Source organism: Nocardia nova NBRC 15556 (assembly GCF_001613005.1).
Lineage (GTDB): Bacteria > Actinomycetota > Actinomycetes > Mycobacteriales > Mycobacteriaceae > Nocardia > Nocardia nova.
Genome location: NZ_BDBN01000040.1, coordinates 1 through 56,800, shown reverse-complemented (window position 1 = coordinate 56,800; position 56,800 = coordinate 1). Strand labels below are relative to the sequence as shown.

Below are 56,800 nucleotides of genomic sequence, written 5' to 3'. Positions count from 1 at the left end.
GATCGTCCGATCACGGTTGCTCCGGCCGCGGCGCCGAAGTGGCGAGCCCCACCGCCACGTCGGACAGAATAGCGTGAGGCTCACATCCGGGATGCCGGCGCCGTCGAGGCGTCGGCGACCAGCGGCGCCAGTGCGGAGGACCGCATGCGCGTCACCACCGCCGTGGCGGGGCGGGCCAGCAGCAGACTGACGGCAGCGGCGACCGGAATAGCCAGGATCGCCGACGCCACGACGTCGTGCGGGTAATGACCGCCGACATAGACCCGGCTGAAGGCCAGTACGACCGCGAAGACGGCCGTGATCCAGCCCAGCCGCCGATTCAGCAGATACAGCGCCGCGACGGTCGCCGCGGCGGTGGTGGTGTGACCGCTGGGAAACGAGTAGTCGCTCGGCACCGGACAGGTTTCGATGATGTAGGCGGTCGGCACGCCCCGGCACGGGCGTGGTTCGGCGACGATCACCTTCACCACCTCGGCGACCAGATAGGCGACCACCACACTGACCGGAGCCAGCAGCGCCAGCGCCATGGACCGGTCGTCGCGGCGCCGGGCCTGCCACCAGCCGATCACCATCAGCACCGCGAACACCGCCAAACCGGCGTCGGTCCACCAGAGCATCGCGTCGTTGAGCCACCGGGTGTGGTCGGCGAAATCGGTGATGGTGGTGAACAGCGGCCGATCGAATCCGGGGCCGCCGGATGCCATCGGGGCCGGGGAGGGGGTCGTCAACGCATATCCGATCTGGTCTGCCCGGGACGCCGGGGGAGGATGGGAAACGTACTGCGATCATTTCTACCGTGTTCGCCCGGTGGGCACGGTTTCGACCACTGCCGTCGAACTCCGCGTCACCTGGATCGCGTATCGGGTCGCCGGGGTTCGCGGTGGATGCCGAACCGGCCCGCCCGGTGCCATACGCTGGCCGCATGACCGAGTCTGCTCCCGCCGCGCTGCGCATCGGCTACGTCCCGGGCGTCACCGTCGCCAAGTGGGCGCGGGTGTGGGCCGAACGGTTCCCTGATGTCCCGCTCGATTTGATCGCCGTGCCGCAGGCACAGCAGCGCGACGTACTGGCGCAGGGACGGGTCGACATGTGCTTCGTCCGGTTACCGATCGATCGGGCCGGGCTGCACGCGATTCCGCTCTACCACGAGGTCGCCGTGGCGGTGGTGCAGAAGGATCATCCGATCGGGCTGTTCGACGAGGTGAGCCTGGCCGATCTGGAGGGCGAGCGGATGCAGGACGCGACCGATCTCGACGCGGTGGGCGACACCGTCGAATTGGTGGCCGCGGTCGGCGGGGCGGCGGTGGTGCCGCAGTCGCTGGCACGGCTGCATCACCGCCGCGACCTGATCTATCGTCCGCTCACCGATGTCGATCCGACCCAGGTCGCGCTGTCGTGGCCGATCGAGGACGCGGTCGAACTCGCCGAGGAATTCATCGGCGTCGTGCGCGGGCGCACGGCACGCAGTTCCCGGACCGCCGGTGAACGCGATCGGCGCGGCCGGCAGGATTCCGGTGCGCGCGCCGAAGGTGTTGCGGCGCAGCGCGGTAGGGGCCGGGGCGACGGCGGTGCGAAACCGGCCGCACGCCGGGGCGGCGCGGCGAAGCCGGGACGGGCGGGCAAGGCCGGCGGCCCGCGGAAACGACGCGGCCGCTGAGGTCAGCACCTCAGCGGCCGGTCGAATGATGCGCTACGCGACGGTGATTCAGCGCGGCTTGCGCCGGATGATCGAATCGCGGATCAAGATGCCCGCCAGCGCGACGGCGAAACCGATCAGGAAGATGTATCCGGTGTAGCCGGTGCCCGAGGTGTGGCCCTGCTGGTTCTCGAACAGCATGGCCAGCAGGATCAGGAAGACGACCCATCCGGCGATACGGAAGGTGCGCCGCGATTCACCACTCCAGCCCCAGGCGGCGGAGGGAACCTCGGCGGGATCGACCTTGGTGACGACGCCGGCGCTCTTGGCGGGTTCCAGTTCCGTGGCGGCCACGTTCGCTCCCATCATTTCCGTGTTCGCTGCGGTTCGGGTGCGCGGAGTGCACCGTGAGGTCCGCAGGTCGTGAAGGTGACTGTCGAGAATATGTTTGCATACGACCGGGCGTCGTAGCCAGCGGGGTGACGTGCGCGGCGATTCACCGTGGACAATGAGTGCGTGTCCGACATCGTGAAAGTTCTGCTGCTGGGCAGCACCGGCTCCATCGGCACCCAGGCATTGGAGGTCGTCGCCGCCAATCCGGACCGATTCCAGGTGGTCGGACTGGCCGCGCGCGGCGGCAATACCGACCTGCTGGCCGAGCAGATCCGCGCCACCGGTACCGACAACGTGGCCGTCGCCGATCCGGCCGCCGCCGCGAAACTCGGTGTGGGCCTAACCGGTCCGGACGCGGTGACCGAACTCGTGCGCCGCACCGACGCCGACGTGGTGCTCAACGCCCTGGTCGGCGCGCTCGGGCTGCGCCCGACGCTCGCGACTCTGGAATCGGGGCGGCGCCTGGCCCTGGCCAACAAGGAATCACTCGTGGCGGGCGGCAGTCTGGTGACCCGGGCCGCCACTCCCGGGCAGATCGTCCCGGTCGACTCCGAACACTCGGCGATGGCGCAGTGCCTGCGCGGCGGGCGCGCCGACGAGGTCGCGCGGCTGGTGCTCACCGCCTCCGGCGGCCCGTTCCGGGGCTGGACCGCCGAGATGCTGGAATCGGTGGACCCCGACGCGGCCAAGGCTCATCCCACCTGGTCGATGGGTTTGATGAACACCCTCAATTCGGCCACGCTGGTGAACAAGGGCCTCGAACTGATCGAGGCGCACATGCTGTTCGGGATCGACTACGACAAGATCGATGTCACGGTGCATCCGCAGTCGATCGTGCATTCGATGGCGACCTTCACCGACGGTTCCACCCTCGCCCAGGCCAGCCCGCCCGATATGAAGCTGCCGATCGCACTGGCCCTGGGCTGGCCCGACCGGGTGCCGGGCACCCTCGCCCCGATCGACTTCGGCACCGCGTTCACCTGGGAATTCGAACCGGTCGACAACGAGGTCTTCCCGGCGGTCGAGCTGGCTCGCGCGGCGGGTAAGGCCGGTGGCAGCGTCACCGCGGTGTACAACGCCGCCAACGAGATCGCGGTGCAGGCATTCCTCGACGGTGCGCTGCGATTCCCGGATATCGTGCGCACGGTCGCGCGGGTCGTCGAGTCGGCCGACCGCTGGGCCGCGGAACCCAGTACCTTGGACGAGGTGCTCGCGGCGGATGCGTGGGCGCGACAGCGTGCGCGCACGCTCGTGAGCAACTGATTCAGGAGGGTTCCATACCGCATGGGCTTCGCGATCGGATTCGTGCTGTTCGCCCTCGGCATCACGGTATCGGTGGCGCTACACGAATGTGGCCACATGTGGGCGGCGCAGGCCACCGGCATGCAGGTGCGCCGCTACTTCGTCGGCTTCGGGCCGAAGGTGTTCTCGTTCCGCCGCGGTGAGACCGAATACGGCCTCAAGGCGCTGCCGCTGGGCGGTTTCTGCGATATCGCGGGGATGACCGCGCTGGACGAGGTTCCACCCGAGGACCTGCATCGCGCGATGTACCGGCAGGCCACCTGGAAGCGGCTGGTGGTGATGTTCGGCGGCATCGCGATGAACTTCATCCTGGGCTTCCTGCTGATCATGCTGCTCGCGGTGGCCTGGGGGCTGCCCCGGCTGGATTCGCCGCCGGCCACCCAGATCTACCCGGCCGGCTGCGTGCCCGCGCAGAACCCCGACGGGTCGATGCAGAAGTGCACCGGCCCCGGCCCGGCCGAACGCGCCGGGCTGAAGCGCGGCGATCTGGTGACCGCGATCGACGGCAAGCCCGTCAAGACCTGGAACGACTTCCGCTCGATCACCGAGAAGGCCAACGGCCCGGTCGTCTACACGGTGAAACGTGACGATCAGACCCTGCAGATTCCGGTGACCCCGGAGCGGGTGGCGACCTATCCGCTGAAGTCCACCGACAGTTCCGAGCGCGTCACCACGCCGGTGTACGTGAGCAAAGTCGGTGTGGCACAGGATGTGTACAGCCCGGTCAAATACAACGTGATCGCGGCGGTTCCGGCGTCAGCGGCCTTCACCGGCGATATGTTCGGCCGCACGTTCGCTTCGCTCGCGCAGATGCCGGGCAAGGTCGTCAGCCTGTGGCACGCCGTGACCGGCGGCCAGCGCGACGCCGACACACCGGTGAGCGTCTACGGCGCCAGCAAGATCGGCGGTGAGACGGCCGAACACGGATACTGGAACATGTTCGTGCTGGTGCTGGCCAGCCTGAACTTTTTCCTCGGCGCGTTCAACCTGCTGCCCCTGCTCCCGCTGGACGGCGGCCACATCGCGGTGGTGATGTTCGAGAAGCTGCGCAACATGTGGCGCAACCGCAAGGGCTTGCCCAACGGCGCTCCGGTCGACTACATGAAACTACTGCCCGCCACCTACGTGGTGGTGGTGATCGGCGGGGCGTACATGATCCTCACCCTGGTCGCCGACATCGTGAACCCGATCAAGCTGTTCCCGTAGCGGATTCGGCGCTCGCGCGACCGAGCGCCAGATCGCGCAGGCGCAGCCAGTCCAGAGCGGCTGCGGCAGGGCGGGTTCCGGGGCGGTTGCGCGGTACGCGCACGCGCAGCGCGCCGGGTTCCACGACGCATCGCACCGGTGTGTCGAGGAGCAGCGATTCCCCGTCGACGCCGGCGGGGATCGGTGAGCTCTCGGCCTCGACGACGACTTCGGATGCGGTCTGCTGGGTCAGTCCGTGGCTGTGTGTGCGACGGATCAGACCCAATGCCGCGCGGGTATCGGAGACCGAGACCGTGACCGCCCCGAGCACGCCGCGGTCGAGGCGGTCGCGGCGGCTCAGCCCGGCGAGATCGCTGGTGCCGTAGGGATTGTTGCTCACCAGCACCGCCTGCGGGCCGGTGACCGTGGTGGCGCCGATACGCGCCACCAGCTTGGTCCCGCTGTGGCCGGCGAGCAGATCGGGGAGCAGGCGCAGGACGGTCGCGGTCTTGTCGTCGCGATAGGCGGGGCTGCGCACGATCTCGGCGTAGACGCCGAACGAGGCGTTGTTGACGAACGGCCGGCCGTTGATCCGGCCGAGGTCGACGCGCATCTCCACGCCGTCGCGCAACGCGTCGAGCCCGGTCGCCGGATCGGTGCGGTCGAGCCCGAGGTCCAGCGCGAAATGATTGCGCGTGCCCGCGCTGAGCACGAGGAACGGCAGGTCGTGCGCGGCGGCGACCCCGGCTACGAGCGCTTGGGTCCCGTCGCCGCCCGCGACGCCCAGCAGGTCCGCACCTCGTTCGACGGCCTCCTGAGCCAGGGCGGCGACATCGACGCGACCCTCCATCAGCACAACCTCTGCGCCCAGCTCTTCGGCTCGGCGCCGCAGATCGAACTTCGCGACTTTCCCTCCCCCGGAGCGGGGATTCATGATCAGGAACGGTCGTCGCGGTGGCGGCGCGGAGTATTCGATCGCCGTCGTGTGGGCCTCACCCGGCCGTAGCGCGGCGCGAGCACAGAACATGGACGCGAAGGCCAGCGCGCCCGCCACCAGCACGACCCACAGCAGGCCGGTGCGCACGAACATGACGAGAACCACGATCGGCGCCGCCACCGCCACGATCGCCGACACCCACCGAATGGCCCCACGGTCGCTCACGAACCAGTACAGCGCGGCCACCGTCACCACCACCCCGCCCGCACCGACGATCAGCAGCGCGAGGGTACCCAGCACGTCGGCGAATACGACCGGCACCACGACGGCCGCACCGGCGAAGACGAATGCTGTTCGCGCCCAGCGTGATCGGGCGCGCAGCGAGCGGCCGCCGTCGTTCGCTGCGTCTCCGGATCGGCGGTGCGAGGGTGGCTCTTCGGCGTAGATGTGGTTCATGGCAGGCCTCGTCCCGGGCGCTCAGGTATCGGTCGTGTGATCGGATCGGTGCTGGAAGGCATCGACCGCTGCGTCGACGGTGGGGTAGAAATGCGTCGCGTCGAACCGGTCGCCGACGCCGAAGCGGATGATCGTGTCCTTGATCGGCCCTTTCATCTCCGCGAAGGCCAGCCGGATCCCGCGGCCCTCGAGATACCGGTCGAGATCGACGAGTTCGTCGACGGCCGTGGTGTCGAGGCCGGTGATCGGTTCGGCGGCGACGACCACCCATTCGACCGGGTACGGAGCCCGCGCGACGAGCGAGCGCACGTAGTCGTCGAAGATCTGGCCGTTGGCGAAGAACAGGGGCGCGTCGAAACGCACCAGCACCAGGCCGGGGAAGCGGTGTCCCTCGGGGTGGCGTTCGATGTCGTGGAAACCCGGCCGGTCCGCGGTGGCGACGAGTTCGGTGCGGTACGGCTGCCAGGCCCGCGCGACCACCGCGACGAACGACAGCCCGATCGCGACCAGAATGCCCTGCAGGACGCCCACCAGCGCGACGCCCAGGAACGCGGCCACGGCGAGGCCGAATTCCACCGTGCTCATCCGCCACATCCGGACCAGGCCGCGCACATCGATCAACGCGGTGGCCGCGACGATCACCACCGCCGCGAGCGTCGCGTCGGGAAGGTAGGCCGTGAGTCCGGGGGCGATGAGGACGAACAGCAACACCGCGGCCGCTCCGACCACACCCGCCAATTGCGTATGCGCACCGTTCTGTTCGGCGACGGGGGTGCGAGAGCCGCTGGCGGACACGGGAAATCCGCCGAACAGCCCGCCGGCCACATTGGCGACCCCGATCGCTTTCATTTCCGTACTGCCGTCGACGTCCTCGCCGTGGCGCGAGGCGAACGTGCGCGACAGGACGCCGCTGTCGGCGAAGGCGATCAGCGCGATACCCGCCGCGGGCCCGATCAGGCGAGCGACCTCGTGCCGGCCGACCCCGCCGACCGAGGGCAGCGGCAGGCCCTCGGGCAACGCGCCGACCATCCCGATCTCGTCGGTGAGCCCGGCGGCCGCGGAGATCACGATGCCGGCCACGACCGCGACGAGCACACCCGGCACGATCGGCAGCCACATCCGGAAGATCACGATGACGGCGAGTGATCCGATGCCGACGGCCGCTGCGACCGGTTCGATGCCGGAGTGGAAGACCGCCCGGACGATGGCCGCGATCTCGGCGAGCAGACCGGTCTCCTCGACCGAGAATCCCAGCAGTTTGGGCACCTGCCCGACGACGACGATCAGCGCGATGGCATTCAGATATCCCAGCCGGATGGGTTTGGACAGCAGTTCGGTGACGAATCCGAGGCGCAGGAAACCGCCGACGAGCAGGATGAGGCCGACGAGTACGGCCAGTACGCCCGCCAGCGCGAGGGCGCTGCGGGGATCACCGGCGGCCGCCAGCGGCAGCACCGCCGCCGCGATCAGCGGGGCCAGCGACGAGTCGGGGCCGAGTACGAGGATTCGCGACGGGCCGACCACGGCGTAGGCGAGCAGCGGAACGATGGTCGCGTACAGGCCGGCGTAGGCGGGCAGCCCGGCGGCTTCGGCGTAGCCCATGCCCGCGGGAATCAGGAGCGCGGTCAGGACGAGGCCCGCGGTCACATCCGCGCGCAGCCAGTCACGGTGATATCCACGCGCGGTCGCGATTCCGGGCAGCCGGCCGATACTGTCTCGCCAGCCCACGGCCGCGCCTCAGTGCGCCCGGGCACGCAGCGGCGTCACCGCGGCCGCAGTATCGAGCGGAATTTGCGGTGCGTTGTGGCGGATGCGCCTGCGCCGCAGCGCCTTCTCCGCCTCGATCGCGATCGGGATCAGCACCGACCAGCCGAGACAGGCCAGCCACTGGCCACCCGTCAGCGATGTCGTCATCAGCAGATCCTGCAGGAAACTCAATTCCACGGCAAGCACGGTGACGACGACCGGGATCGACAAGATCTTCAGCGCACCGAGAACCGGTGCGGTGAAACCGGATTCGGGATCGCGACGCATCGCGAGCCCGGCGAGGACCGAACCCAGTGACAGCACCACGAAGGTCGTCGTCATCGGCACCGAGGCGGTGTCCGTACTCATCTCGCCGGGAGCCAGCAGCATGGCGGCAAGGGCGACCGCGAACTGCAGCACACCGTAGGCCAGCCACTGCGCGAACGCGGTCCGGTTGGCGATCGGCATCGCCGGATCGCGCGGCGGCTTGTTCATCAGATTCGCCGGCGGCGGGTCGGTCATGATGACGGCGACCGGAAACAGCGTGATGAAGAAGTGCTGGAACAGCACCATCAGCGGAGTCAGCGCGACGCCGTGGTTGATGTCGAAGATGCTGGCCACCAAGAACAGCAGCACCAGGGAGAACAGTTTCGACATCTGATACCGAATGTAGGACACGATCTTGTCGTAGATGGCCCGGCCGAGGCGGATCGCGGTGATCAGCGTCCCGAAGTTGTCGTCGGTGAGCACCATTTTGCCGGCCTGTTTGGTGACCTCGCTGCCCGAACCCATCGCGACGCCGATATCGGCCTTCTTCAACGCGGCGGCATCGTTGACCGCGTCACCGGTCATCGCCACCACCGCGCCGCCGCGCTGCATCACGCCGGCCAGCCGCAGCTTGTCCTCGGGGGTCACGCGGCCGAACACGTGCAGATTCGGCAGCGCCTCGGCCAGTTGCTCGTCGGTCATGGCTTGCAGTTCCGCGCCGCCGACCGCCCCCGGCCCCAGCCCGAGTTCGGCTCCGATCGCGGCGGCGGTGATCGCGTGGTCGCCGGTTATCATGCGCACGTCGATCCCTGCCTCGTGGGCGATGCGCACCGAATCGACCGCCTCGGGCCGCAGCGGGTCGATGATACCCACCATGCCGACGAAGGTGAGATTCTCGACCAGCGACATGGGATCGGCCCGCGCGGCGTCCACCCGGCCGTCGAGGATCCGGACGGCAAAGGCGAGAACGCGCAGGCCCTGCTCCGACATGGTGTGCATCGCGGCGGTGATCTCGGCGCGCGCCTCGTCGATCGGCACCTCCGTGCGGCCGGGGCGGTAGGCGCTCGCGCAGCGGGCCAGGACCATATCCGGTGCGCCCTTGACCAATTCGACGAATCGAGTCCGATCGTCGACGCGCAGATGGTGGAAGGTGGCCATGAATTTGTAGGCCGAGTCGAAGGGCACCGCGGCGATGCGCGGGTAGGCGCGGCGGGTGAGCGGAGCGTCGATGCCGAGCTTGGCCGCCAGTACCACCAGCGCCGCTTCGGTCGGATCGCCGACCACCTCTCCGGTGTCGGACACGGTGGCGTCGCTGTCCAGGCACAGACCATAGGCGAGCAGGCTGAAATCCGGGACGCCTTCGCCCGCGGCCTCGGTGACCGTTCCGTATGTGCTGTAGCCCTCTCCGGTCACGCCGTACCAGCGGCAGTGGAAGAACAGCGATCGCACCGTCATCTGGTTCATGGTCAGGGTGCCGGTCTTGTCCGAGTTGATCGCGCTGGTCGCGCCCAGCGTCTCGACATCGGTGAGGTTCTTGACCACGGCCTTGGCGTCGGCGAGGCGGCGTGCGCCGTAGGCCAGCATCGCCTGGACGAAGGTCGGCAGCCCGGTGGGAATCGCGGAGACGCCCATCGAAATGCCCAGCAGTAGTACCGCTGTCACATCCTGGCCGCGCAGCGCACCGATCACCACGATGATCGCCACCGCCGTCCACGCGATCACCCCGAGCAGTTTCGTCAGCGAATCCAGCTCACGCTGCAGCGGTGATCTCGACGGGGGGACCGCCGACAGCATGGACGCGATCCGGCCCATCTCGGTGTTCATCCCGGTTTCGGTGACCACCATGGTGGCGGTCCCCCGGGTGACCGAGGTGTTCTGATAGACCATGTCGCCGCGGTCGCCGAGCGGTACGTCCGCGGCGGCGAGAGTGCCGGGATCCTTGGCCACGGGGGCGCTTTCACCGGTGAGCGCCGCCTCCTGGGTCTCCAGCGTCGCGGAGGTGACGAGCCGGCCGTCGGCGGGGACGATATCGCCCGCTTCGAGCTGGACGATATCGCCGGGCACCAGCTCGAGCGCGTCGAGCTGGGTCAGCACTCCGTCGCGCACCACCCGCGCCTGCGGCGACTGCATCTTCGCCAGCGCGTCCACGCTCGCGCGCGCCACGAGTTCCTGTCGCGTGCCGAGTACGACGTTGAGCACGACCAGCACCCCGACCACGACGGCCGTCGGAATCTCGCCGATGACGACGCTGACCACCACCACCGCGACCAGCATCAGGTTCATCGGATCGCGGAGCTGTCGCAGCGCGACGGCCCACGGCGCCGGTGCGGGCTCGGCGGCTATTTCGTTGGGGCCGTAGCGTTTACGCCGCTGCTCGGCCGCGGCGGTGGTGAGTCCGGCGTGCCGGTCCGAGGAGAGCGCAGTCACCACCGCGTCGGCGTCGCGGGCGTGCCAATCGGCAGGTTCGGGTGCCGGTGCGCCGGCGGACGGATTCCGGGGCACCGCTTGTGTGTCCGCCATAACGCTCGTCCTCTCCCTCGGCTCGCAACTCTCAGTACGGCGTCGGAATCCAGTGCAGCGGCTGCGGTGGGACGCGATAGCCGTTCGCGCTCTGCCGATCCGGTAGCACGACCTGCGGCCGATCGAGCGGCTCGTAGTCGATCCGGCCGAGGAGGTGACTGATGATGTTGAGCCGGCCGCGCTTCTTGTCGTCGGTGGCCGCGATATACCAGGGCGCCCAGCCGGTGTCGGTGAAGTGGAACATCTCGTCCCGTGCCCGCGAATAGTCGTACCAGCGGCTGTAGGAGCGCAGATCCAGATCCGACAGTTTCCAGATCTTGCGGGGGTCGTCGATGCGGCTCTGCAGCCGCCGCGTCTGCTCGTCCTGACCGACCTCCAGCCAGTACTTCAGCATGATGACGCCCGAGTCGACGATCTCGCGTTCCACCGTCGGAATCAGCTCGAGGAAGTGCCGGGCCTGCTCGTCGGTGCAGAAACCCATCACCCGTTCGACGCCGGCCCGGTTGTACCAGCTGCGGTCGAAGATGACGACCTCGCCGGCGGCCGGCAGATGCGGCAGATAGCGCTGGATGTACATCTGCGACTTCTCCCGCTCGGTGGGGGCGGGCAGGGCGACGACCCGGAACACCCGCGGGCTCACGCGCGCGGTGATGGCTTTGATGACTCCCCCCTTACCGGCCGTGTCGCGGCCCTCGAAGACGAGGCAGATCCGCGCGCCGGAGTCCTTCACCCACTCCTGCAGGGCGACCAGTTCGGCCTGCAGCGGCCGCAGCAGCCGCCGGTACTCCTTGTTCGACATCGGCGTGTTCGATATCGGCTCGTTCGACCTCGCCGCCGCGGATTCCTGCGCGCCGGACAGCTCCGCCGAGCCTCGCGGCGGACGGTGGGAACGCTCGGTGAGCGTGTTCCCCGGGGTGTCGGCCCGGCGCTTGCCGTGGCGGGACTTCTTCCCCACGTACTCGTCTCCTCAGATGACCGTCACTGCGCGCGTGCCGCGCGGACGGGTGCGAGACGCGGATGCCGGTGTTCCTGCGGGCCGGATGCTGATCGCTTGCCGTGCTGCCTTCTCGACGAGCAGAGGGACGAAGTCGTGTACTCGCGCATCGGAGAAGCGCTTGTGGATGTCGCGCACGATGAGTTCTATGTCCCCCGGCGGGACGGACGGGTGGCGCGCGATCATTCGCTCGATGACTTGTTCGACCTGAATCAATTCCTCATCGCCGGTCATCGGTCTATCGTCTGCCCGGCGGCGATGGTCGTCAAGGCACGAATCGGGCGCGAAATTCGACGGCGCCTTGCTCTTTCGTGATTCGTCATATCCGCCTCCGGTGGCCGTTCCCCTGTCGTGCCGTCTGATCTGCGGTGTTCGTCTTGATATGCAGTGTTCGCGGCGATCGGACGCGGCCGACGCGGATCGGAGTAAAGGGTTCGCGTCCGGTGGCGATCGGCGAATAGTCATCGGATTTCAGCTACTTCGATCGGGTACGACGAAACGGAAAACAATCGACCGCATCAGGCGCGATCGCAATTCGAGAACGAATATCTGAAACGAGGTGACATTCGACTCTGGCGCCGCCCGGACATTGATTGCCGTCGCTCCGGGTGGCGGTGGTGTTCGGCGAATCTCGCGGGTCCGCGCAACGCGAATCGTCGATTAGCGATGAAGTTGCCGATGGTCGCCTTCGTAGGCTGGTTCGGTGCTGCCACCCGGCGCTGCTCGCCCGCTGTGCCCGGGTGCTTCCCTAGCCGCGAGCGACGCTGTCGCGCAACAGTGTTCGGCACAGATGGTCGGCGCGGCGGGTGGTCTCCGGCTGGCGGTACTTCGGCGCGAGCGCGAGAACCTGGGCGCACGCGGTGTCGAGGGAGATGCGATGGCCCACCGACACGTACACCGGTTTGATCCCCGGCTGGGTGCGCAGCGCCCGGCCGACCACCTCGCCGTCCACCGTGATGTCGGATACCGAACCCCGCGCGGCATCGGGCTCGTCGCATCGACCCCACACCGTCTTGGCGACGCCGATCGACGGCAGGCCGGTCAGCACCCCCAGGTGGCACGCCAGCCCGAAGCGCCGCGGGTGGGCGATGCCCTGGCCGTCGCAGACCAGCAGGTCGGGCGTGGTCTCGAGGCGTTCCAGCGCGGCCAGGGTGGTCGGCAGTTCCCGGAACGCGAGCAGGCCGGGCACGTACGGAAACCGCGTCGTGCCGCGGGCGACGGCGGTGTCGACGGTCGCCATCGTGTCGAGATCGAGGACCACGACGGCGGCGACGACCGCGCCGGACTCGTCGTAGGCCGAATCCAGGCCCGCGACGGTGCGAAATCGCGGCGGCCGCGGGTCGTGGGTGAGCACCGAATCGCGCAATCGTTCCTGCAGTGCCGCAGCCGCTTCCGGGTCGGCGGGCAGTTCGGGAGTCATCGCCAGGCGCACGGTCAGCGCCGCCCGACACGTGGTCGCGGGATGTACATCCGGTGAATCCTCCTGAACGCGACGGTGCTTGCCGGTCTTCGGCTCGTCTACGGTAGCCACCTCGGCATCCGGGCGGAAAAACGCGGATGACCGGGCATACCGGGTGTGCCGGGCAGCTCGGCCCGGCGACGGTACGGTCCTGGTCACAGTCGTTCGGCGGTGGTGGCGGACCATGAGTGCGTGGTTCACCGGCCGGGGTGTCGGTGCTCTCACAGGTCGCTCTCATACCGCCCGCACTAGACTCGGCAACGAACGGGTGCACCAGACGCAGACGAAAGTAGGCAGCCGAACGTGAGCACAGCCATCACCCTGGGGATGCCGGCCGCACCGGCGGCGGTCCTCGCACCGCGGCGTAAAACGCGCCAGCTGATGGTGGGCACGGTGGGAGTGGGCAGTGATCACCCCATCTCCGTCCAGTCGATGACCACGACCAAGACCCACGACGTGAACGCCACGCTGCAGCAGATCGCGGAACTGACCGCCTCGGGCTGTGACATCGTGCGCGTGGCCTGCCCGCGGCAGGAGGACGCCGACGCGCTGCCGATGATCGCGAAGAAGTCGCAGATCCCGGTGATCGCGGACATCCACTTCCAGCCCCGCTACATCTTCGCCGCGATCGATGCCGGCTGTGCCGCCGTGCGCGTCAATCCGGGCAACATCAAGGAGTTCGACGGCCGGGTCAAGGAGGTCGCCAAGGCCGCCGGTGCCGCCGGGATCCCGATCCGGATCGGCGTGAACGCGGGCTCGCTGGACAAGCGCATGCTCGAGAAATACGGCAAGGCCACCCCAGAGGCGCTGGTGGAGTCGGCGCTGTGGGAGGCGAGCCTGTTCGAGGAGCACGGCTTCGGCGATATCAAGATCTCGGTCAAGCACAACGATCCGGTGGTCATGGTCGAGGCCTACCGGCAGCTGGCCGCACAGTGCGACTACCCGCTGCACCTGGGCGTCACCGAGGCCGGGCCGGCCTTCCAGGGCACGATCAAATCGGCGGTGGCCTTCGGCGCCCTGCTCAGCGAGGGCATCGGCGACACCATCCGGGTCTCGCTGTCCGCGCCGCCCGCCGAGGAGGTCAAGGTTGGCGGGCAGATCCTGCAGTCGCTGAATCTGCGTCCGCGCAAACTCGAGATCGTGTCCTGCCCGTCCTGCGGACGTGCGCAGGTCGACGTCTACTCCCTCGCCAACGCGGTCACCGCGGGTCTGGAGGGTCTCGAGGTGCCGCTGCGGGTGGCGGTCATGGGCTGTGTGGTCAACGGTCCCGGTGAGGCTCGTGAGGCCGATCTGGGTGTCGCCTCCGGTAACGGCAAGGGCCAGATCTTCGTGAAGGGCGAGGTCATCAAGACCGTGCCGGAACACCAGATCGTGGAGACGCTGATCGAAGAGGCCATGCGCATCGCCGACGAGATGGGTACCGACGCCGAGAACGGCGAGCCCGTCGTGACCGTCGGCTGACCGCCGGACGCGGACAGGGGAGCGGGCGTGTTGCGCGCCGGGCGCATTCTGCCCTTGGAGCCGAGCAAAGCCCCCGCACGCAGGCGTCGTTCATGGCAGGCTGGGAGCGTGCGGAGTGTGCTGGAACCGTCGCGCCGGTCACGGATTTCCGGTGCTCGTCAGCTCGCGGATCGCGATCTGGCGCAGGTGCTGGAAGTGCTGGACACCGATCCGGTGGCCGGGTGCATGGTTGCCGCGCGTCTGCAGGAATACGGCCTGGACAACCGCGGCGGCGGGGAATTGTGGACGCGGCGTACCCCGGCGGATTCGCTGTGTTTCTCCGGCGCCAATCTGGTGCCGTTGCGCGGAACGACCGACGATATGCGGGCCTTCGCCGATCGCGCGGCCCGGTGGCCGCGGGTGTGCTCCTCGGTGGTGGGCCGCCAGGAATTGGCGCTGCCGCTGTGGGAGACGCTGGAACAGCGGTGGGGTCCGCCGCGTGAGATCCGCGCCGATCAGCCGCTGCTGGCCCTCGACGGCCGCGCCCGCGCCATCCCCGATCCGAAGGTGCGTCGCGTGCGCAGCGACGAGCTGGAACGGTATCTGGTCGCCGCGGTCGCGATGTTCACCGAGGAGATCGGCGTCGATCCGCGGGCCGGCGACGGCGGTCGCGGATACCGGCGCCGGGTGGCGAGCCTCATCGAGGCGGGCCGCGCGTGGGCGCGCTTCGAGGACGGCCAGGTCGTCTACAAGGCCGAGGTCGGGGCGATGTCGCGGCGGACCGGTCAGATCCAGGGCGTGTGGGTCCATCCGCAGTGGCGGGGTCGCGGTCTCGGCACCGCCGGGACGGCCGCGGTCGCCGACGCGGTGGTCGCGGCCGGGCGCACCGCGAGCCTGTACGTGAACTCCTACAACGAGGTCGCCCGCCGCGCGTACGCCAAGGTCGGCTTCCATCAGGTGGCGACATTCGCGACGATCCTCGTGGACTGAGCGCGCGGGTTTCCCCGCTTACTGTGCAAAACCAGTGTGTCGCAACGTTTACCAGCGACCGGCTGGCTACCATCGGTGGCAATGTGGAAGTCGAGATGTGCGCCGCGCGCACTGGTGCTGGGTGCGGCCGCCGCCGTCGTGGTGACGGCGAGCGCGTGTTCGTCCGGACCGCAGGGTCCGGTCGCCGCCGCCGACTCCTTCCTGTCCGCCTTCGCCCGGCAGGACGCGGCGCACGCCGCCGATCTGACCACGCAGCCCGAGAAGGCCTCGGCGGCATTGGCTTCGGCGTGGCAGAACCTGCAGGCGCAGCACCTGGCCGCGCACACCGGTTCCGCGCGCGTCACCGGCGACACCGCTACCGTCGACTACACCTACGAGTGGACACTGCCGAAGGACCGCGCCTGGAGCTACTCCGGCCAGTTGCAGATGGGCCGCAGCGACGGGCAGTGGAAGGTGCGCTGGAGCGCCTCGGACATCCATCCGAAACTGGGTGACACCCAAAGCCTGCACCTGCGCACCACTGCGGCTCCGCGGGCCCGGGTCAACGAACGATCCGGCAGCGACGTCCTGGTTCCGGGGGTCGTGCACCGGATTTCGTTCGCGGTGTCCGACGCCCCGGATCCGGGCTATGTGGCCGGAGCGCTGTCGGCCGCGCTCAAACAGTTCGACGACACCCTGACCACCGACGCGATCCTGGCCGCCGCCCGGAAACAACACGGTCCCACTCTCGTCCTGGGCCTCAGCGATTGGGAATTCGACCAGGTCAGCGGACAGTTGCTGGGCCTGCCCGGAGTGACCACCGACCGGCAGTGGGATCTGCTTCCCACCGACCGGCATTTCGCGCCCGATCTGATGACGCAGATCCGCAAGACCGTCATCGACGAGGTCGACGGCAAGGCGGGCTGGAGTGTGGTCACCGTCAATGCCGACGGCGTCGATACCGATGTGCTGAAAGAGGTTGCGCCGCAACCGGCCCCGTCGTTCTCGCTGAGTATCGACCGCACCGTGCAGAACGCCGCGCAGCGGGCCGTCGACCCGCGCCGCGAGCAGACCATGATGGTGGTGATCCAGCCCTCCACCGGAGCGATCCTCGCGGTGGCGCAGAACGAGGCCGCCGACACCGACGGGCCGGTCGCGACGACCGGACTGTATCCGCCCGGCTCCACCTTCAAGACCGTCACCGCCGCCGCCGCGATGACCGCGGACATCGCGAATCCGGATACCGTCGTGCCGTGTCCGAGCCGAATCGTGGTGGGGGAGCGGACAATTCCCAACTACGACCTGTTCTCCCTCGGCGATGTGCCGATGTCGACGGCGTACGAGCGGTCCTGCAATACGGCCTTCGCGAAATTGGCCAGCGAACTGCCCGGTGCGGCCCTGACCGACGCGGCGGCGCGGATGGGGGTGGGCCCGGACTACACCGTGGCCGGGTTGCCGACCGTGTCGGGTTCGGTGCCGCGCGCCGACGACGAGGTGGTTCGCACCGAGGACGGGATCGGCCAGGGCAGGGTGGTGGTCAGCCCGTTCGGCATGGCGCTGGTGGCGGCGACGGTCGCGCACGGGTCGGCGCCGACGCCGTATCTGATCTCCGGGCACGAGACGGCCGTCCACGGCGACCGGCCGAGCCTGTCGCCGCAGGTGGTGGAGGGCCTGCAGGCGATGATGCGCAAGGTGGTCACCGGCGGTACCGCCGAGCGGATCGCCGACCAGGGCGAGGTGTTCGGCAAGACCGGTGAGGCGGAGGTCGACGGCGGATCGCATTCGTGGTTCATCGGCTATCGCGGCGATCTCGCGTGGGCGACGCTGCTGGTCCGCGGCGGGAGTTCGGACAATGCGGTCGCGGTGACCAGGGATATGCTGGCGGCTCTGCCACCGGGGAGTGCCTGAGCCGGGGCGTGTGCGCGCCGTGCGGACGAAGATTTTCGGGAGCCCCCTGAATACGCGTGACCGGACGCTCGGTGGCGTCCGGTCACGGGGGTGAAAGCGGTGACGTTCGTGAGCCGTTTATTGTCCCTGCACCTCCGTTCCACCGACGGTGGCCGAGGTCGCGTGCTCGGTCGGGGGTGACGCCCCGGCCGAACCGTCTCCCAGAATCTCCACGGCCCCGGTCCCGGCGAGGATCATCCCCGCGGTGATCAGCGTGAGCGTCGAACGCTTCATGGTCTTCTCCCTTATCGGTGAGTGAGAGCCACTGGCATCGAACCATCGGTTCGCCGACTATTAGCCGACCCGGAAAACCGTAAACCGGCGAACCGCGCGCCGACAACCCCCTGCGCCGGAACGTGCAGCGGAAGAGACCACGAAAAGCCTGGTTATACCGTCAATTCTTAATTCTGTTCAGCTCGGCGCAAGCTGGCCGACAAATGATGTTGCGTCGGTTGCCCGACGGCCGCCATTCGCAGCTTGTAGTCGATCGTGTCCCCGGACAGATGAATCGAGCGGCCCAGCGCGGTGACCGATTTCGCGGTACTCGAGGTGCCGATATGAGTGGAATCGAGCTCGAGCCGCAGTCCGTCCTCGACGACCGCGATGCGCCCCTCGCAGATCTCGGTGATGCCGGTGGGGTGCGCGAGGATCAGCTCCACCCGGTCCGCGCCGGTCGAGCGCAGGTAGCCGGTTTCGGCGTGCAGCGAGCGGCCGTCGCCGGCGTGGCGGGTGCGCTGCCGATAGGTGAGGAATGGCCGGCCGACGTGGCCGAATCGGATCTCCTCGTGATAGTCGAACGGCTCGATGGTCGGATACTCCCCGTGGCCGGAGCCCCGCCAGGTACCCAGCAGCGGAGCCAGATGGGCGATATCCGGATGGGGCGCGACGGCGGGTTGGGGTTCGAGCACGGCGCACAGCATAGTTCCCCGCGGCGCCGAGGGTGGGACGACCACGCGGCAGAGTCCGGTTCGTCCGGGACGAGACGGGGTAAGCCGCGACATACACCGCGAATCGGGCCCCGCTCGCGCCGAGATCGCGCGGCGGCGGCCCGGTGTCTGGTGTGATGGACGGATGCCGACCGCGTGCGAACGGAGCAGGCAATGACAGTGCGAATCCAGCCGGTGCCGCGGCGGGGCACGCATGCCGTGCTGCGCGGCTGGTGGCTGCCGTGCTGGGTGCTGACCCGCCGCCAGATCCGGCCCTCGCTGCGCAACGGCGAGGTGCTCACCGCGGTGCTGGCGCCGACGGTGTTCACCCTCGGCTTCTACGTACCGCTGAATCGGGTGATGAGCTTCGCCGGGCACGGCGCGAGCAGCTACGCCCAGTTCCTGATGCCGATGATCGTCATGCAGGCGGTGTCGTTCTGCGCGACCGCGGCCGCGCTGCGCGCGGCGGTCGACGCCCGCGGCGGTCTCGACGCCCGGCTGGCGACCATGCCGATTCCGCCGATCGCCCCGCTGGTCGCCCGCACCGCCGCTACCGGATACCGCATTACGATCGCCTTGGTGGCGGCGCTGCTGGCCGCGCACGTGATCGGCTTCCGGTTCGGCGGAAGCTTCTGGGAAACAGTCGGCTTCGTCCTGTTCGCGGTGTCGGTCGGGCTGATGCTGGGACTGTTCGGCGATCTGCTGGGGGCATTGTCGAAATCGCCGGAGGCCACCACCCAGGTGCTGATGCTGCCGCAGTTGATCCTCGGCATGGTGTCCACCGGGTTCGCGCCGGCCTCCCAATTCCCGCCGTGGATCCAGGGTTTCGCGCGGAATCAGCCGGTGTCGCAATTCGTCGACGCGATGCGGGCGCTCGCGGGTGACCAGCCGGGTTTCGCGACAGCGGTGGACCGGTCGACGGTCGGACCGGGTGTGGTGTGGACGGCCGCCGGGCTGCTGGTCTTCGGCGGCGGTTCGGTGGTGCTGGCCGTGCGGCGGCAGCGATGACGCGGGCGGACACCGCGGTGCGCGAACTGGCGACCGTGCAGGTGGATACCGAGCGCTGGCGATATCTGCTGCCGCAGACCCTGGTGCAGACCGGCCGGCTGTTGCGGCGCTGGCGCCGCGATCCGCTCACGACGGCACAGATCCTGGTCTTCCCGGCGCTGCTGCTGGTGATGCTGAATACGGTGCTCGGTCGGCAGATCTCCTCGTTCTCCGGCGTCGACGCGCTCTACGGTTCTGTTCCGATGGTGACCGTGGTGTCGGTGATGTCGGGATCGCTGGCCGGGGCGGTGACGCTCGGCCGCGAACGGGATGCGGGTCTGCTGGGCCGCTTCTGGGCGCTGCCGGTCCATCGCGCCTCGGGACTGCTGTCGCGGCTGCTCGCCGAGGTCGCCCGGATCGTGCTGTGCACGGTGGTGCTGTTCGCGGTGGGTATGGCGCTCGGTTTCCGGTTCCATCGTCCGGCCGCCGCGCTCGCGGTGCTCGGCGTGCCGCTGCTCTACGGACTGGGATTCGCGACGATGGTGACGGCGGTCGCGGTGTATTCGGCGAAGACGTTCGTGGTGGAGGCCATTTCGCTCGGCTCCTCGCTGCTGATGTTCTTCAGCACCGGATTCGTTCCACTGGAGGCCTATCCCGGCTGGGCACAGCCGATCGTGGAACACCAGCCGATGTCCACGGCGATCGACTCGATGCGCGCGCTGGCGCTCGGCGAGCCGGCGCGCGGGCCGCTGTGGGCGACGGTGGGATGGTCGGTCGGTGCGATGGTCGTCTTCGCCGTGCCGGCGGCGGTCGGATTCCGGCGCGCCAGCCGGCAGTGACCGGCGCCGCGCCGGCATCGATCAGCGCAGGCCCTCGGCGATCTCGTTGATCATCTCCGCGGAGTCGCGCGGACTCAGGGCCATCGCGCGCAGCTGGTCGAACATCACGCCGAAGCGACGAATCTCGTTGTGGCCCTCCACGATATCGTCGCCGGCGATCCCCTCGACGTAGACCAGTTCGGGGTCGGCCGGATCGGGGAAGTCGAGGACGACGAAGGAGCCGACCATCGCCGGGTGCGCACCCGCGCCGAACGGGAGCACTTGCAGGATGACATTGCGCTTGTCGGTGTCCTCGGTGAGCCGCAGCAACTGTTCGCGCATCACCTCGGGCCCGCCGACCACCCGCCGGATCGCGGCCTCGTCGAGGACCACCCACAACTCCAGGGGATTACCGTCGCGGGTCAGCACCTTTCCACGCTCCACCCGGGCCCGCAGGCGCTGTTCGATCACCGACGTCTCGACCTTGGGCATCGCGGTATCCAGGACCGCCCACGCGTAGCGCTCGGTCTGCAACAGGCCGGGGATGAACGACGTCTGGAACAGTCGCGCCGACAGCGCCTCGGTTTCGAAATTGATGTAGGCGGCGTAGACCTCCGAGACGGCCGCCTCGAACGGACGCGACATGCCCGGTTTCTGCGCTTCCATGAGCAACTGCACCGCGTCGGAGCGCTGCGGTTCGCCGATGCCGTACAGGTCGAGCATCGCGGTGAGGGTGCGCCGCTGCGGGCGCGCCTGCGCGGTTTCGATCCGGTAGAGCGTGGTGACGTTGATGCCGGTGCGGGCGCTGACCACCTCCTTGCTGATCCCCGCCTGCTCACGCATCTCCGACAGCAGTGCGGCCAACCGCCGCAACTGAACCGTCAGCACTGTGCGTTTACCTGCCATCGCGCGCGTACTCCTCGTGAGATTCGGGACGCTCGAGCACGTTCCACGGATTCGGGAACGGTCGGGCGAGCATACCGCCCGTCCCGCGGGTTCCGGCGCGGTCGTTCCCACCCGGGAATATCCACGATTGCCCGGGGATTGCAGCAGGAGAACACGGGTGGAACGGAGGTCGATCGCCATGGCGCCGACAGCAGCGGAGGCGGTGCGGATCGTACGATCCGGCCAGCGATACGGCTGGCGGAACGAATGGCTCGATTCCCGGCAGTCGTTTCCCGCGACCGGGAATTTCGATCTCGCCGCCCATGCTCACGGAATGTTGCTGGTGCACAACGAGGATGTCGTCGAGGCCGGTGCCGGTTTCGACACCCATCAGCATCTGAATACCGAGATCGTGACCTGGGTGCTGGAAGGCACTGTGGTGCACCAGGATTCGGAGGGGCACACGGGCCTGATCCGGCCGGGCCTGGCCCAGCGCATGAGCGCGGGAACCGGAATCCTGCATTCCGAACGCAACGGTGCGGGGTACGGCGAGCGGGCGAACCTGCACGTGGTGCAGATGTGGATACCGCCGGACGAGGCCGGCCGCGCGCCGGGTTATCAGGAATCCGACGTCGAGGCCGACCTGTCACGCAACGAGCTGGTCACCGTCGCATCCGGAATACCTCGCCATCGCGCCGAGACGGCGATCACCCTCGGCAACCGCTACGCGGCCTTCCACGTCGCACGGCTGGACCCGTGCCGTTCGGTGCTGGTGCCGGAGGCGCCGTTCGGTCATGTCTTCGTGGCCCGCGGAACAGTCGCCTTCGAGGGCCCGGACGAGCGGACCACCCTGTCCGCCGGTGACGCGGTGCGCACCACGGGCACCGGCGGGCAGCGCATCACGGCCGTGGCGCCGAGTGAGGTGCTGATCTGGGAGATGCACGCGAGTACGAGCTGATCCGGCCGGACCGGTTCAGCCGCCTGCGGTGATCGAATGCTCCTCGGCGAAGGCCTTCCGGCAGCCCGGCGCGCAGAAGGCGTAGTCGACACCGTCGTGCGTCAGGGTGAAGCGCGCGGTCGCCCACTCCACGGTCATACCGCACACCGGATCGATTACATGGCCGTCGGGCACGTCCCGGTGATCCTCGGCCGGGTGGTAGTCCTGGGTGATCAGCCGGGTGATCTCGGTTCCGGAGGTCGCATGTCCCAGCGTGCCGACATTGCCCTCGCGCAGGCCGATGATCTGCACCAGGCAATGCGGGTCCCGGGACAGCCGGTCCGGATCCGGTTCGGTCGCGGCGACGGCCTCGGTGATCGCCGCGATCAGGTGCGCGCCGAATCCTTCCGTGTTGCTCCAGGACCCGGGCACCGTCACGCGGGCCAGATAACGCGGTGCGGTCGAGGGATCGGGACCGCCGGTCGCCCACACCTCCGGCGTGTGGATCAGCACGTGGGTCAACTCCCGGGCGCGAGCGAGGACCTGCTCGGGTGCGGATTCGCCGGTGGTCAGGGCGTGCAGGATGCGTTCGGCCAGGGCGGCGCGGCGCTCGCGCGTCGGTGTGGACCCGGAGACGAACAGTTCGATGGTCATCATGAGCGGAATTCCTTTGCGTAGGAGAGCAATTCGTCGACCGACCACTGGTCGTCGGCGTGTGAGCCGTAATGGGCGGCGGCGATGGAGCCGTCGGAGGCGATGAGGAAGTCGGCGGGCAGGCCGAGGCGACCGCCCTGCGGCGTGCCGCGGGGCGTGGGTTGTTCGCCGCGTGCCATCGGGCCGACGGCGCCCCCGACCGCCAGTGCGATACCCGGCCACGCCCGCGGATGCAGCAGTGCGCGAGGTGCGGATTCCACACCGAATTCGCGATACAGCGCCTTGTCCGGATCGGCGATCAGCTCCAGCGGGATATCGGCGGCGTAGTCGGTCAATTCGTCCGCCGGGGAATGGAATACGGCGACCTCGCGGATGCCGGCGGCGGCGATCTCGGTGTGTCGGGTGACGAAGCTGCGCAGATGCCGGTGACAGATGGGACATCCGGCGAACCGGCGGAATTGCAGGTGGATCAGGCGGTCGGGATCCGGGACGGGAATCTCGGTGCCGGTGACCGCGGTCAGGGTCCGGCTCGCGACGGTGGTGGGTGGCGACATGAATGCTCCTCGCTACGTAGGTGTACCTCGTACGCCTACGACCCAGTATGCGCGTATCTTGTACGCTGTCAATCCGTGCCCCGTCCTCGCTCGCTGACCACCGCGGACCTGTCGGCGGCAGCCCTGGCGGTCATCGACCGCGCGGGTCTGCCCGGGCTGACGATGCGTGCGGTGGCCGCCGAATTGGGCATGGCCACCATGGCGCTGTACCGCTACGTCGCCGACCGTGAGGCCCTCGAAGTGCTGATCGTCGATCGGGTGCTCGGTGAGGTCGACGTGTCCACCCCCGGCGACGCGCCGTGGCGGGCGCAACTGGCGTTACTGCTCGAGCGGATGCGGGCGGCGGTCGCGGCGCACCCGGCGACGGCTCCGCTGGTGCCGCGGCATCGGCACGCGAGTCCGGCCGCACTGCGCTGGATGGACGCCACCCTCGCCGCCCTCACCGCCGGCGGCTTCACGGGGCGGGAGCGAGTGATAGCTCAGCGGACGCTGGTGGCCTTCCTGCTCGGCTGTCTGGAGAACGAACACTATGCGGCGATCGGCGGGGCCGGTACCGCGGCGATCGCGTCGCTGCCCTCGGCCGACTATCCCTACCTCATCGAAACCGCCACGCAGGCCCGAGAAATCTCGGCCGAGGAGGAATTTCGAGAAGGTATGGAGATCGTTTTGCGTGGTTTAGCGCCGCACTGAGCGGGCCGCGGGAGCTCGCCGACGCGCCGTCGCGGGTTCCGGCCACTCACGGCAGTCCCGTGAAATGATTGCCGGCACAGTCGTTCTCGAGACATCACCGCACGTCGCAGGCGTATCCTTGTTCGGGAAGACTATGACCACACCGTGATTCCGGCAATGCAGACGCAATCTTGCGTTCTTGCATATGCAAGAGCAGAATCCGATCTACCCTTAGATTCGCCACATTCGATCCGAACTACGGACGAGCGAAATCCGGAGATCAGTGATGACGGTGCGACGATGACGACTTCGATTGCCAGTGCGTTACCAGCAGCCCCGCAATTGTTGTGCGCCTTCCAAGGTCGGCGATTCCAGGACCGCGAACTGTTGCGATCCGCCCGGGCGCTGGCCGAGCTGCACACCCGGCGCGCGCAGATCGCCGACCCGATTCTCATCGCGGAAATCGACTGCCGCCGCGGTGAACTCATCGACGACATCAACGAATGGGTCGAACGCGAACTGCCGGGGTATCGCACCGGCGTCGCGCTGCGCACCGATGTCCTCGGGCCGATGGTCGATCGCATGGCCGGCAGCTGGGTCGCCGCCAACCGCGCCATCGACCGTGACGGTGCCCGCAGCGACACCACCCATAAGCACTGGTACCACCTCGCCGAACTGGTCGACGGCTACACCGACCTCGTCAGCGGCGTCGCCACGCCGCCCGCCCGGTAACCGCAGCGCACAGCGGGCGTCGCCGCCGTGGGCGCCTCCGGGGGCGGATAGTCTGAATGCATGTCTGTGCGCACCCGCAAGCCGCTCGTCCCCGGAACGCTCTCGCCCGTCCGCGAGGTGCCGCGCTCGATCGAGCGGCCGGAGTACGCCTGGAAGAAGACCGTCAACGAGGGTCGCGAGCCGTGGGTGCAGACGCCGGAGACCATCGAGAAGATGCGGCTGGCGAGCAAACTGGCCGCCCAGGCGCTGCAGGAGGCCGGTAAAGCCGTCGCCCCGGGCGTCACCACCGATCACCTCGACGCGGTCGTGCACGAATATCTCTGCGACCACGGCGCCTACCCGTCGACGCTAGGTTACAAGGGCTTCCCCAAATCCTGCTGCACCTCGCTGAACGAGGTGATCTGCCACGGCATTCCGGACTCCACCGTCATCGAGGACGGCGACATCGTCAATATCGACGTCACGGCCTACATCAACGGTGTGCACGGCGATACCAACGCCACCTTTCTCGCCGGTGACGTCGACGAGGAGGCCCGGCTGCTGGTGGAGCGCACCCACGAGGCCACCATGCGGGCCATCAAGGCGGTGCGACCGGGGCGGGCGCTGAACGTGATCGGGCGCGTCATCGAGTCGTATGCGAACCGTTTCGGCTACGGCGTGGTCCGCGACTTCACCGGCCACGGCGTGGGCCCCACCTTCCACAGCGGCCTGGTGATCCTGCACTACGACCAGCCCGCCATCGAGTCGGTCATCGAGCCGGGCATGACCTTCACCATCGAGCCGATGATCAACCTCGGCGGTATCGATTACGAGATCTGGGACGACGGCTGGACCGTGGTCACCAAGGACCGCAAGTGGACCGCGCAATTCGAGCACACGCTGGTCGTGACCGAGGAAGGCGCCGAAATCCTCACGCTCCCATGAGATGCGCGGGTGTGGCCGTCGCGGTGATGCGGTGAACGGCGCGCTGTTGGTCGCCGGCACCACCTCCGATGCCGGCAAAAGCGTGGTGGTGGCCGGGATCTGCCGCATGCTGGCGCGGCGCGGCGTGCGGGTGGCGCCGTTCAAGGCGCAGAACATGTCCAACAATTCGGTCGTCACCCTGGACGGGGGCGAGATCGGCCGGGCGCAGGCATTGCAGGCGCGCGCCTGCGGACTCGAACCCAGCGTGCGGTTCAATCCGGTCCTGCTCAAACCCGGCAGCGATCGCCGCTCGCAACTGGTGGTGCGGGGCATCGCCGTCGACACCGTGGGAGCCCGCGACTATTTCCGGCACCGGCGTCGGTTGCGCGAGGTCGTCGCCGGGGAACTGGCCGCCCTGCGCGCCGACTTCGATGTCGTGATCTGCGAGGGCGCCGGCTCGCCCGCCGAGATCAATTTGCGCGCAACGGATCTGGCGAATATGGGTCTCGCGCGCGCGGCGGAGCTGCCGGTGCTGCTGGTGGGCGATATCGACCGCGGCGGGGTGCTGGCACATCTGTTCGGCACCGTGGCGATCCTCGACCCCGAGGATCAGCAGCTGATCTCGGGCTACATCGTCAACAAGTTCCGCGGCGACGTGGAGTTGCTGCGCCCGGGCCTGGAGCAGCTGACCGCGCTCACCGGCCGTCCGACGCTCGGTGTCCTGCCCTTCAGCGACGAGCTGTGGATCGACGCGGAGGACTCTCTGGGCACCGTCGCCGACGCCCCGGTCGGCCGGCCTCGCCCGCCGGTGGGCACCGAATGGCTGACCGTCGGCGCCATTCGACTGCCGCGCATCTCCAATTCCACCGATATCGAGGCGCTGGCGTGCGAGCCGGGGGTTTCGGTGCGCTGGGTGAGCGATCCGTCGCGCTTGGCCGGAATCGACGTCGTCGTCGTGCCCGGCAGCAAATCCACGGTCTCGGACCTGAACTGGTTGCGCCGCACCGGAATCGCCGATGCAGTGCGCGCGCACGCCGCGGCGGGCAAGCCGGTCCTCGGGATCTGCGGCGGATATCAGATGCTGGGTCGCCGCATCGACGACGAGGTCGAGTCCTCGGCCGGGCAGGTCGCGGGCCTCGGGATGCTGGACCTCGATATCGAGTTCGCCGAACCCAAGGTCCTGCGCCGCAGCGCCGGCCGGGGCGCGACCACCGGCGGCGCGGTGGCCGGAATATCCTTGTCGGGCTACGAGATTCACCACGGCCGCGTCCGGCGCAGCGGCGATCCGGCCTGGGTCGAGGTAGCCGGAGCCGCCTCGGACGACGACCGCGGCGGCGTCGCCGAAGGCAGTGTGCGCGGTGCCGTACGGGGCACTCACCTGCACGGACTGCTCGAATCCGACGAGTTCCGCCGCGCCTGGCTGCGCGAGGCCGCCGAGCAGGCCGGGCGCACCGGATTCGCCGTCGCGCCGGACACGAGTGTGGAGGCGGTGCGGACCGCGCAATTGGACCTGCTCGCCGACCTCATCGAGAAACACCTCGACGTCGCGGCTCTCGAGCGGCTGATCAGCGGCGGGGCGCCGGCGGGTCTGCCCTCGGTGACCCTGGGCCGCTGAGCACGGCCGCCGGGTGTGCCCGCGGGCCGAATCCAGACTCGCGCCACCCACCTCACAGCGCTGCGATCCGAGTCATCACCGGCCGGGAACGTGGCCGAGGACATGGCGTGCGCCCGCCCGCTCCCGTGTAGCGTGGATCGGCATGGAGACCCGGCAAATCGCGGTCGGTGACCGCGCCTGGACCGTACGAGTCGGCGGGCCGGAGTCCAGGCATACGGTGCTGCTGCTACCCGACGCCGGAGCTCCGGCCGACGTCTACGACCAGGTGTGCGAGCGACTGCACAATTCCGATCTGCGCACCATCACGGTGGAGTCGATCGACGGCCTGGACAAGGCCGCGGTGTATGCGATCCTCGACGATCTCGGCGTGGCCTGGGCCAACCTGGCCGGGTACGGCGCGGGCGCGGAACTGGCCTGGCAGCTGGGCGCGCGCGGCTTCGGCCGCTTCGTCGGACTGGTGGTGGCCGGGCGGCCGCATCCGGCCGTCGCCGTGGACGGGACCGCCGCCGATGCCACCTGCCCCGCCGTGGAACTGCCCACCACCGTCATCGCCACCGAGGACCTGCCGCGCGCGGTCGCCGATTCCTGCGGTCGCCACGTCTTCGGCGAATTCCGCGTCACCCAGGTCGACACCGCCGATGTGCCGATCAAGGCCGATCACGAATTCGCCACCGAGATCGTGCTGCGCTCCGGTCTGTGGTGAGCGCCGGCTCGCGATAGCACCCGTCAAAGGTGCCGCCGACGCCGCCGGTACGGCACGCATCGGCGAACACCCCGCGCGGCAACGTGATTCAGTGTGCGCCGCGGAAATCCCGCAACCAGCCCAGCCAGGCGTCCAGTTCGGTGAACGCGTGTGCGCGCACCTCCGGCGCCGACAGGAACACGTCGTGGCGGGCGCCCTCGATCGGCACGATGTTCGTGCGGCCGCCGAGACATCCCGACCAGCGCTGAATCTGGCGAACGTCGAGCACCACATCCGACACATCGGCGGCGGGGCCGTACTCGCGCATGAACTTCGTCACCTTCGACCGCAGGATCAGCGCCGGAACGCCGACGTCGAGTCCGTGATGCAGTTCCGCGTGACCCCTGCGGATGGCGCGCAACCAGCCCAGATGGACCGGGAACCCGCTCAGCGGCTTCCAATCCAGGTTGTAGTCCCATTCGCCGGAGACGCTGGTGTGCAGGCTGTCGCCGTAGGTGCTCAGCTCACCGCCGGGCAGGCGTGTCATCGCGCGCAACCGGCCGACACCGCCGATCACGGCGGTGCCGATGTGGCGGTAGTAAGCCGGGCCCTGCAGATCGAACCACGGGCTGTTGAGCACCAGGCCGGTGATGTCCTGGGCGGCGGCGTCGCGGCGGTTCAGCCACAGCGGCAGCACCAGACCGCCGGTGGAGTGAGCCATCAGCAGCACCGGCAACCCGGTCTCCTCGCGCACGATCTCGACCGCGCGGTCCAGTTCCGCGTCGTAGAGCCGCAGGTCGCTGACGTAGTGCGCGGTCTGCCCGGGGCGTCGGGAGCGCCCGCACTTGCGCAGGTCGAGGGCGTAGAAGCGGTAGCCGCGCGCACTCATGTGCTCGGCGAGGTGCTTCTGGAAGAAGTAGTCGGTGAAACCGTGCACGTACAGCACGGCGCCGGCGGCCGGCTCGGCGATGTCGGGCTCGTGGCGGACCAGGGTGGCCTCGACGACCCCCTCACCGTCGGGATCGGGGCCGAGTGGGATGGTCAGCTGCCGATATCCCTCGCCCAGGACATCGGGCTGCCAGGCGTGGGTGGTCGACGGGGCCAGCGGCGTCTCGTTCGTCACAGCTTCACGATATTCGACCCGCTCAGGGGCCTGCACGGCGAGCCGTGCCGAAGGTGCATGTGTGAGGGTTTCGGAAACGGGCATGGTGAGGGGCAGAATCAAGTTGAAGTGAACGGCGGGTAACCTCATTACCCGCCCACCAAGTGCCCGCGCTGGACAAGGAAGTCGATCACCCCGTGCCGAACGCTGCGATGACTGAAAAGACCGATGTAGTCCTCATCGGTGCCGGCATCATGAGTGCCACCCTGGGTGCACTGCTTCGCCAGTTGCAGCCCGACTGGTCGATCACCATGTTCGAGCGGCTGGACGCGGCCGCGCCCGAGAGCAGCGACCCGTGGAACAACGCGGGCACCGGCCACTCGGCGCTGTGCGAGCTGAACTACACGCCGCAGGCCGCCGACGGTTCGGTCGACATCACCAAGGCGATCGATATCAACGAGCGCTTCCAGGTGTCGCGCCAGTTCTGGGCCTACGGCGCCGAGAACGGCGTGCTCGCCGACCCCTCCGGCTTCATCAATCCCATTCCGCACGTGAGCTTCTGCCACGGCGCCGACGGCGTGGAGTATCTGCGCAAGCGCCACGCGGCGCTGGCCCGGCACCCGCTGTTCGAGGGCATGGAATTCATCGACAGCCCGGACGAGTTCACCCGGCGCCTGCCGCTGATGGCCCGGGGTCGCGACTTCTCCGAGCCGGTCGCGCTGAACTGGACCCAGACCGGTACCGATATCGACTTCGGATCGCTGACCAAGCAGCTGCTGGCCTACCTCGGTTCCTCGGGCGTGGAGATCGCGTTCGGCAACGAGGTGCGCAACCTGTCCAAGCAGTCCGACGGCAGCTGGACGGTCAAGGTCCGCAACACCCGCACCCGCACCTCGCGCACGATCAACGCCAAATTCGTCTTCGTCGGCGCGGGCGGGTATGCGCTGCCGCTGCTGCAGAAGGCCGGCATCAAGGAGATCCAGGGCTTCGCCGGATTCCCGGTCAGCGGCCAGTTCCTGCGCTGCACCAACCCCGAGCTCATCGCCCAGCACGACGCCAAGGTCTACGGCAAGGCCGCCGTCGGCGCGCCGCCGATGTCGGTGCCGCACTTGGACACTCGGGTCATCAACGGCAAGCCGGGCCTGCTGTTCGGCCCCTATGCCGGCTGGACCCCGAAGTTCCTCAAGGACGGCAAGTTCAGCGACCTGCTCAAGTCGGTGCGGGCCGGCAACGTCACCCCGATGCTGGGTGTCGGCGTCACCGAACTCGGCCTGGTCAAGTACCTGGTCAGCGAACTGCTGAAGTCGCCGTCGGGCAAGGTGAACACCATGGAGGAGTTCATCCCGCGCGCCGACGGCCACGACTGGGAGCTGATCACCGCCGGTCAGCGCGTGCAGATCATCCGGCGCAAGGGCGTCGGCGGCGTGCTGGAGCTCGGCACCGCGGTGATCACCGCCGGTGACGGCTCCATCGCCGGACTGCTCGGCGCCTCGCCCGGCGCCTCCACCTGTGTCAGCGCGATGATCGACGTGTTGCAGCGCTGCTTCCCGAGCGAATACGCCGACTGGACACCGAAACTCAAGGAAATGGTGCCGTCGCTGGGTGTGAAGCTGTCGGAGAACCAAGCGCTGTTCCACGAGGTGTGGGACTGGTCCACCAAGGCACTTCATCTCAACGGCAGCGGCCGGGTCGACAACACGCCGATCGCCGTAGGGGTCGCGCACAGCTGAATCATGTGATAGCAAGACGCGATGATGTCAACGGTTGCGCTCAAACGGTCGTGGGCCGCGGATCTCGATACCGCGACGCTGTACAAGCTGTTGAAACTGCGCGTCGAAGTGTTCGTCGTGGAGCAGAAATGCGCTTATCCGGAACTGGACGGGCTCGATCTGCTCCCCGAGACACGCCACTTCTGGCTCGACGACGAGGGTGAGATCATCTGCACCCTGCGGCTGCTGGAGGAGCACAACAACGGCGTGAAGTCGTTCCGCATCGGCCGGTTGTGCACCACTCCCGAGGCGCGCGGTCACGGCTACACCACCCGGGTCCTGCAGGCCGCCATCGCCGAAGCCGGTTCGGCGACAGTGCGTTTGAACGCCCAGACCTATCTGGTCGACCTCTACACCAAGCACGGGTTCAAGCCCGACGGCGAGGAGTACGAGGAGGACGGGATCGCGCACATCCCCATGCGCCGGGGCTGAGTGGCGAATCCACCACGGAGATTTCGGCCCCGTACCCCTTTGTCGGGTGCGGGGCCCTCTCGTGTCGCGGGAAAGTCAGTCGCGCAACGGATTCGGCGCCGGATCGCTGTCCGCACCGCACAATTCGCGGGCGAGCATCGTGGCGCCGGCGACCGCGCCCGGCATGAGGACGACGGCCACGAACGGCACGAGGTATGCGGCCGCCAGCGGAATGCCGAAGCCCCACACGAGCATTCGATGTGACCGCAGCATCGTGAGATGTTCGCGCAGCTCGATTCCGCGGCGCAGCATCGCGACCGCGGTCAGTTCCTGGGCCAGGAAGAACCCGGCCACGCAGACTCCGAGTACCGGGATCACCGTCTGCCCCACGACCGGCAGGAATCCGGCGCAGAACAGCACCACGCCCCACACCGCCGCCCGGATCAGAATGCGCACCCCGTCGCGGACCCCGATCCACACCTCGCGCCACGGCGGCAGTCCCGATTCCGGCGCCAGGCCGTCGGCCGACAGCGACCGATCCACCCGTTCCGACAGGGCCTCGTAGAACGGCTGGCCGATCACCAGCGTCACCGCGGTGAACGTGATCACCGCCAGGAACATCCCGAGCAGCACCAGCAGCACGGCGAGGCCGCCGCGCAGCAGTCCGGGCCACGGCGACGTCCAGTGCGCCGCGAACGGCGTCGCCCACGCCACCAGATCCCCCGCGAACCACACCAGCGCCACCAGCAATCCCAGATACAGCGCCATCGAGATCACCCCCGGCAGCAACCCCAGCCCCAGCTCCCGCCGATGCGCCGCGGCCCACCGCTGCCCCCGCACCAGATATCCGAAGCCCCGCACCACATCCCGCACCCGCCCAGCGTATTCGGCGGGTGGTCAGTTCGCCGAAACCCCTCGTGCGGCTGTGGGAAACTGCGAGGTGTGCGCAATCTTCGAGTCGGCGTGCTCGTCTCACACAACGGCTCGAATCTGCGCGCCCTCCACCGGTCCTCCCTCGAGCCCGGCGCGCGCTTCGAGATCGCGGTCGTCATCGGCAACAACAGCGGAGCAGCGGGTCTGGCCTACGCCCGCGCGAATCGCATTCCGACCCGGCATCTCTCGGGCGCGACCCATCCCGACCCCGACGCATTGGACGATGCCATCCGTGCCGCTCTGGTGGCGCACGCGACCGAGTGGGTGGTGACCGCGGGTTATATGAAGAAGCTCGGCCCGCGCACGCGCCGGCAATTCGATTCCCGCATCCTCAACATCCACCCGGCGCCCTTACCGCGATTCGGTGGCATCGGCATGTTCGGCCTGCGCGTGCACGAAGCGGTGCTGGCGTCGGACGTCGCGGTCACCGGGCCGACGGTGCATCTGGTCGACGGCGACTACGACACCGGGCGGGTGATCGCGCATCTGGAGGTTCCGGTATTAGCGGACGACACAGCCGAGACCTTGGCCGCGCGGGTGCTCGAGGCCGAGCATGTGGTGTTGCCACTGGTGGTGCGGCAGATCGCGGCGGGGCGGCGGCTGTAGCGCGACAGGGCAGCCCGGTGCGGGGGCGGAATGGGGCGCGCATACAGTGGGGGCGTGTCCGATTTCCGAGGTGAATCCGCATCGGCCGTGTCCGCGCATCGTGACGGTGAAGCGGGGTTTCCGTTCTCGGCGGTGGTGGGGCAGGAGCAGCTGCAGCTGGCGCTGATTCTGTGCGCCGTGCATCCGGGGATCGGCGGGGTGCTGGTGCGCGGAGAGAAGGGGACCGCGAAATCGACCGTGGTGCGGGCGCTGGCGCAGTTGTTGCCGCCGGTGACCGACGAGGGTGGGCCGCGGCCGGCCCGCCTGGTGGAGTTGCCGGTGGGTGCGACCGAGGACCGTGTCGTGGGATCGCTGGATCTGGAGCGAGTGCTGCGCGACGGGGAGCAGGCATTCCGGCCGGGACTGCTGGCGGCGGCCCATCACGGTGTGTTGTACGTCGACGAAGTGAATCTCCTGCACGACCATCTGGTCGACGTCCTGCTCGACGCGGCGGCGATGGGACGGGTGCATATCGAACGTGACGGCGTGTCGCATTCGCATCCGGCCCGGTTCGTCCTGGTCGGCACCATGAATCCGGAGGAGGGCGAACTCCGCCCTCAGCTGCTGGACCGGTTCGGCCTCACCGTCGACGTCGCGGCTTCGCGCGATGTGGACGTGCGGATGGCGGTGGTGCGCCGCCGGCTCGACTACGAGGCCGATCCCGACGGCTTCGCCGCCGCCTACGCCGCGGCCGATCGCGATGTCGCCGAGCGCATTCTCGCCGCCCGCGAACGCCTCGCCGAGGTGGCGCTCGACGATATCGAACTGCGCCGGATCGCCGCACTGTGCGCCTCCTTCGACGTCGACGGCATGCGCGCGGATCTGGTGGTGGCGCGGACCGCGACGGCCCACGCCGCCTGGCGCGGAAGTGACTGCGTGACAGCCGAAGACGTGCGGATCGCCGCGGAACTGGCGCTGCCGCATCGCCGCCGGCGCGATCCGTTCGACGAACCGGGCATCACCGACGAACAACTCGACGACGCCATGCGGGAAGCCGAACAGGAGGCCGAGCGGGCCCGCTCCGAGCACAGCCGTGCGGAGAACGAATCTGCGAGCGGCGCAGCCGATTCGGACAGCGACCTCGAGCGTGAGTTCGAGGGCGATACGGACACCGACGCAGGCCCCGAGAACAACGGTTCCGACGGCGGCCCCGACGACCGGGGACCCGACGACGACGGCCCCGACTCACCGGGCGGCGGCCCGCGCGGTGGCGCCCGCGAGGGCAGTGCGGGGGCGCCGGCGAAATCCGCTGCCCGCCCGCCGCACTGGGAGATTCCGGGAGTCGGGGAGGGTGCTCCCGGGCGCCGATCACGCGCCCACACCCGGCACGGCCGGGTGGTGCGATCGGTCACCGACACCTCCGCGGGCCTGCATCTGCTGGGCACGCTGTTCGCCGCCGCGCCGCATCAGCATGCCCGCGGCCGCGTCGAGGGCCCGCTGACACTCGAGGCGACCGATCTGCGTGGCGCGTATCGCGAAGGGCGCGAAGGCAATCTGGTGGTGTTCGTCGTCGACGCCTCCGGATCGATGGCCGCCCGCGACCGCCTCTCGGCCGTCACCGGAGCGGTGGTCGCTCTGCTGCGCGACGCCTATCAGCGCCGCGACAAGGTCGCCGTGATCACCGTGCGCGGCAGCGAGGCCGAGCTGGTGCTGCCGCCGACCTCCTCGGTGGATATCGCGGTGCGCCGCCTCGCCGGCCTGCGCACCGGTGGCAAAACCCCACTGGCACAAGGATTGCTGAAGGCGCGCGAGGTGGTGGCCCGCGAACACGTCCGCGATCCGCAGCGCCGCGCGATGGTCGTGCTGCTCACCGACGGCCGCGCCACCGGCGGTGCCGACCCGATCCCGCGGGCCCGTGCGGCCGCCCGCCTGCTGGCCCGCGACGGCGTGGCCGGCGTGGTCGTGGACTGTGAAGGCGGCATGGTCCGGCTGGGTCTGGCCGCCGAGTTCGCCAGGGAGTTGCGCGCCACCTACCTGCGCCTCGGCGAGCTCACCGGCGATTCGGTCGCCGCCGCGGTGAAGTCCGGATTGCCGCATCACCTGGCGGCGTGAATGCTCGTGCCACCATCGGCGACCGTTCCGATCGTGGCACGGCCGGACCCGCGCGGCCGGGCGGGTGCGCGGATGTGGGAATGTGATGCGTAGGTGCTCGACCAGGAGGATGCAGCGATGCCGAAGGGCGTTCCGGAGACGATTCCCGACGACGGGCTGACCACTCGCCAGCGGCGTAATCAGCCGGTGCTCGCCGTGCACACCGGGCCCGGCAAGGGAAAGTCGACCGCGGCGTTCGGGATGGCGCTGCGGGCCTGGAACCAGGGTTTCGATATCGCGGTCTTCCAGTTCGTGAAGAGCGCGAAGTGGAAGGTCGGCGAGGAGGCCGCCTTCCGCACCCTGGGCCGGCTGCACGAGGAGACCGGCACCGGTGGTCCGGTGGAATGGCACAAGATGGGCGAGGGCTGGTCGTGGACCCGCAAACAGGGCAGCGAGGACGACCATGCCGCGGCGGCCCTGGCCGGCTGGCGGGAGATCGCGCGCCGGCTGGCCGCCGAACAGCACCGCTTCTACGTGCTCGACGAGTTCACCTATCCGCTGAAATGGGGGTGGGTGGACGTCGACGAGGTGGTCGAGACGCTGCGGAACCGGCCCGGCAATCAGCACGTGGTGATCACCGGCCGCGAGGCACCGCAGGCGCTGGTCGACGCGGCGGATCTGGTCACGGAGATGAGCAAGGTGAAACATCCGATGGACGCCGGGCGCAAGGGCCAGCGAGGTATCGAGTGGTGACGGCGGCCGGCCGATGACCACTCCGGCCGTGGTGATCGCCGCGCCCGCCTCGGGCAGCGGAAAGACCACGCTGGCAACCGGTTTGATCGGAGCGCTGCGCCGCGCCGGACATCGCGTCGCGCCGTTCAAGGTGGGGCCCGACTACATCGATCCGGGCTATCACGGCCTGGCGGCCGGGCGGCCGGGACGCAACCTGGATCCGGTGCTCGTCGGTGCCGAGCGGGTGGTGCCGCTGTACCGGCACGGCAGCGCGGGCTGCGACGTGGCCGTGGTCGAGGGCGTGATGGGCCTGTTCGACGGCCGGATCGACGCCGAGAACCCCGCCCCCATCGCCGAGGGCTCGACCGCGCAGGTCGCCGCGCTGCTCGGCGCGCCGGTGCTGCTGGTCGTCGACGCGCGCGGCCACAGTCAGAGCCTGGCCGCCCTGCTGCACGGTTTCGCGACCTACGACAGCGGTATCCGGCTCGGCGGCGTGATCCTCAACCGTGTCGGCAGTCCGCGCCACGAACAGGTGCTGCGCGGCGCCTGCGCCCGGGTCGGCCTTCCGGTGCTGGGCGCACTGCCGCGAATGGACGAATTATCGGTTCCCGCACGGCATCTCGGGCTCGTCCCGGCGGTCGAGCACGGCTCCGCGGCGCATGCGGCGGTCGAGGCCATGACCGAACTGGTCGGCGCGCACATCGATGTGGGCGCGGTCGCGCGACTGGCCGCGGCCGACGTGGACGGGCCCGCGTGGGATCCGATCGGCGAAGTCGCGGCGGCGGCCCCACACCTACAGTGGCGGGGTCCGGGCGTGAGCCGGACCGCCCTCGACGGCCCGGAGCCGGGCGAGGACACCGGCCGCGCCGGATCAACGCTGCCCCTTGATAGCACGGCGCGTACCGTCGGCAGGTCTGACAGCTCGGCGCCTGCGATCGGCACGTCGCGGATCTCGGCGGAGACGGCGGGGCAACAACAGTCCGGCGAGCCGGAGACGCCGATACCGATGTCCGCCTCGGGCGGCGGAGTGCGAGAGCCCGCGCCGATCATCGCGATGGCGGGCGGCCCGGCGTTCACCTTCGGCTACGCCGAACATCGGGAACTGCTGGCAGCGGCCGGAGCGCGGGTCGCGGTCTTCGATCCGTTGCACGAGCAATTGCCCCCGGGGACGGGCGGTTTGGTCCTGCCCGGTGGCTTCCCCGAGGAGCATGCCGCCGATCTGGCCGCGAATACGCCACTGCTGACCGCGGTCGCCGAGGCCGCCGCCCGAGGCATGCCGATTCATGCCGAATGCGCGGGCCTGCTCTATCTGACCCGCTCGCTGGACGGCCACCGCATGGCCGGAGTCCTCGATGCCACCGCCGAATTCGGACCGCGCCTGACCCTCGGCTACCGGGATGCGGTGGCATTGGCCGATTCGGTGTTGTGGCGCACGGGAGAACGCGTGCGCGGCCACGAATTCCACCGCACCCGCTTGGTCGGCACGGGATCGCACCTACCCGCCTGGGGATGGCGCACCGACGACGCCGCGGTCCGGGAAGGTGCGGTGGCCCACCAGGTGCATGCGTCCTATCTGCACACTCATCCCGCCGGGAACCCCACGGCCACAGTTCGTTTCGTCGCGATGTGCGAACAGTTCGACGCGGCGCACGCCGGCGTGTGACGGCGATGGGCGAGTTCCCGGCCGAACGAGCCGCCGGCGGACCGCTGTATCCGGCGTCGCGGCGTGCCGGGCGGGCCGACGATCATTGCGGCGGCCGGGCGAGGAGGCCCCGATGAGCGAGGCGGTGGTCGTGGGTTTGGGGGCGCGGCCGGATCCCACAGCGGAAGCCATTGTGGCGGCCGTGCGGAAAGTTCTGGGGAACAGCACGATTCGATGCCTGGCGACGATCGATCGGCGGGCGGAGGAGCCGGGAACCGTCGCGGCCGCCGCCGCATTCGGGGTGCCGGTGATCGGATTCGGTGCGGACGAACTGGCCCGGGTCGACGTCCCCCATCCGGGTCACCGCGCGGCGGTCGCGATCGGCACGCCCAGTGTCGCCGAAGCGGCCGCGCTTCTCGCGTGGCGCCGCTGGGGAGGGCGCGGGCGGCTGATCGTGCCCAAGACGGTCGTCGGCACGATCACGGTCGCTGTGGCCGAGCAAGTGTGAACACGGGCTCGGCCGTTGCGGCCCCGCGAGCAGGCTCCGACGACGCTCGGCCGAATCCCAAAAGGTGCGGATTCGGCCGAGTGGTCGCGAAAGCTGTTGTCCGGAAGTGCGTTACACGCAGGCACCGCCGAGGGCCGCCGTCGTGACGATGGTGTATCCGGCGACCGGTGACAGTTCCGGCAGGCCGTCGTAGTACACCGCGCTGACGACGTGCTCGCCCGGCCGGTCGGGCACCCAGCCGATGCTGGCGACCCCGTTGACCACCGGCGCGGTGCCGACGATATTGCCGCTGATCCCGGAAAGGTGACTGAAGAAGTCGACGTTGCCGTGGGTGACGGGGCTGCCGTCGGGGTTGCGTACCGTCGCCACCGCGTTCTGGGCGCAGCCCACCAGCGCGCCGCTGACCGGGCTCAGCGCCGACCCGGACATCGATACCGAGATCGTGGGCGCCACCGTCGCACCGGCCGGGGCCGCTCCCACGACCGGAAGCAGCGCGCCCATCAGCGCACCGGCGGCCAGGACCAACCCGGCACGCGTACGTGCGCGCCACGCCCGCCCGGAAGACAGCGCCGGGCCCGGGAAAACCTGGGAGGAACCACGCGAAACACGGAATCCGCTCATCGTGCCTGCCTCTCGCTGTGCCGTCCCGGGCCGACGGCCCGGCGTCGATCCGTCGGAGGGTACCTGAGATCCAGCTCACATCGGATACGCCACGCGGAGCTGCCCCGACATTGCGGTACGCGGAGCGGACGCGAGTTACGGCGCGACCGAGGTCCAATCGGCGAAGCCGGTGGGGTCGTGACGGCCGAGGCTGCCGTGTTCGAACAGTCCCCAGCCCTCGGCGTCGCCGCACCGTGCCTGTCCGACGTGGTCGATCACACCCCACGGAATGCGCCCGGCCACCGCCGGATCCGTCAGGTCGTAGCTGCTGCTCGACGACCAGTCGCGGCCCTTCCACTGGCCGTGCAGCCAATCCGGATCGCCGCCGTAGCCACAGCCGATATGCAGCGGAATGCAGGTGTGGGCGCGGACCTCCACGGTGAGCGGCGAGCCGTCGCCGGCGGTCATATCGAGCCGCGCGGACACCGGAATGCGTGTGCCGGAACGGTATTCGATGTGCACGCGGGGCCAGCCGAGCTGTTCGACCCGCCCGTCCGGCCACACCCGCACGGCGTCGTTGAGGGTGCGGAAGCCGTCCGGATTCTCCTGCACGATCACCACAATCGCGAAGTCGTCGAAGCGCAGCGGAACATACAGCCACCAGAATCCGGCCGCCGGTTCGCTCGCATCGCGCCCGGGTGGTTCGGTCTCACCGACCGGCCGGATACCCCAGGACCGGTCGCGGGTCCCCATCCAGACGTCGGGGTCCACGGCGATGTCGTCGCCGTCGACCTGCAAGGTCCCCGACCAGGAGCCGACCTGGGCGAACCGGGAGGCGTCGATGATCGGCCGGCTGCCGGTGTGGATGAGATGCGGCTGCTCCTGGACGGCGGGGAACGAACCGTCCCAGGTCAAGTCGAAGGACAGGTCCTCGTGCTCGCAGATCACCCGGACGCGCCGCAGCGGTTCGATCACCTCGATGCGATAGCCGCCGACGCTCATGTTCAGGTTCCGCGGCGGCAGCGCGTCCGAGAACCGGACCGTCCGCAGGACATCGCCACGGCGCACCGCGGCGTACGCGTCGATCACGCCGAGATTCGGATAGACGCCGAAGCCGGTAACCAGCATCGTGCCGCCGCTGCGGTCGTGAGCGTTGAAGTAGCTGCGGTCGTAGAAGTTACGGTCGGTGGTGGCCGCGCGCGCCAGCGACAGCGGTGTCTGGTGCACCGGATATTCGTCCAGCGGAACCGGCGCCTGCTGAGCCGGATGTCCGTCGATGCCTGTCATCGGTCTCCTCGATCCCACTGGTAGGTGCCGTCGAGCAGGGCCTCGAGGGCCGCTCGGTGCATCACGTAATCGTCCCGGTCGTCGGTGTCGGTGTCCTCGCCGAAGTGGATCATCCGCCGTTTGATGCGCGCCATCACGATGCCGTGCCGCAGCGCGGCGTAGACCAGGTACCACTCCAGATCCCGCAGACGGTGGCCGGTGAGCTCCTCGTAGCGCGCGACCACGTCGTCGCGGCGCAGATAGTCGGGCAGTCCGGGCTGGTCGAAGCGGGTGGCGATGTCCTGGAAGAAGCGATGGATGAAGATCAGCCACGCCACGTCGAGTTCCCGCGGGCCGAGCGTGGCCATCTCCCAGTCCAGGACCGCGACCGGGTCGAATTCGTCGAAGATGATGTTGCCCGGCCGGGCGTCGCCCCAGTTCAGTACGTCGGGCCCCGGATCGGCGGGCCAGTGCTGTTCGAGCCAGTCGAAACCGCGCTCCAGCAACGGGATTCGATAGCCGTCGTCGGCGAGCGCCCACCGGTACCAGTGGCGCTGGGCGTCGAAATGCCGGCGCAGCGACGAGCCCGCGCCGGCCAGGGCGGGGAATGTCGCGGCCGGGTCGGCGATGGCGTGGACCCTCGCGATGATGTCGACCGTGGCGTGGGTGATCCGCATCCGCTGCTGTGGCGTGGCGTCGAAGACCCAGCCGACGAACACGTACGGCGGATTGTCCTCCGGAATCCGCCCGTTGATCCGCTCCATCACGAAAAACGGTGTGCCGAGCACGGATTCGTCCGGCTCGAACCAGCACAGTCGCGGCACCGGCACATCGCTGTGCGCGCCGACGCCGGCCATCACCGCGTACTGGGTGTCGAGGTCGTAGGTCTCGAAGACCGGGAACGAGCCCTCCTCGGGTGGCATCCGTGCGACGTAGGAGCCGGTCTCCGTGCGGCCGTCGCGCTCCCAGCTAGCCTCGAACATGACCGAGGAGCTGGACATGCCGCCCGCCTGCGGCCGCGACAGCCCCGTGACCACCGGCGCGGTGGTGCCGGTGAGCTTGCCGGCCAGCCACCGGGTGAGTCGCTCGGCGAGGTCGTCGAGATCGCGAGCGCTGGTGGTCAGCTGCCGCCGCTGCCCGGGGTCGGTATCGGATTCGCCCGACATTGCGGACCTCCTGACGGGATGAAAATGTCTGTGCGCCAACTCTTTACGCACCGGCACGGCAATATCCGGCCCGGTGCGGGCGGCGTGTGGATGAAATGTAACGCGTTCTAATGCGCGGTGGCGCGAAATCGGCGGCGAATTTTTCGCCGTTCCGCTGACCGGGACCCGGTTTGCCCGCAGTGCGCGCGAACGGTGCGGGGACCACCAACCCTGACATTCGTGCTGCCACGTACGCCGCGCGGAGTACCGCCGAATCGGGGTCCGGCCCTGAGGACTTTCGCCGCAGGCCCTCGTAACGTCGGGCACCGATCCGCGCACCCCGGTCGCTTCGGCGCCGGCGGCACTGCCTGTGCGCCGGAGCATCCGGGGAGAGGAGTGGGTAGTGAGTGTCATGGTGGCGCAGGCCGAACCGTCGCAGCTGGAGCACGAATCCGAGACGGCGGCGGGCTGGAAACCGCTCACCCGGCTGGCCTTTCGGTTCACGTTCCTGTACTTCGGGTTGTACTGCCTGATCTATCCGCAGATCGTCTTCGCCTTCACCGGCTGGTTCGGCCGCCGGCTCGACGCCGACGCGGTGCTGTGGCAACCACGCTTGCTGCGCCCGGTGCTCGAGTGGGTGGGGCGCACGGTCTTCGGAGTGCATCCGGTGCTGAGTCCCAACGGCAGCGGTGATCAGACGATTCTGTGGGTGCTGGTGTTCTGCATCCTGGTCGTCGCCCTCGCTGGCACGCTGATCTGGACGTTGCTGGACCGCCGTCGCACCGATTACCGGCGCCTGGCCGGATGGTTCCTGCTGTTCCTCCGGTTGTGTGTGGCCGGTCAGATGCTCAACTACGGGTTCGCCAAGGTCATCCCCACCCAGATGCCCGAACCGATGCTGTCGACGTTGCTCGAGCCGTACGGCAATCTGACCCCGATGGGGGTGCTGTGGAATCAGGTCGGGATGAGCCCGGCCTACGAGATCCTGCTCGGTTCCGCGGAATTGCTGGCCGGGATATTGCTGTTCGTTCCGCGCACGGCGACGGTGGGCGCGATGCTGACGCTGGTGAGCATGGCGCAGGTCTTCGTGCTCAACATGACCTTCGACGTGCCGGTCAAGATCCTGTCCGGACATCTGATGCTGATGTCGATGGTGTTGCTCGCGCCGCAGGCGCGGCGGCTACTGGATGTGCTGGTACTCGATCGCCCGGTCGCGAGCTCCACGGCGCCGTACCCGTTCCGCACCCGCCGGGCACGATGGATCGCGGCTCTGGTGCAGGTCGGCATCGGGGTCTGGGTGGCGGTGGCCCTGACCCACGTGAGCCTGCAGTTGTGGGACGAGGGTCCGGGCCGGACGAAACCGCCGCTGTACGGCATCTGGCAGGTCGACGAATTCAGTCGCGACGGGCAGCCGGTTCCGCCGCTGCTCACGGACCCGGACCGGTGGCAGCGCGCGGTATTCGACCTCGCCGGCGTCATGCAGTATCAGCGGATGGACGGGACGCTGGTGCCCATGCAGGTGCGGGTCGACACCGGCGCCCATCGCCTGGACCTGCATGCCGTGCCCGCCACCGCGGGGCACTCCGTGACCGCCGGCGGCTTCGCGTACGACCAGCAGGGCCCGGACCGGCTGCGTTTCACCGGAGAACTGGACGGACATCCGGTGACGGTGACCTTCCGGCGTCAGGACCCGGACGCCTTCCCGCAGCGCAGCCGCGGCTTCCACTGGATCCAGGACGCGCCCGGGGAGTGAGGTCAGCCGGCCGCGGCGCCGATCTGGTTGGCCCAGTGCGGATTCGGGGCGTAGAACTCCCCGGTGCCGGGGGCGAAGGCGGCCGCCGCCCCGGCGCATCCCCACAGCCGGGCCACCAGCCACGCGGTCGGATAGCCGAGATAGCCGTATACGCCCGCGGTACACGGCGACGAGGCCCGGGCGCAGTCCGGTTGCCCTTGGACATCGTTGTGATTGGGGCCGACCAACGTGCCCCACACCTTCGTCACCGATCCCGGGGTGGCCTCGTAGTAGTCCTGGTTGGACTGCAGGCCCGGAAGTGCCCACAGCTTCTGCGAGGGGGAGATCAGCGCGTCGTCGGAGCCGTTGACGAAGAACACCGAACCGCCGCCGAGGCGGCGAGTGTCGGTGCAGCTCAATCTGTTCGAGCAGAACGACTGGGCGGGCAACTCGATCGGCACGGCGGTGCGAATCAGCCCGCCGGAATCGATCATCGCGTTGAGCACCCCGGTGGCACCTTGGGAATGACCGACGGCGCCGATCGCCGAGGTGTCGAGCCGATCGTGGAACACGCTCGCCGGATCGGCGGCCCGCTCGACGAGGTATCGCGCCGCCCCGGCAATATCGACGCCCGTGCCGGTACTGCGATTCTCGGTCGCGATCACCACGAACCCCCACGAGGCCAGATGCCGCAGCAGATGGGCGTACTGGCGAGGTTGGGCGGCCGTGCCGTTACCCCAGGTGATGATCGGATGACGGGGGCCACGCGCGGCCACATCGGTCGGATACCAGATGTCGTAGGCGGCGCCGGTGCTGTCGCAGCAGCCGAATTCGTAGTGCTCGGTGACCTGCCACGGGCCGGGTTCCAGGTAGCGGGCCTCGGTCGGGCCGCTCGCGCGGTAGGGGTCGGCCGCGTACGCGGTGGCGGCCACCGCGGCGGCGACCGCGACCGTCACCAGCACCGTCAGAACCTGCAGCACGGCTCGTCGCATGTTCGCAGCATAGAACCGTGCCGAACACACCGTGACGGAACGACGGCCGGTGGGAATGAGTGTGCGTGGCAGCGGGTTGTGCCGTGGCATGGGTGTAGAACTCTCCGACGACCTGAAGAAGATCCTCGACGACACAAAGGTTTTCGCCACGCTCGCGACGATCGGCCGCGACGGGCAGCCGCATCTGACCGTCACCTGGCTGCTGCGGGAGGGGGAGGAGTTGGTGTACTCCACCACCGTGTCGCGTCAGCAGTACAAGAACGTGGTGCGCGACCCGCGGGTGACGATCATGATCAACCCGCCGGACAATCCGTACGTCTACGCCGAGATCCGCGGCACCGCCACCGTCGTCCCCGATCCGGAGAAGGCTCTGCCCGATCGGCTGTCGGTGAAATACACCGGCCTGCCCTATATCGAATTCAATCCCGCCTCCGTCGACGACGCCGAGCGAGTGGTCGTGCGGGTGACCCCGGAACGGATCAACGGCCGGCTCTGATGCGACCGAATTCACCTCGTGTGATTTTGTGAGATGAGTCTCGACTGTGATACGGCGAGCGTTGCAGAGCCGGTGTAACCCCTGCAGGATGGCGGGAGCGGCAGCTTCCGTCGCGCCAACTTCGCAGGTAGAGGGAGTTTCTCTTGGCTTCGTCAGGTCGCAGACAGAGTAGACGCACAACGCGCCGGTCCGGGATGCGCGCGGCAGCCGCGGGTGCCGCCGCACTGGCGTTGCTCACCGGCACGGGTGCCGGTGTCGCCGCTGCCCGTCCGGTCGGCGCGTTCGACGTCGGCGGGGCGATCGAGAAGGAATACGACCGCGCCGGCGGCGGCGCCTTCTTCGGCAACCCGACCGGGCCGGAATCCGACGCCAACGGCGGCAAATTCCAGGTGTTCGACCGCGGCTGCTCGATCTACTGGTCCGTGGGTACCGACGCCCATGCGATCTGCGGCCTGATCCGCGACAAATGGGGTTCGATGGGCTGGGAGAACAGCGCCCTCGGCTTCCCGCTCACCGACGAGTCCCAGGCCGGCAAGGACGGCAAGGCCCGCTTCAACCAATTCCCCGGCGGCGTGATCTTCTGGTCGGCGAGTACCGGCGCGCACCCGGTCTGGGGTTCGATCCTCGGCATCTGGAACGGCAACAACGCCGACCGCGGCCGTTACGGCCTGCCCACCAGCGACGAGTACGACTACAACGGCGGCAAGGCCCAGGATTTCCAGGGCGGCCGGATCACCTGGAAGCCCTGATCTTCCGGGCCTGCGACGTCGCGACGGGTGATTGCGGAGTTCACCCGGCCACGCCGTAGGCTGAAACCTTGTGCCGAATACGACAGACGACCAGCAATCCGGTGACCCGAACTATGTCGTCGGGCTCGATCTGGCCGGCCGCCGCGTCGTCGTCGTGGGTGGCGGCTCGGTAGCCCAGCGCCGGCTCGGACTGCTCATCGCGAGCGGAGCCGATATCGAGGTGATCAGCCGGACGGTCACTCCCGCGGTGGAGGCGATGGCCACCTCCGGTCAATTGCGCATCTCCCAGCGGGCCTACGCCGACGGTGATCTCGACGGCGCCTGGTACGCGATCGCCTGCACCGACGAGCCCGAGACCAATGCCGCCGTGGTCGAGGAGGCCACCCGCCGCCGCATCTTCTGCGTGCGCGCCGACAATGCCCGGCTCGGCACCGCCGTGACTCCGGCCAGCGCCCGTTACGACGGGCTGACGCTCGCGGTGCTGGCCAGTGGACGGCACCGTCGTTCGGCCGCGGTGCGGACCGCGCTGCTGGAAGCCCTGCAATCGGGCGTGGTCATCGACGACTCCGAGCCCGTGGCGCCGGGTGTCGCGCTGGTCGGCGGCGGGCCGGGCGACCCCGATCTGATCACCGTGCGTGGCCGCCGGCTGCTGGCCCGCGCCGATCTGGTCGTCGCCGACCGGCTGGCGCCGCCGGAACTGCTGGCCGAACTCGGACCGCATGTGGAGGTCGTCGACGCGGCGAAGATCCCGTACGGCCGGGCGATGGCGCAGGAGGCGATCAACACCGCCCTCGTCGAGGGCGCCAAGGCCGGCAAATTCGTGGTCCGGCTCAAGGGCGGCGACCCGTACGTATTCGGCCGCGGCTACGAGGAACTCGAGGCGTGCGTGGACGCCGGGGTCCCGGTCACCGTGGTTCCCGGTGTCACCTCCGCGATCTCGGTGCCGGCGCTGGCCGGCATTCCGGTGACCCACCGCGGTGTCACCCACGAATTCGTGGTGGTGAGTGGGCACATTCCGCCCGATCACCCGGATTCGCTGGTGGACTGGCCGGCTCTGGCCCGGTTGCGCGGCACCCTCGTGCTGCTGATGGGGGTGGAACGCATCGAGAAGTTCGCCGCCGCACTCGTCGACGGTGGCCGCGCCGCCGATACGCCCGTCACCGTCGTGCAGGAGGGCAGCCTGCGCACGCAGCGGATCGTGCGCGCGGATCTGTCCACGGTCGCCGAACGCGTCCGCGCCGAGGGCATCCGGCCGCCGGCGATCATCGTCGTCGGCCCGACCGCGGGCTTCACCGCGGGCGCGCCGGATGCCGTCGAGCAGGCCGGTTAGGCCCGCGGTGCGTGCCCGGGACAGGGGCACAGCCCGCTCGAGCGACCCGCGGAAAGCGCGAGTACGCGTTGGGCTGGCCGGTGCCGATATCCGTTACAGTGAGTCACTGTGCTCGATAACCCCGCTGCGACGATGCAATATCCGGTGACGAAGCGGGCCTTCGGGCTGCCGATCCTGGTCCTGTCCGGCCTGCAGTTGATGGTCGTGCTGGACGGCACGGTCGTGATCCTGGCGCTGCCGGCCCTGCAACGCCATCTCGGCCTGACCAGTTCCGGCAGTGCGTGGACGGTCACCGCCTACGGCCTCACCTACGGCGGGCTGATGCTGCTCGGTGGGCGCCTCGGCGACTCGTTCGGTCGCAAAAAGATGCTGCTGCTCGGTGTTTCGTTCTTCACCCTCGCCTCACTGCTGTGTGGGCTGGCGCAGAACGAGGCCATGTTGATCGGCGCGCGGGCCCTGCAGGGCACCGGCGCCGCGATCGCCGCACCCGTGGCGATGGCGCTGGTGGTCAGTACCTTCGCGCCCGGACCGCCGCGCAATCAGGCGATCGCCATCTTCGGGTCGATGATGGGCGTGGGTTCGGTCGGCGGTCTCGTCGTCGGTGGCGCCCTCGCCGAATGGAATTGGCGGCTGATCTTCCTGATCAACGTGCCGATCGGACTGTTGATCATCCTGGGCGCGGCGTTCCAGCTGCACGATTCGGCCCACCATCGACTGCCCCTGGACGTGCGCGGTGCCTTCCTCGGCACCCTGGGCTGCGTCGGTGTGGTGTTCGGCGCGACCGAGGGCCCCGATCTCGGCTGGACCAGCCCGTACGTCATCGGCGCGCTGATCGCCGGATTGCTGCTGCTGGTGGCGTTCGTGCTGGCCGAACGGTCCGCCGTCAATCCGCTGCTGCCGCTCACCCTCTTCCGTGATCGTGACCGCTCGATCACGTTCATCGCCCTGCTGCTGGGCTCCGGCGTCCTCGGCGCGATGACCTATTTCGTCGCGCAGTTCCTGCAGAACGTCGTCGGCTACAGCCCGCTCGTCGCGGGTCTGGCCTCGATCCCGTTCACGATCGGCGCCGGCATCGGCACCGGCGTGGCGTCCAAGGCCGCGTTGATGATCCGGCCGCGGTGGCTGCTCGCCGGTGCGGCGACGGTGCTGGCCGGGGCCCTGTTCTTCGGATCCACCCTGGATCGCTACGTCGAATATCTGCCGACGCTGCTGGTGCTGCTGGCGGTGGTCGGTATGGCGATCGGTTTCGTGATCGTGGTCGGGCCGCTGTGCCTGCTGGTGGGCGTACCGGTGAACGAGGTCGGCCCGCTGTCGGCGATCGGCCAGATGATCCTCACCCTCGGCACCCCGTTCGCGGTCGGCCTGCTGACGCCGCTGGCGGCCTCGCGCACGCTCTCACTCGGCGGCCGGACCGATCGGACCTCGAATCTGACGCCCACCGAGGTGGCGGCGCTGTCCAGCGGTTACACCTTCGTGTTGCTCATCTGCGCGATCGGTGCCGTGATCATCGGCCTGCTGGTGCTGACTCTGCGCTACACGCCGCAACAACTCGCCCAAGCCCAGCACGCGCAGGAGGAAGCGCAGCAGGTGTAGCCGTCTTGGCGGCGCGCGCGTCTCAGCGGCGATCGAACAGTTCCAGTAATTCGGTCCTGCCGAAGACGGTCGCCGATTCGCGAGCCGACGGTGTGCCCGCGTCCGGATCGGCTCCGGCCGCCAGCAGGGCCTTCAGGATGTCGTCCTCGCCTTTGAACACCGCTCCCGCGGCCGGGGTCTGGCCGCGGTCGTTGGCGCGATCGGGGTCCGCGCCGCGTTCGAGCAGTGCTGTCACGGCCGCCTGCTGCCCGTGGTAGGCGGCCAGCATCAGCAAGGTGTCGCCCTTGTCGTTGCACAGATTCACCGGGACGCCCGCGTCGATATACGCCGCGAGCGTCGCGGCTTCGCCCGTGCGGGCCAGCTCGAAGAGCTTGGTCGCCAGTTCGACCAGGTCGGGATCCACGCCATCGGTAGCCACGGGCCATTACTACCACGGCGGGGCGACGGTCCGGCGAAGCGGCGACCTGCCTTTCGATCGGCTCGGCGCGCGGTGCGCGATCAGTTGTAGGAGCGCGCGACCCCGTCGAGAAGGTGTTCCAGGGTGTCGTAGGTCGGAGTGTCGACGACGTCGACCACATCCGGGGCGACCGGAATGTGGTGTTCAGCGGTGACGGCGCCGAACTGGGACGGATCGGCGGTACGGAAGCCGTGCTCGGCGGCCAGGCGCTGCAGTTCGGGATCGGTGCTCAACAGCTGTCCGACCCGGTCGCCGGTGGCGGTCAGCGGGACCAGCGTGTGCCGGGACAGGACCGTCGGAGACGGGTACAGCATCACCGCGTCGGCGGGCAGCTTGCCGGCGACGGCGGCCTCCACGAATTGCGATTCGTAGCCCCACACCATGGGCGTGGGACCCATTCCCGCAGTGAGGTATTCGCCGAACGGACCCGCGCTGGAATTCTCGGTGTACCCCTGTTTGGTGAACAGCCGCGACACCTTCGACAGCACGAAATTCTCTGCGGCCGGACCCTGCACGATCGCGTCGTCGTTGGCGACGTAGGCGGCCACCGCCAGATACATCGCCGCCGAATTGGAGGTCCGCGGATCGGTGGTCGAGATCAACACGTTCTTGCGCACCGGATAGGAGGTGTTGGCCTCCAGCTGATCCCACTGGGTGCCCTGCTGCGTGAGATCGAGATACCGCCGCATATCGAAGGCGGGCACAGTCCCCGGACGGGCGATTCCCGCGCGTGCGAGCAGGTCCACGATCGGCCGGAAACTGGCGACCACCATCGGCGAGGAGAACGGCGTGTATTTCGCTGTGATCCCGCGTTCGCGCTGAATTCGTTCGGCGGCCAGGCTGCTCGACGGAAAGGCGAAGTCGTCGCCGTCCAGCTTCACCGACGTCGCGATCTGCCGCGATCCGGCCGGGTCCACCTCCAGCCGAATTCCCTTGTGCGCCAGTGCGTCCACCACGCGGGGATCGGTGAAGAAGCCCATCTTCTCCGACCCGACCACGCCGTGCGCGGTGATCAGCGCGGGAGCCGGGGCGGGGGAGCCGCTGTCGCCGCCGCGAAAACCGAAGGCCACAACGAGCACGACGACTACGACGACCACCGCGGCGGCTACGGCCAGGACCCGTGGCTCTCGCAATGCGGTTGCCAGGCCCGCTGTGCGCGCTCCACTGGAGGAGGCCGGGCTCGTCGCGGCCGCGCGCTCCGGTTCCGGTTCTGCTGCAGCGTCACTCGCGGACGGTGTGGCGGCCACGATCTCCGGTTCCGTCGGTTCGACGGGGGAGTGGCCGGATGCGACGGCAGCCTCAGCGGCTGCGGCGGGAAGCGAATCGCGTTGGCCTGTACTGCCTTCGATGACGTCGGCGTCTGGCAGGTCGGCGTCTGCGTCTCCGCTGTCGGCGGATGCGGGGCGATCGGTGCCCGGCGCGGGCTGCTGGGAGCCGGTCGCGTCGGCGGGCCAGGACTCGGCGCGGGATTCGGCGGCGGGGTCGCTGCTGTGTGCGATGTCGCCGGGGCGCGGCGAATCTGCGGCGCCGGGTACGGGTTCCGAGGCACCGGCGTCTTCCGCGACGGTTTCGGTCGCCGATTCCGCGACGGCGCTCGGGACGTGATCGACGGGCGCGGGCATGTCATCGGCAGACGCGGCGTCGGCGGGCGTGGAGGTCGCATCGGCGGGCGCGGGCACGTCATCGGCGGGCGCAGGCGCGACTTCGGTAGGCGCAGGCGCGGTGTCGGTAGGCGCGACTTCGGTGGGCGCGGCGTCGGTGGCGTCCTCCTCGATCGAGGGCGCCGACACCCGCTCCGGAACAACCGGCGCATCCGCGTAGTCGAGTTCGTGCGAACGGTCGTCGGCCTTGGGCTGCGGTGGGGTGTGCTGCAATTCGCGGCGCACGATGCGTTCCACCAGAATCGGCACGAAATCGCGGACGGCGTGGCCGTCGAAGCGACGGCGCACCTGGCCGACCATTTCCTCTACCAATTCCGGGGAATGGCTGCTGCCGTAATGGCCGACCAGCCGATCGGTCAACTGACGCAGTGCCTTTTCTTCACGGTCGGTGGCGTCACCCACGCCGAACTCCTCGCCCAATCGCATCCCAACGGCAGCGGTCGGCCGGCCGCGCCGGAAATTACGATAGCGAGCCGGAATGCCCGTTCCGTGCCACCGTGTTTCGGCCCGATGACGATGAAATGCGCTGGTGGAGGGGTATTTTCCGGCGATTGTTCCCGTGGCTGGGCAGGCGCTATTCGGCTCGAATTACGTCGGCGGTCACCGAGAATTCACTCACGTGAGGACCAGCAGTTCGCTCGACGACGCGATTTCCACACGCAGCCCGGCCTTTTCGGCGATCCGCGCCAGTGCGCGGATATCGCCGGGCTCGGCGCGAGTCGACACCAGGGCCCGTGCCAGCAGCCCCTTGTGATGCTTGTTGAAATGGCTCACCACCGTGCGGCTGCCGTCCGGGCGTTCGGTCAGTACGGTCGCGGTCACCGCGCCGGGCAGTCGCCCCAATTGCTGATAGGTCCCCGAACGCAGATCGACGACCAGCTGACCGGCCGTCGCCTCCCGCAATGCCGGGGCCAGCACCGGTTTCCACAACGACGCCAGCGTCGGCAGGCCCGGCAGTTTCGAACCGCCCGACAGCCGATACCCCGGAATCGCATCCCCCGCGCGCACGATCCCGAACAGCGCCGAGCCGATCGCGAGCCGCGCCTCGGCGCGAGCGCGCTGCGTCTTGGTCAGCGAACCGGCGTCGAGCGCGTCGTAGAGCACGCCGGTGTAGCGCCGCAGCGCCGGTGCGGTCGCGGCGGTCCGCAGCGTGGCGTTGCGGGCGAGCGCGGTCTGCAAACCTTCCGCGCCCGCGCCGGTCGCCTTTCCCAGCCCCAATGCCACCCGTGCCGCCTCCGGGTTCGCGGACAATTCGATCAGCTCGGTGATCAGCTTGTCCCGCACCGCGGTGAGCTGCGGTAACCATAGGGAATCCAGATCGAGCGGACCGAGATTTCCGCCGTCGGACTTGGTTTCGGAAGGAGGCAGAATCACCAGCACGAGCCGATACGGTAATGCCCTGCAGGCATCCACGCAGCAGCGGCTAGTCTGTGCATCCGTGATCACCCGTCTCTCGCACCTGTTCCTGCGCACCCTGCGCGACGATCCCGCCGACGCCGAGGTGCCCAGTCACAAGCTTCTGGTCCGCGCCGGATATGTGCGCCGGATCGCGCCGGGCGTCTATTCGTGGTTGCCGCTGGGTTTGAAGGTGCTGCGCAAGATCGAGGACGTGGTGCGCCAGGAGATGGACGCGATCGGCGGCCAGGAGATTTCGCTGCCCGCGCTGCTGCCGCGCGAGCCGTACGAAACCACCAACCGCTGGACCGAATACGGCGACAGCCTTTTCCGCCTGCAGGACCGTAAGGGAGCCGACATGCTGCTCGGACCCACCCACGAGGAATTGTTCGCCCTGACGGTCAAGGGTGAATACAACTCCTACAAGGATCTGCCGGTCACGCTCTACCAGATTCAGACCAAATACCGCGACGAGGAACGGCCGCGCGCCGGAATTCTGCGCGGACGCGAATTCGTCATGAAGGACTCGTACTCCTTCGATCTGGACGAGGACGGCCTGAAGGCCAGCTATGCCGCACACCGCCAGGCATATCAGCGGATGTTCGCCCGGCTCGGGATCGAATACGTGATCGTCGCCGCCACCTCCGGCGCGATGGGCGGCAGTGCCTCGGAGGAATTCCTGGCCAGCAGCCCGATCGGCGAGGACACCTACGTGACCTGCCGCGAATCGGGATACGCGGCCAATGTGGAGGCCGTGGTGACGCCCGCGCCGCCGGAGATCCCGATCGAGGGGCAGCCGGCCGCCGTCGTGCACGACACGCCGGGCACGCCGACCATCGCGTCCCTGGTCGACTGGGCCAACGACGCCGGTATCGCCGAACGGTACGGCCGCCCGGTGACCGCCGCCGACACGCTCAAGAACGTCATGGTGAAGCTGCGCCACCCCGACGGCAAATCCGAGATCGTCGGCATCGGCGTGCCCGGTGACCGCGAGGTCGACGCCAAGCGGCTGGGCGCGAGTCTCGAGCCCGCCGAGGTGGAATTGCTCACCGACGAGGACTTCGCCGCCAATCCGTTCCTGGTGAAGGGATACATCGGCCCGAAGGCGCTGCTGGACAACGGTGTTCGCTATCTCGTCGACCCGCGCGTGGTGACCGGCACGTCGTGGATCACCGGCGCCGACGCCTCCGGCAAACATGTCGTGGGACTCGTCGCGGGCCGCGATTTCACCCCCGACGGCACGATCGAGGCCGCCGAGGTGCGCGACGGCGACCCCTCGCCCGACGGCCGCGGTGTGCTGCACTCGGCGCGCGGTATCGAGATCGCGCACATCTTCCAGCTCGGCTACAAGTACACCGACGCCTTCGAGGTGGATGTGCTCGGTGAGAACGGCAAACCGGTCCGGCTCGTCCAGGGTTCCTATGGGGTCGGCGTCTCCCGGATGGTCGCGGTGATCGCGGAGCAGATGCACGACGAGAAGGGGCTGCGCTGGCCGGCCGAGGTCGCCCCCTTCGATGTGCACGTCGTCATCGCCAACAAGGACGAGGCGGCCCGCACCGGAGCCGAGGAGGTCGTCGCCGGTCTGGACGCCCAGGGCGTGGACGTCCTGTTCGACGACCGCACCGCCTCACCCGGCGTCAAGTTCAAGGATGCCGAATTGCTCGGCATGCCTTGGGTTCTCGTCATCGGCCGGGGCTGGGCCGACGGCAAGGTGGAGCTGCGTAACCGCTTCACCGGCGAATCCGAGGACATCCCGGCGGACGCGGCCGTCGATACCGTGCTTGCGAAGATTCGCGGCTGATCGTCCGAGTGCACCCGGTCGCTGCGACCGGGTGCATCCGGCCGGCGACTCGCGCTACGGCAACGGAAGGCAGGACCTACCGGTGTTCAGGCCGCTGCTCAGGCTCAGGGCTGGCCCGGGAACGGTGTGGTCGCGGGATTCACGCCCAGAATCGACTGCCAGGTGGCCAGGCGGACGGCGCATTCGGTGAGGGCCTCGATGCCGATGCGGCGGCGATCCGGGGTGGTGGAGTGTTCCACGACCGCGCGCCAGGCCACCGCCGTGTCGGTCTCCACGGTGACGGCGAGTTTGGCCGCCGGGATGGGATCGTCGACCGGAAACGGCGGGGTGTAGGCGGCGGCGGGTGCCGGAACACTCGCACCGGCCGCCTTCAGTGCGTCGACGGTGGCGTCGCGGCGGGCACGGTGGGCCGCGGTGAACTCGGCGACGACCTTCGCGCGCTCCGGGGACGCGTAGGCCGCGATGAGGCCGTAGGCGTAGACCGCGGTGTATTCGGCGTTCAGCGCGTCGAGCAGCGCCTGCTGATCGGTACTCACGCTGTGTCCTTTCCGGCGTGTGCGGGGCGCTGCGTGGTGATGCTGCGCTGCCGCCTGCGCGCCTGACCGCTCACGCCGGCACCACCGCCACGTGGGCGCCGCAGCAGGCGCTGATCGAGGCGAGCAGTCCGGCCCGATATCCGGACAGGGTCGCGGCCAGCTCGGCCGCGGAGTGCTGGGAGTCCGTCAGCCGGGCCCGCAGCGCGGCGACGCTCGGCGGTGGGGTGGGGGCGGGCGGTTCGGCGACGGGGGGAGTCGCGGATTTCGGCTTGGTGCCGTCGCCGTATACGCCTACCGCGCGGTCGATTTCGGTGCGCAGCGCGTCGGCGTGCTGGGCGCGCTGGGCGGCGACGACGGTCAGCGCGGCGGTGTGCTCCGGTGCGGCGGCGATGGCCGCCTTCGCCCACACGGCGTCCGTACGCGCCGATTCCTCCTGCGACACAAGCACATCCGGTACCGACGGCTTGTCGTCCGAACAGGCCGCGACCGCACTCACGGCGACGAGCGCGACCACGCCACCTCCGGCCGAGCGCAACAGCGAGCGGCGGTCGAGGCGTGGGGGAACGGTCCGATCCGGCGGCACCGGAATCACATCGAGACGGCTGGGCACGCCTACATCGTGCCAGTGATCATCACGCGCCCTCGCGCCCAGCCCGCCGACATGCCTCACTCGCGCTCGTTCGCGGCCGGGACGGTCGTCCGTCCGCCCTGCTGAGCCCGGGTGCCGCCGGCGGTGCACGCCCGCGTGTCGCCGTCGGACCCGCCGAGGGATGCTTCCGGACGGAAGCGCTGGGGCCCGGCGGCCGCTCCGTTCCGGCGCACCCGAGACCGTCCGGCGGACCGTGGGCGCGCAGCAGAACCTGCCCCGGGCCGACTCGACCGGGTTGGCTGGTCCTTTACACTCTTGCAGCGCGTTACGCTAGACCTCCGGCGGAACAATCCGCGGGACATGCGCGCCGACCATGCCGTACCAGGACCAATACCGCGTCACAACTGAACCAGGAGCCGCCCCATATGCCGATGCCGACCGAGGAAAGGGTGAGCCAGCTCGTTGCTGGGCTCGTCGAACGCCGAGGGCTCGACCTCGAGGGCGTGCACATCACGGCCGCGGGCGGGCCGCAGGCGCGGGTGACGGTGACCGTCGACGGCGACGAGACCGTCGATCTGGACACGATCGCGGAAGTCAGTTCCGAGATCTCGGAAGTGCTCGACGACGCCGCCGATCTCGGCGAAACCCCCTATCTGCTGGAAGTCACCACTCCGGGTGTCGACCGCCCGCTAACGGCCCCGCGCCACTGGCGACGGGCTCGCGGCCGCAAGGTGCGGGTGCGGATGCGGCCGGGCGCGCAGGCCCCCGAGGGCGCGTCCACCTTCGACGCCCGCGTCGGCGCGAGCACCGACACCGACGTGGCCCTGGTGCTGGGCGGTAAGCGCGCGCCCCGCCGGGTGAGCGTGGCATTGGCGGATATCGAATCCGCGGTCGTCCAGGTGGAGTTCTCCCCACCCGGTGCGGCGGAAATGGAACTGGCCGGGGGCGTGGCCGCGGGCCGCCCGGAACCGGGCGCCACCGATCAGGCAGTCGATCCGGCCGCATCCGCCGCCGGGGGAGAACACGCCGCCCGGGGAGAACACACAGAAGTTGCGCCGACCGAAGGGATCGTGGAATGAACATCGAAATCGAAGCCCTGCGTGCGATCGTCGCCGATAAGGGAATCTCGATGGAGACAGTGCTCTCCGCGATCGAGTCGGCTCTGCTGACCGCCTATCGGCACACCGAGGGCCACGAGCCCAACGCACGCATCGACATCAATCAGAAGACCGGCGTGGTGCGGGTGATGGCCACCGAGACCGATGCCGACGGCAATGTCGTCTCCGAATGGGACGACACCCCGGAGGGCTTCGGCCGCATCGCCGCCACCACCGCCCGCCAGGTAGTGCTGCAGCGCCTGCGCGACGCCGAGAACGAGAAATCCTTCGGTGAGTTCTCGACGCACGAGGGCGATATCGTCGGCGGCGTCGTCCAGCGCGATGCCCGGATGAACGCCCGCGGCACGGTCGTGGTGCGCATCGGCAGCGAGGCCAGCGGCGCCGAGGGCCTGATCCCCCCGGCCGAGCAGGTACCCGGCGAGACCTACGAGCACGGCGATCGCATCAAGTGCTACGTCTACGGCGTCTCCCGGGGCGCGCGCGGCCCGCAGATCACGCTCTCGCGCACCCACCCGAATCTGGTGCGCCGGCTGTTCGCGCTCGAGGTGCCCGAGATCGCCGACGGTTCGGTGGAGATCGTCGCCGTAGCCCGCGAGGCCGGCCACCGCTCCAAGATCGCGGTGCGCTCCACGGTGCCCGGGGTGAACGCCAAGGGCGCGTGCATCGGCCCGATGGGCCAGCGGGTGCGCAACGTGATGAGCGAGCTGGCGGGCGAGAAGATCGACATCATCGACTGGGCCGAGGATCCGGCCGCCTTCGTCGGGAATGCACTGAGCCCGTCGAAGGTTGTCTCGGTCACGATCGTCGATCCGGAGGCTCGTGCCGCCCGGGTCGTGGTCCCCGATTTCCAGCTGTCGCTGGCGATCGGCAAGGAAGGTCAGAACGCCCGGTTGGCCGCGCGATTGACCGGTTGGCGCATCGATATCCGCTCCGACGCCGCCCCCGACGTGGCCGGATCGCAGCGGCCGCACGCCCAGCACGGGTAGGCCGCAGCGAGACGGCAGTGCGAGTGCGGGCGTCAACGAGGGGCTGGATGCGGAGATCGGGACATGGCAGCGGTACAGTGGACACAGGCTCAGCGCGAGTCTTCGGTATCCGCACTTTCCGCCCAGGTCGGTGCTCGGGTGAAAACCCGAACTCCCGGCCCGGTCCGGACCTGTGTCGGATGCCGGAAACGCGAGCTGGCCGCCGATCTGTTGCGGGTCGTGGCGCAATCGCCCGGCAGCGCTCCCGACAGGGACGCCGTCGTCGCGATCGTTCCCGATCCGCGGCGCAGACTTCCCGGGAGGGGTGCCTGGTTGCACCCCGTTTCGGCTTGTCTGAGCATGGCAGAGCGGCGCCGAGCGTTCGGCAGAGCGCTACGAGTGTCCGGAAAACTGGATATCTCAGCCCTGGAGCACTACGTCGAGAACAGGCACGAGCACTCATGAGCACACCGTGAAGTACCAACGATGAACGGCCATCGAAGATAACCCGAGGTCGTGCGGGCGTCCTGACCCCTGAACGGGGAGCAAGAGACTGTCGCGCTCGACCTCTCAGTGAGGAGAGCAGTGGCAGGCAAGGCCCGCGTGCACGAGTTGGCTAAAGAACTCGGTGTCACGAGCAAAGAACTACTCGCAACGCTCAAGGAGCAGGGCGAGTTCGTGAAGTCGGCGTCGTCGACGGTGGAGGCACCCGTCGCGCGTCGGCTGCGGGAGTCGTTCGCGGCGAAGTCCGCCCCGTCCAACGGCTCCGCGAAATCCTCCGCGAAACCCGGTCCCGCCCAGGCACGTCCGGCCGCCAAGCCGGCCGGTGGCGCGACCCCGGGTCCGCGTCCCGGCCCCCGTCCGGCTCCGGCTGCGGCGCAGGCCGATTCGGCCCCGGTGGCCGAAACCCCCGCGGCGGCAGCGCGTCCCGATGCGGTGAAGCCCGGTCCGGCCGTCAGGCCCGGTCCGAAGCCGGCCGCTCCTGCGGC

Annotated in this window: 55 protein-coding genes; 31 read left to right on the top strand and 24 right to left on the bottom strand. The window is 69.0% G+C overall.

The window, feature by feature from the left end:
- Positions 1-80: 80 nt before the first annotated feature.
- On the bottom strand, positions 81-728 hold the full coding sequence (locus NN2_RS17475; protein WP_063014946.1) for a phosphatase PAP2 family protein: 648 nt from the start codon (positions 726-728) through the stop codon (positions 81-83).
- A gap of 194 nt (positions 729-922) precedes the next feature.
- On the opposite strand from NN2_RS17475, the gene NN2_RS17470 reads away from it, so the two are divergent.
- On the top strand, positions 923-1,657 hold the full coding sequence (locus tag NN2_RS17470; protein ID WP_063014939.1) for a LysR substrate-binding domain-containing protein: 735 nt from the start codon (positions 923-925) through the stop codon (positions 1,655-1,657).
- A gap of 48 nt (positions 1,658-1,705) precedes the next feature.
- On the opposite strand, the gene NN2_RS17465 is transcribed toward NN2_RS17470, so the two are convergent.
- The gene (locus tag NN2_RS17465) at positions 1,706-1,990 is read right to left on the bottom strand and encodes a DUF2631 domain-containing protein (RefSeq protein WP_104363070.1); all 285 of its coding nucleotides are present in this window, start codon (positions 1,988-1,990) and stop codon (positions 1,706-1,708) included.
- 162 nt (positions 1,991-2,152) lie between these two features.
- Between NN2_RS17465 and dxr the strand changes: the two genes are divergently transcribed.
- Together dxr and NN2_RS17455 are read left to right on the top strand one after the other, a co-directional pair.
- Positions 2,153-3,292, top strand: coding sequence for a 1-deoxy-D-xylulose-5-phosphate reductoisomerase (dxr, locus tag NN2_RS17460; RefSeq protein ID WP_063015001.1), 1,140 nt, complete (start codon positions 2,153-2,155; stop codon positions 3,290-3,292).
- 21 nt (positions 3,293-3,313) lie between these two features.
- Entirely contained in the window at positions 3,314-4,537 is a 1,224-nt protein-coding gene (locus NN2_RS17455) for a M50 family metallopeptidase (RefSeq protein WP_063014937.1), read from the top strand.
- On the opposite strand, the gene NN2_RS17450 is transcribed toward NN2_RS17455, so the two are convergent.
- The 6 genes from NN2_RS17450 to nfi form a co-directional block, all read right to left on the bottom strand.
- Positions 4,521-5,909: a diacylglycerol/lipid kinase family protein gene (locus NN2_RS17450; protein WP_082857055.1), complete on the bottom strand. Its 1,389-nt coding sequence runs from the start codon at positions 5,907-5,909 to the stop codon at positions 4,521-4,523. The two genes, NN2_RS17455 and NN2_RS17450, sit on opposite strands and share 17 nt — an antisense overlap.
- 21 nt (positions 5,910-5,930) lie before the next feature.
- Positions 5,931-7,637: a SulP family inorganic anion transporter gene (locus tag NN2_RS17445; RefSeq protein ID WP_063014935.1), complete on the bottom strand. Its 1,707-nt coding sequence runs from the start codon at positions 7,635-7,637 to the stop codon at positions 5,931-5,933.
- 9 nt (positions 7,638-7,646) lie between these two features.
- The gene (locus tag NN2_RS17440; RefSeq protein WP_082857054.1) at positions 7,647-10,442 is read right to left on the bottom strand and encodes a cation-translocating P-type ATPase; all 2,796 of its coding nucleotides are present in this window, start codon (positions 10,440-10,442) and stop codon (positions 7,647-7,649) included.
- 31 nt (positions 10,443-10,473) lie between these two features.
- Entirely contained in the window at positions 10,474-11,397 is a 924-nt protein-coding gene (ppk2, locus tag NN2_RS17435) for a polyphosphate kinase 2 (RefSeq protein ID WP_439955856.1), read from the bottom strand.
- A gap of 12 nt (positions 11,398-11,409) precedes the next feature.
- Positions 11,410-11,670, bottom strand: coding sequence for a three-helix bundle dimerization domain-containing protein (locus NN2_RS17430; RefSeq protein WP_063014933.1), 261 nt, complete (start codon positions 11,668-11,670; stop codon positions 11,410-11,412).
- A 514-nt stretch (positions 11,671-12,184) separates the two neighbouring features.
- The gene (nfi, locus tag NN2_RS17425) at positions 12,185-12,967 is read right to left on the bottom strand and encodes a deoxyribonuclease V (protein ID WP_245658746.1); all 783 of its coding nucleotides are present in this window, start codon (positions 12,965-12,967) and stop codon (positions 12,185-12,187) included.
- 255 nt (positions 12,968-13,222) lie between these two features.
- On the opposite strand from nfi, the gene ispG reads away from it, so the two are divergent.
- The 3 genes from ispG to NN2_RS17410 all read left to right on the top strand — a co-directional run bounded on the left by ispG (position 13,223) and on the right by NN2_RS17410 (position 17,212).
- Positions 13,223-14,356, top strand: coding sequence for a flavodoxin-dependent (E)-4-hydroxy-3-methylbut-2-enyl-diphosphate synthase (gene ispG / locus NN2_RS17420; RefSeq protein ID WP_193615572.1), 1,134 nt, complete (start codon positions 13,223-13,225; stop codon positions 14,354-14,356).
- A 108-nt stretch (positions 14,357-14,464) separates the two neighbouring features.
- Entirely contained in the window at positions 14,465-15,325 is an 861-nt protein-coding gene (locus tag NN2_RS17415; protein ID WP_082857053.1) for a GNAT family N-acetyltransferase, read from the top strand.
- Positions 15,326-15,406: 81 nt separating this feature from the next.
- Positions 15,407-17,212 carry a penicillin-binding transpeptidase domain-containing protein gene (locus NN2_RS17410; protein ID WP_063014931.1) on the top strand — a complete coding sequence of 602 codons (1,806 nt, stop codon included), beginning with the start codon at positions 15,407-15,409 and terminating at the stop codon, positions 17,210-17,212.
- A gap of 117 nt (positions 17,213-17,329) precedes the next feature.
- Here NN2_RS17410 and NN2_RS37215 read toward each other — a convergent pair whose 3' ends face one another.
- Positions 17,330-17,485 carry a hypothetical protein gene (locus tag NN2_RS37215; protein WP_156055460.1) on the bottom strand — a complete coding sequence of 52 codons (156 nt, stop codon included), beginning with the start codon at positions 17,483-17,485 and terminating at the stop codon, positions 17,330-17,332.
- 167 nt (positions 17,486-17,652) lie between these two features.
- Complete coding sequence (locus NN2_RS17405; protein ID WP_063014929.1) at positions 17,653-18,171, bottom strand: peroxynitrite isomerase; 519 nt, start codon at positions 18,169-18,171, stop codon at positions 17,653-17,655.
- Between the two features lie 180 nt (positions 18,172-18,351).
- Between NN2_RS17405 and NN2_RS17400 the strand changes: the two genes are divergently transcribed.
- Both NN2_RS17400 and NN2_RS17395 read left to right on the top strand, forming a co-directional pair.
- The gene (locus tag NN2_RS17400; RefSeq protein ID WP_082857052.1) at positions 18,352-19,185 is read left to right on the top strand and encodes an ABC transporter permease; all 834 of its coding nucleotides are present in this window, start codon (positions 18,352-18,354) and stop codon (positions 19,183-19,185) included.
- Positions 19,182-20,003, top strand: coding sequence for an ABC transporter permease (locus tag NN2_RS17395; protein WP_082857051.1), 822 nt, complete (start codon positions 19,182-19,184; stop codon positions 20,001-20,003). The genes NN2_RS17400 and NN2_RS17395 overlap by 4 nt, the downstream gene beginning before the upstream one ends.
- A gap of 21 nt (positions 20,004-20,024) precedes the next feature.
- On the opposite strand, the gene NN2_RS17390 is transcribed toward NN2_RS17395, so the two are convergent.
- Positions 20,025-20,888 (bottom strand): helix-turn-helix domain-containing protein, encoded by an 864-nt coding sequence (locus NN2_RS17390; RefSeq protein WP_063014927.1) that lies wholly within the window; start codon positions 20,886-20,888, stop codon positions 20,025-20,027.
- Positions 20,889-21,066: 178 nt separating this feature from the next.
- Between NN2_RS17390 and NN2_RS17385 the strand changes: the two genes are divergently transcribed.
- Positions 21,067-21,825 carry a pirin family protein gene (locus tag NN2_RS17385; protein ID WP_063014925.1) on the top strand — a complete coding sequence of 253 codons (759 nt, stop codon included), beginning with the start codon at positions 21,067-21,069 and terminating at the stop codon, positions 21,823-21,825.
- A 15-nt stretch (positions 21,826-21,840) separates the two neighbouring features.
- On the opposite strand, the gene NN2_RS17380 is transcribed toward NN2_RS17385, so the two are convergent.
- Positions 21,841-22,461, bottom strand: a complete 621-nt coding sequence (locus NN2_RS17380; RefSeq protein WP_063014923.1) for a YHS domain-containing protein — start codon at positions 22,459-22,461, stop codon at positions 21,841-21,843.
- Complete coding sequence (locus NN2_RS17375; protein ID WP_063014921.1) at positions 22,458-23,012, bottom strand: peroxiredoxin-like family protein; 555 nt, start codon at positions 23,010-23,012, stop codon at positions 22,458-22,460. The genes NN2_RS17380 and NN2_RS17375 overlap by 4 nt, the downstream gene beginning before the upstream one ends.
- Before the next feature lie 75 nt (positions 23,013-23,087).
- On the opposite strand from NN2_RS17375, the gene NN2_RS17370 reads away from it, so the two are divergent.
- From NN2_RS17370 to NN2_RS17350, 5 genes are all read left to right on the top strand, one after another.
- Entirely contained in the window at positions 23,088-23,702 is a 615-nt protein-coding gene (locus NN2_RS17370; protein WP_063014919.1) for a TetR/AcrR family transcriptional regulator, read from the top strand.
- Positions 23,703-23,981: 279 nt separating this feature from the next.
- Entirely contained in the window at positions 23,982-24,413 is a 432-nt protein-coding gene (locus NN2_RS17365; RefSeq protein WP_030513131.1) for a hypothetical protein, read from the top strand.
- Between the two features lie 60 nt (positions 24,414-24,473).
- Positions 24,474-25,337 carry a type I methionyl aminopeptidase gene (map, locus tag NN2_RS17360; RefSeq protein ID WP_062962466.1) on the top strand — a complete coding sequence of 288 codons (864 nt, stop codon included), beginning with the start codon at positions 24,474-24,476 and terminating at the stop codon, positions 25,335-25,337.
- A 1-nt stretch (position 25,338) separates the two neighbouring features.
- A complete protein-coding gene (locus NN2_RS17355) occupies positions 25,339-26,931 on the top strand; it encodes a cobyric acid synthase (protein WP_063014917.1) in 1,593 nt (530 codons plus the stop codon).
- A gap of 142 nt (positions 26,932-27,073) precedes the next feature.
- Positions 27,074-27,634 (top strand): hypothetical protein, encoded by a 561-nt coding sequence (locus NN2_RS17350; protein WP_063014910.1) that lies wholly within the window; start codon positions 27,074-27,076, stop codon positions 27,632-27,634.
- 88 nt (positions 27,635-27,722) lie between these two features.
- Here the strand turns inward: NN2_RS17350 and NN2_RS17345 are convergent, their stop codons facing one another.
- A complete protein-coding gene (locus tag NN2_RS17345) occupies positions 27,723-28,736 on the bottom strand; it encodes an alpha/beta hydrolase (protein ID WP_245658745.1) in 1,014 nt (337 codons plus the stop codon).
- A 191-nt stretch (positions 28,737-28,927) separates the two neighbouring features.
- Here NN2_RS17345 and mqo point away from each other — a divergent pair, with 191 nt between their 5' ends.
- Both mqo and NN2_RS17335 read left to right on the top strand, forming a co-directional pair.
- Positions 28,928-30,445, top strand: coding sequence for a malate dehydrogenase (quinone) (mqo, locus tag NN2_RS17340; protein ID WP_063014983.1), 1,518 nt, complete (start codon positions 28,928-28,930; stop codon positions 30,443-30,445).
- A gap of 21 nt (positions 30,446-30,466) precedes the next feature.
- Entirely contained in the window at positions 30,467-30,916 is a 450-nt protein-coding gene (locus tag NN2_RS17335) for a GNAT family N-acetyltransferase (protein ID WP_030513138.1), read from the top strand.
- A gap of 75 nt (positions 30,917-30,991) precedes the next feature.
- Here NN2_RS17335 and NN2_RS17330 read toward each other — a convergent pair whose 3' ends face one another.
- Entirely contained in the window at positions 30,992-31,768 is a 777-nt protein-coding gene (locus NN2_RS17330) for an EI24 domain-containing protein (RefSeq protein WP_063014908.1), read from the bottom strand.
- Positions 31,769-31,837: 69 nt separating this feature from the next.
- Between NN2_RS17330 and purN the strand changes: the two genes are divergently transcribed.
- The 5 genes from purN (at position 31,838) to NN2_RS17305 (ending at position 37,386) form a co-directional block, all read left to right on the top strand.
- Positions 31,838-32,434 carry a phosphoribosylglycinamide formyltransferase gene (purN, locus tag NN2_RS17325; protein ID WP_063014902.1) on the top strand — a complete coding sequence of 199 codons (597 nt, stop codon included), beginning with the start codon at positions 31,838-31,840 and terminating at the stop codon, positions 32,432-32,434.
- A 54-nt stretch (positions 32,435-32,488) separates the two neighbouring features.
- Positions 32,489-34,525, top strand: coding sequence for a magnesium chelatase subunit D family protein (locus tag NN2_RS17320; RefSeq protein WP_227463059.1), 2,037 nt, complete (start codon positions 32,489-32,491; stop codon positions 34,523-34,525).
- A 117-nt stretch (positions 34,526-34,642) separates the two neighbouring features.
- Positions 34,643-35,257 (top strand): cob(I)yrinic acid a,c-diamide adenosyltransferase, encoded by a 615-nt coding sequence (gene cobO / locus NN2_RS17315; RefSeq protein ID WP_063014897.1) that lies wholly within the window; start codon positions 34,643-34,645, stop codon positions 35,255-35,257.
- Positions 35,258-35,270: 13 nt separating this feature from the next.
- Positions 35,271-36,899 (top strand): cobyrinic acid a,c-diamide synthase CobB, encoded by a 1,629-nt coding sequence (locus NN2_RS17310; RefSeq protein ID WP_063014895.1) that lies wholly within the window; start codon positions 35,271-35,273, stop codon positions 36,897-36,899.
- 112 nt (positions 36,900-37,011) lie between these two features.
- Complete coding sequence (locus NN2_RS17305) at positions 37,012-37,386, top strand: cobalamin biosynthesis protein (RefSeq protein ID WP_063910789.1); 375 nt, start codon at positions 37,012-37,014, stop codon at positions 37,384-37,386.
- Between the two features lie 111 nt (positions 37,387-37,497).
- Here the strand turns inward: NN2_RS17305 and NN2_RS17300 are convergent, their stop codons facing one another.
- The 3 genes from NN2_RS17300 to NN2_RS17290 form a co-directional block, all read right to left on the bottom strand.
- On the bottom strand, positions 37,498-38,007 hold the full coding sequence (locus NN2_RS17300) for a hypothetical protein (protein ID WP_146098616.1): 510 nt from the start codon (positions 38,005-38,007) through the stop codon (positions 37,498-37,500).
- A 135-nt stretch (positions 38,008-38,142) separates the two neighbouring features.
- Positions 38,143-39,273, bottom strand: a complete 1,131-nt coding sequence (locus NN2_RS17295; RefSeq protein WP_063014891.1) for an Rv3169 family protein — start codon at positions 39,271-39,273, stop codon at positions 38,143-38,145.
- Positions 39,270-40,418 (bottom strand): phosphotransferase family protein, encoded by a 1,149-nt coding sequence (locus tag NN2_RS17290; RefSeq protein WP_063014889.1) that lies wholly within the window; start codon positions 40,416-40,418, stop codon positions 39,270-39,272. The genes NN2_RS17295 and NN2_RS17290 overlap by 4 nt, the downstream gene beginning before the upstream one ends.
- Before the next feature lie 391 nt (positions 40,419-40,809).
- On the opposite strand from NN2_RS17290, the gene NN2_RS17285 reads away from it, so the two are divergent.
- Entirely contained in the window at positions 40,810-42,150 is a 1,341-nt protein-coding gene (locus NN2_RS17285) for a DoxX family protein (RefSeq protein ID WP_245658749.1), read from the top strand.
- A 2-nt stretch (positions 42,151-42,152) separates the two neighbouring features.
- Here NN2_RS17285 and NN2_RS17280 read toward each other — a convergent pair whose 3' ends face one another.
- Positions 42,153-43,121, bottom strand: coding sequence for a poly(ethylene terephthalate) hydrolase family protein (locus NN2_RS17280; RefSeq protein WP_063910792.1), 969 nt, complete (start codon positions 43,119-43,121; stop codon positions 42,153-42,155).
- Positions 43,122-43,209: 88 nt separating this feature from the next.
- Between NN2_RS17280 and NN2_RS17275 the strand changes: the two genes are divergently transcribed.
- From NN2_RS17275 to NN2_RS17260, 4 genes are all read left to right on the top strand, one after another.
- Positions 43,210-43,617 carry a PPOX class F420-dependent oxidoreductase gene (locus NN2_RS17275; protein ID WP_063014887.1) on the top strand — a complete coding sequence of 136 codons (408 nt, stop codon included), beginning with the start codon at positions 43,210-43,212 and terminating at the stop codon, positions 43,615-43,617.
- Positions 43,618-43,811: 194 nt separating this feature from the next.
- Entirely contained in the window at positions 43,812-44,366 is a 555-nt protein-coding gene (locus tag NN2_RS17270) for an LGFP repeat-containing protein (protein WP_063014886.1), read from the top strand.
- A gap of 70 nt (positions 44,367-44,436) precedes the next feature.
- Positions 44,437-45,696, top strand: a complete 1,260-nt coding sequence (gene cobA, locus NN2_RS17265) for a uroporphyrinogen-III C-methyltransferase (RefSeq protein ID WP_063014885.1) — start codon at positions 44,437-44,439, stop codon at positions 45,694-45,696.
- A 132-nt stretch (positions 45,697-45,828) separates the two neighbouring features.
- Positions 45,829-47,289 (top strand): MFS transporter, encoded by a 1,461-nt coding sequence (locus NN2_RS17260; RefSeq protein WP_063014883.1) that lies wholly within the window; start codon positions 45,829-45,831, stop codon positions 47,287-47,289.
- Between the two features lie 22 nt (positions 47,290-47,311).
- On the opposite strand, the gene NN2_RS17255 is transcribed toward NN2_RS17260, so the two are convergent.
- From NN2_RS17255 to yaaA, 3 genes are all read right to left on the bottom strand, one after another.
- A complete protein-coding gene (locus NN2_RS17255; protein WP_063014881.1) occupies positions 47,312-47,707 on the bottom strand; it encodes an ankyrin repeat domain-containing protein in 396 nt (131 codons plus the stop codon).
- Between the two features lie 80 nt (positions 47,708-47,787).
- Entirely contained in the window at positions 47,788-49,809 is a 2,022-nt protein-coding gene (locus tag NN2_RS38180) for a three-helix bundle dimerization domain-containing protein (RefSeq protein ID WP_218022032.1), read from the bottom strand.
- Positions 49,810-50,022: 213 nt separating this feature from the next.
- Complete coding sequence (gene yaaA / locus NN2_RS17245; protein WP_063014878.1) at positions 50,023-50,787, bottom strand: peroxide stress protein YaaA; 765 nt, start codon at positions 50,785-50,787, stop codon at positions 50,023-50,025.
- A 58-nt stretch (positions 50,788-50,845) separates the two neighbouring features.
- On the opposite strand from yaaA, the gene NN2_RS17240 reads away from it, so the two are divergent.
- Entirely contained in the window at positions 50,846-52,603 is a 1,758-nt protein-coding gene (locus NN2_RS17240) for a proline--tRNA ligase (protein ID WP_063014876.1), read from the top strand.
- Positions 52,604-52,707: 104 nt separating this feature from the next.
- Here the strand turns inward: NN2_RS17240 and NN2_RS17235 are convergent, their stop codons facing one another.
- Positions 52,708-53,139, bottom strand: coding sequence for a ferritin-like domain-containing protein (locus tag NN2_RS17235; protein ID WP_063014874.1), 432 nt, complete (start codon positions 53,137-53,139; stop codon positions 52,708-52,710).
- Positions 53,140-53,209: 70 nt separating this feature from the next.
- Complete coding sequence (locus NN2_RS17230) at positions 53,210-53,749, bottom strand: hypothetical protein (RefSeq protein WP_227463062.1); 540 nt, start codon at positions 53,747-53,749, stop codon at positions 53,210-53,212.
- A gap of 404 nt (positions 53,750-54,153) precedes the next feature.
- Here NN2_RS17230 and rimP point away from each other — a divergent pair, with 404 nt between their 5' ends.
- The 4 genes from rimP to NN2_RS17215 all read left to right on the top strand — a co-directional run.
- Entirely contained in the window at positions 54,154-54,807 is a 654-nt protein-coding gene (rimP, locus tag NN2_RS17225) for a ribosome maturation factor RimP (RefSeq protein ID WP_063014869.1), read from the top strand.
- On the top strand, positions 54,804-55,832 hold the full coding sequence (gene nusA / locus NN2_RS17220) for a transcription termination factor NusA (RefSeq protein ID WP_063014867.1): 1,029 nt from the start codon (positions 54,804-54,806) through the stop codon (positions 55,830-55,832). The genes rimP and nusA overlap by 4 nt, the downstream gene beginning before the upstream one ends.
- Before the next feature lie 63 nt (positions 55,833-55,895).
- The gene (locus NN2_RS36335; protein WP_082857046.1) at positions 55,896-56,276 is read left to right on the top strand and encodes a YlxR family protein; all 381 of its coding nucleotides are present in this window, start codon (positions 55,896-55,898) and stop codon (positions 56,274-56,276) included.
- Positions 56,277-56,396: 120 nt separating this feature from the next.
- On the top strand, positions 56,397-56,800 hold a 404-nt coding region (locus NN2_RS17215), incomplete at its 3' end, for a translation initiation factor IF-2 N-terminal domain-containing protein (protein WP_174554981.1).

Excerpts from the sequence above, each read along its gene's own strand:
- NN2_RS37215 (WP_156055460.1), bottom strand. The coding sequence starts at position 17,485 with ATGAAGCGTTCGACGCTCACGCTGATCACCGCGGGGATGATCCTCGCC.
- NN2_RS17270 (WP_063014886.1), top strand. The coding sequence starts at position 43,812 with ATGCGCGCGGCAGCCGCGGGTGCCGCCGCACTGGCGTTGCTCACCGGC.
- mqo (WP_063014983.1), top strand. The coding sequence starts at position 28,928 with ATGACTGAAAAGACCGATGTAGTCCTCATCGGTGCCGGCATCATGAGT.
- NN2_RS17410 (WP_063014931.1), top strand. The coding sequence starts at position 15,407 with ATGTGGAAGTCGAGATGTGCGCCGCGCGCACTGGTGCTGGGTGCGGCC.
- ispG (WP_193615572.1), top strand. The coding sequence starts at position 13,223 with ATGCCGGCCGCACCGGCGGCGGTCCTCGCACCGCGGCGTAAAACGCGC.
- NN2_RS17280 (WP_063910792.1), bottom strand. The coding sequence starts at position 43,121 with ATGCGACGAGCCGTGCTGCAGGTTCTGACGGTGCTGGTGACGGTCGCG.
- NN2_RS17290 (WP_063014889.1), bottom strand. The coding sequence starts at position 40,418 with ATGTCGGGCGAATCCGATACCGACCCCGGGCAGCGGCGGCAGCTGACC.
- NN2_RS17470 (WP_063014939.1), top strand. The coding sequence starts at position 923 with ATGACCGAGTCTGCTCCCGCCGCGCTGCGCATCGGCTACGTCCCGGGC.
- NN2_RS17275 (WP_063014887.1), top strand. The coding sequence starts at position 43,210 with ATGGGTGTAGAACTCTCCGACGACCTGAAGAAGATCCTCGACGACACA.
- NN2_RS17350 (WP_063014910.1), top strand. The coding sequence starts at position 27,074 with ATGGAGACCCGGCAAATCGCGGTCGGTGACCGCGCCTGGACCGTACGA.
- NN2_RS17385 (WP_063014925.1), top strand. The coding sequence starts at position 21,067 with ATGGCGCCGACAGCAGCGGAGGCGGTGCGGATCGTACGATCCGGCCAG.
- NN2_RS17375 (WP_063014921.1), bottom strand. The coding sequence starts at position 23,012 with ATGTCGCCACCCACCACCGTCGCGAGCCGGACCCTGACCGCGGTCACC.
- cobO (WP_063014897.1), top strand. The coding sequence starts at position 34,643 with ATGCCGAAGGGCGTTCCGGAGACGATTCCCGACGACGGGCTGACCACT.
- NN2_RS17295 (WP_063014891.1), bottom strand. The coding sequence starts at position 39,273 with ATGACAGGCATCGACGGACATCCGGCTCAGCAGGCGCCGGTTCCGCTG.
- NN2_RS17405 (WP_063014929.1), bottom strand. The coding sequence starts at position 18,171 with ATGCTGTGCGCCGTGCTCGAACCCCAACCCGCCGTCGCGCCCCATCCG.
- NN2_RS17305 (WP_063910789.1), top strand. The coding sequence starts at position 37,012 with ATGAGCGAGGCGGTGGTCGTGGGTTTGGGGGCGCGGCCGGATCCCACA.
- NN2_RS17430 (WP_063014933.1), bottom strand. The coding sequence starts at position 11,670 with ATGACCGGCGATGAGGAATTGATTCAGGTCGAACAAGTCATCGAGCGA.
- NN2_RS17335 (WP_030513138.1), top strand. The coding sequence starts at position 30,467 with ATGATGTCAACGGTTGCGCTCAAACGGTCGTGGGCCGCGGATCTCGAT.
- NN2_RS17400 (WP_082857052.1), top strand. The coding sequence starts at position 18,352 with ATGACAGTGCGAATCCAGCCGGTGCCGCGGCGGGGCACGCATGCCGTG.
- rimP (WP_063014869.1), top strand. The coding sequence starts at position 54,154 with ATGCCGATGCCGACCGAGGAAAGGGTGAGCCAGCTCGTTGCTGGGCTC.
- NN2_RS17285 (WP_245658749.1), top strand. The coding sequence starts at position 40,810 with ATGGTGGCGCAGGCCGAACCGTCGCAGCTGGAGCACGAATCCGAGACG.
- NN2_RS17450 (WP_082857055.1), bottom strand. The coding sequence starts at position 5,909 with ATGAACCACATCTACGCCGAAGAGCCACCCTCGCACCGCCGATCCGGA.
- NN2_RS17355 (WP_063014917.1), top strand. The coding sequence starts at position 25,339 with ATGCGCGGGTGTGGCCGTCGCGGTGATGCGGTGAACGGCGCGCTGTTG.
- nusA (WP_063014867.1), top strand. The coding sequence starts at position 54,804 with ATGAACATCGAAATCGAAGCCCTGCGTGCGATCGTCGCCGATAAGGGA.
- NN2_RS17395 (WP_082857051.1), top strand. The coding sequence starts at position 19,182 with ATGACGCGGGCGGACACCGCGGTGCGCGAACTGGCGACCGTGCAGGTG.
- map (WP_062962466.1), top strand. The coding sequence starts at position 24,474 with ATGTCTGTGCGCACCCGCAAGCCGCTCGTCCCCGGAACGCTCTCGCCC.
- NN2_RS17365 (WP_030513131.1), top strand. The coding sequence starts at position 23,982 with ATGACGACTTCGATTGCCAGTGCGTTACCAGCAGCCCCGCAATTGTTG.
- NN2_RS17380 (WP_063014923.1), bottom strand. The coding sequence starts at position 22,461 with ATGATGACCATCGAACTGTTCGTCTCCGGGTCCACACCGACGCGCGAG.
- NN2_RS36335 (WP_082857046.1), top strand. The coding sequence starts at position 55,896 with ATGGCAGCGGTACAGTGGACACAGGCTCAGCGCGAGTCTTCGGTATCC.
- NN2_RS17440 (WP_082857054.1), bottom strand. The coding sequence starts at position 10,442 with ATGGCGGACACACAAGCGGTGCCCCGGAATCCGTCCGCCGGCGCACCG.
- NN2_RS17260 (WP_063014883.1), top strand. The coding sequence starts at position 45,829 with ATGCAATATCCGGTGACGAAGCGGGCCTTCGGGCTGCCGATCCTGGTC.
- NN2_RS17300 (WP_146098616.1), bottom strand. The coding sequence starts at position 38,007 with ATGAGCGGATTCCGTGTTTCGCGTGGTTCCTCCCAGGTTTTCCCGGGC.
- NN2_RS17455 (WP_063014937.1), top strand. The coding sequence starts at position 3,314 with ATGGGCTTCGCGATCGGATTCGTGCTGTTCGCCCTCGGCATCACGGTA.
- NN2_RS17310 (WP_063014895.1), top strand. The coding sequence starts at position 35,271 with ATGACCACTCCGGCCGTGGTGATCGCCGCGCCCGCCTCGGGCAGCGGA.
- NN2_RS17390 (WP_063014927.1), bottom strand. The coding sequence starts at position 20,888 with ATGGCAGGTAAACGCACAGTGCTGACGGTTCAGTTGCGGCGGTTGGCC.